The sequence below is a fragment of the Erwinia artemisiae genome (genome assembly GCF_051400835.1).
Classification (GTDB): Bacteria; Pseudomonadota; Gammaproteobacteria; order Enterobacterales; family Enterobacteriaceae; genus Erwinia; species Erwinia aeris.
In genome coordinates, this window is record NZ_JBLFFM010000011.1 from 55,020 (window position 1) to 110,963 (window position 55,944).

Consider the following 55,944-nt stretch of genomic DNA (forward strand, 5'->3'; position numbering starts at 1 on the left):
AAAACATCTGTACGCCTGAAAACATCTGCGGGAGGTTTGTATGCCGGAATTACCAGAGGTTGAAACCAGCCGACGCGGTATCGAACCGCACCTTGTCGGCGCCACCATTCTGCACGCCGTGGTGCGCAACGGCCGGTTGCGCTGGCCGGTCTCGCATGAAATCCACAGCCTCAGCGACCAGCCGGTACTCAGCGTACAGCGCCGCGCCAAATATCTGCTGTTGGAGCTGCCTGAAGGCTGGATCATCATCCATCTTGGCATGTCCGGCAGTCTACGCGTGTTGTCAGAAGAAGCACCGCCGGCGAAGCATGACCATGTGGATTTGGTGATGAGCAACGGCAAAGTGCTGCGCTATACCGATCCTCGCCGCTTTGGCGCCTGGCTGTGGAGCAGCGATCTGGCCGCCAGTAACGTACTGGCCCATCTTGGCCCGGAGCCGCTGAGTGAAGCTTTTAACGCGGATTACCTGTTTGAGAAGTCGCGCAGCAGGCGTACGCCGGTCAAGCCCTGGCTGATGGACAACAAGCTGGTGGTGGGCGTTGGCAACATTTACGCCAGCGAATCGCTGTTTGCCGCCGGGATCCATCCCGATCGACCGGCAATGGCGTTGACCAGAGAAGAAGTGGTTCTGCTGACGGAAACGATCAAGGCCGTACTGCTGCGATCGATTGAGCAGGGCGGCACCACGCTGCGTGATTTCCTGCAGTCGGACGGTAAACCGGGCTATTTCGCGCAGGAGCTACAGGTCTATGGCCGTGCTGGCGAACCCTGCCGCGTTTGCGCTACGCCGATCGTAGGCGCCAAACACGCGCAGCGCAGCACCTTCTATTGCCCGACCTGTCAGAAATAATCAGGCGGAGAGCTTTGCCAGCAGCGCGCTGTGCACCGACGGCGGCAGGAAAGCGCTGACGTCGCCGTGATGGCGCGCCACCTCTTTGACCAGCGTGGAAGAGATAAACGAATATTTTTCTGAAGGCATCAGAAACACGCTTTCCAGCTCCGCCAGCAGGTGCCGATTCATATGCGCCAGCTGCATTTCGTATTCAAAATCGGACACCGCCCGCAGGCCGCGTACCAGGACGTTGGCCTGATGATCCCGCGCGAAGTTCGCCATCAGATCGCTGAATCCTACCACTTCCACATTCGGCAAGTGTGCGACCACCTGTTGCGCCAGCGCCACGCGTTCATCCAGCGAGAACATCGGCTTTTTACTGGGGCTGGCGGCAATAGCCAGGACGATATGGTCAAACATTAACGCGGCGCGCGTGACGATATCCAGATGACCGTTGGTCATGGGATCGAAAGTGCCGGGATAGATCGCTTTTGTGCTCATAGGCCGCCTTTGCCGGAAGCGTGGGAAGAGTGGTTCAGCGCCCAGAGCGCCGTGTATTTATTGAAGGTGTACTGCGCGTTAACCACGGCAAGCAGCCAGCCCTGTTTGCCATCCAGAAAACCGGCGCGCAGCACCAGCGTTTTCAGGAAGGCGCCCAGCGTATGGGCGAAAATTGAAAACAGGCCGCACTTTTTCCCCTGGTGGTGACGCTGCTTCGCCCAGGCTTCGGCATAGGCGAACTGCTTCCACTGAAACGCAGAGAAATCGCGGCAGGTCAGATGCAGCAGATCGCCCTTCAGCGCCACCACCTGCGCCCCTCTGGCTTCCAGCGATTCATGCACCTGATGATCGTTATAGCCGTATTCACGTGGATAGAGACGAGTCACGCGGTCAGGATACCAGCCGCTGTGGCGCATAAAACGCCCCAGAAACAGATTGCGGCGGCCCAGGCTATAAACCGTGGCGGGCGCGGCAGGCTGTTGCAGCACGGATTCGATAGCGGCGCGCAGCTGCGGCGTCACGCGCTCGTCGCTGTCGATCATCAAAATCATCGGATGCGTGGCATAGCTTTGCGCCAGCTGGCGCTGTTTGCCGTAGCCGTGCCATTCGCGGGAGTGAAACACTTTGGCGCCATGGCGGGCGGCGATTTGCGGCGTGCCGTCGCTGCTGCCGGAGTCCAGCAGCACAATCTCGTCGGCCCAGTTCACGGACTCCAGACATTCCGGCAGCAGCTCGGCTGCGTCTTTAGCGATCAGCACGACCGACAGAAGCTGACGTGAAGGCATTTAGTGATTCCGCTGTGGCAGATAGGGTTCAAGTAACTGTAGCAGACGCTGTAGCGCGCCCTGATTCTGGTGCAGTACCTCTACCGCATGGCGGCCGTAGTAAAGACGATAGTCTTCGTCGGTCAGCAGCGTGCCGATCTCTTTATCCAGCGAGTCGGCATCGGTTACGGCGATCAGGCCGTCCGCCTGCTGAAGTTTTGCACAGATATCTTTGAAGTTAAACGTATGCGGCCCCATCAGCACGGGGATAGCATGCGCAGCTGCCTCCAGCGGATTATGTCCGCCGCGCTCCACCAGGCTGCCGCCGACGAAAGCCAGATCGGCGATGCCGTAAAGCAGCATCAGTTCGCCCATTGTATCGCCAATCACCACCTGGGTGCCGCTGGAAGGGATCTCGCCGCTGCTGCGTAGCGTGTAGCTGAAGCCGGCCTTTTGCGTCATGTCGCGAGCCGTGTCGAAACGTTCCGGATGGCGCGGTACCAGGATGAGCAGCAAAGAAGGAAAACGCGCCAGAAGCTTGCGGTGTGCTTCCAGAATAATGCTTTCCTCGCCTTCATGCGTGCTGGTGGCTATCCATACCGGACGACGCGGCGCCCACTGCCGACGCAGCGTGACCGCGCGGGCGGCCAGCTCGGGCGTTACGGAAATATCGAACTTCAGGCTGCCGGTCACCGCCAGCTGGGAACGCTTCAGGCCAAGCGCCACAAAGCGTTCGCCGTCTTCCTCGTTCTGCGCCGCGATCAGCGTGATCTTTTGCAGCAGACGCTGCATAAATTTACCGAGCTTGCCGTACCCTTTCGCCGAACGCTCCGACAGGCGGGCGTTCGCGATGACCAGCGGGATTTTTCGGGCGTGAAGCTGCGCGATCATATTCGGCCACAGCTCGGTTTCCATAATGATGACCAGCCGCGGGCTGACATTATCCAGAAAACGGTTCATCGAGCCGGGCAGATCGTAAGGCAGATAGACGTGATGAACATCTTTACCGAAGGCGGAAGCCGCCCGTTCCGAACCGGTCGGCGTCATGGTCGTCACGGTAATCGGCATCGTGGGATAACGGTGGCGCAGCGCCCTGACCAGCGGCACGGCGGCCAGCGTCTCGCCGACAGAAACGGAGTGCAGCAGTATACCGTCCGGCTTGACCTTGCCTTTACAGTAGCCGTAGCGTTCGGCCCAGCGCTTCCGGTAGGCGGGCGCTTTTCTGCCGCGTAACCAGAGCCGGAGCCAAATCAGCGGCTGAATAAGATAGAGCAGGACGGAATAAATTGTTGTCATCACAGTGTTTACGAATTACGGAGTGACTCGCGTCAGAAAGTGCCGGAAAAGAGAAACATTACCGCATGTTAGCAGATAAGTCGCGCATGCTCACACCTTCTTCTCAGGCCTGTCGCAACACTTGTTGATATAGCGCATGAAGCTGCCCTGCCAGGCGCTGCGGCGAGCAGGGGAGAACGCGCTCCCGGGCCGCATCGCCCATGCGCGCATCAACGCTTCTGAGCGGGATGGCCTGCGCGGCGGCGCTCAGTGCCACAATATCCAGCGCGTCGCAAACGTAGCCCTGTTCGCCGTTAACGATAAACTCTGCGCCGCCGCAGGTGTCGCTGGTGATGACCGGCAGACCGCAGGCCATCGCTTCCAGGATCACGTTAGGGAAAGGATCGTAAAGCGTGGGCAGGATCAGCGCGTCGGCCGCATGGTAATAAGGGATCACGTTGTGCTGCACGCCGACAAAGTGGACGCGTTTTTCGCAGCCCAGCGCGCGAGCGTGGCTAAGATAGCGGGCCTGCTGTTTATCCTGACCCACCACCAGCAGGTGCGCTTCGGTAGCGGCCAGGGCGCTGATGGAGGCCCTTAATCCTTTGCGCTCGAAACCGGAACCGACGTAAATAAACACTTTGGCTTCGGCAGGCAGACGCAACGACGCGCGCGACTGCTGGCGCTCGGCCGGCGTGGCAGGCTGAAAGCGCTGCGCGTCAATCGCGTTGTAGATCACCGCGAACTTCTCTTCCGGCACCTGAAAGCAGCGCATGATGTCGTTTTTTACCATCAGCGAATTACAGATGATTTTTTTCAGCGCAGGTGAGCGGAACATCTCTTCTTCCGCCGCCATCACATAGCGATGATAAGGGCTTAAATCGGCCAGCAGCTTTTGCACGGGCGAAACGATGCGCGCTCTTTGTGCCAGCCAGACGCGATGCACGCCGTCGCCGGCGCGGAAAATATCGCAGCCCGCAATGCGCTCGTGGCTTTGTACGATATCAAACTTCTCTCGCTGCCAGCATTCACGCGCCGCCAGCGCAAAGCCGCGCTCGCGCGAGATGCGTCCCCATTTTTTCGGGTTACAGATATGCAGGTGCCATTCCGGTTTCGGCTCGCCCTGCCAGCTGCGGGTGATGATGTTCAGATCCAGACTGTCATCGTCCAGCGCCTCCAGCGCCCGCGAAATAAACCGCTCCGCGCCGCCGTCCGGGCGATATTTTTGCCGCACTATAGCCAGTCGTACTTTACTCATCCAGATAGTTCCTTGCGGCTTTGACCACGTCATCAAGTGGGATGGCAGAAAGATAACGGGTCTCGGTCCTGGTATTAATGCTGTCCGGCGAAGGGAGAGGCGCATAGTCGCCGGCCCAGATCACCTGATTATTGTCGCCCCAGGGACGCCACTGCTTAAGCTTGGTCGGGCCAAACAGCGCGATGCACGGCGTATCCAGCGCGGCGGCCATATGCATCGGCGCGGAATCGACGCCGATAAACAGGCGGGCATGATCGATCAGCGAAGCCAGCTGCGGCAGCGACAGCTTTCCGGCCAGCGAAATCGCTTTGCCGGGACACAGCGAGAGAATATGGTCGATCATCGCCAGCTCTTTTTTGTCCGGCGCGGCGGTCAGCACGATATCGATCTGCTCAGAGGCCAGCGCGGCTATCAGCCCGGCCACTTTGTCATCTTCCCAGCATTTAAAAATCCAGCGCGAGGTAGGCTGGATAACGATATAGGGACGCGTAACCTTGCTTTGCGCCAGCACGGTTTGCGTATGTGACCAGTCGCTTTCGCTGTAGTGCATCGCTGCCGGGAAACCGGAAAAGGGAATATTCAGCGGCTGTAGCGCGGCCAGGTTTTGCTCAACGGTATGCAGCTGGCTGTGGTTGCTGGTGGACACGAGGTGCGTATGCGCCCGTTGCCAGAAGGCGTTGCGACGCTTGTTGTAAGCGAACCCAATCCGAACCGGCGCGCCGGAAAGGGCGGTGATAATCGCGCTGCGCCACTGATCGGCCAGGTTGATGACCAGATCGTAGCTTTCCTGGCGGATCGCCTTAAGCAGCGCGGCTTCATGGCGCAAATGCGCCAGCGTTCCCTCGTTTTTCCATTTGCGATCGATAAAGCGCAGCTGACGAATATGCGGATGCGCCTGCAGCATCGGCAGCGTCTCTTTATAGAGCAGCACGTCGACGGCGGCCTGCGGATAGCGCTGGCGCAGCGCCTCAATAACCGGCGTGGTAAGCAGCATATCGCCATGGTGACGCAGCTTGATCAGCAAAATCTTTCGCGGCGCAAAGGAGGCGGGAATCGACGAAGAAATGGCCATACTCATGGGATCTCAAAATAAAGTGGACCGATTGTAAGGGAAAGCTCGTGCAGGAAAAAGGCGCCGCGCATTACGAACGACGCCAGCGGTAAATCCGGATCAGCCAGAGCAACAGCTGATACCACTGTTTAACGCCGCGCGCGTTGCGCAGCATCCTTCCCGGCGTTTTGCTGGCGAGCAGATCCGCTATCATCGCCTGCCGTGCTTCAGCATCAGGTTCACGCCGTAAAGCGTGGCAAACGGTCAGCGCCTCTTTGGTTACCTGACGATAAATTGCCGGACCAATTTTAACTTTATCGCGATAGCGCAGGTTGATCTCATCCAGCATCCGGGCGATTTTCAGATAATGCCGTTGATACTCGACGTTTGCCATACCGCTGCGTTTGCGGTTGCTGATGGACTGGTCGTGAACGTAATACCGGTACAAAACCTTATCGGTGTAGCGAACGCGGCGAGCGTTCAGCATGAGTTCGGTCGTCCACGGGATATCCTGATGGTGCAGGCCGGGTTCAAACTGGAGATCCAGCTGGTCGATTAGCGAACGGCGATAGATGCCCAGCCACACGACGTGCAGATAGCGGTTGGACGCCAGCGCCTTGTTCAGCCATTCTGCGCCGCTCAGCACCGGCGTAGCCTGTAGACGGTCGGCAGGGATAAGCGTTTTTGCCCGGCCCGATCCCCAAAAAACGCGCTCGGCGTTACACTGCGCCACATCCAGATCGTCCTGTTCCGCCATGGCGATCAGCGTGCTGTACATCTCTGGCGAAAGCGTATCGTCGGCGTCGGGGAAAGTGACATATTTGCCGCGCGCTATCGCCAGCCCGGCGTTGCGGGCGCGGGAAACGCCGCCGTTAGCCTGGTCGATCACGGTGATATGGTCATATTCGCTGGCGTAGCGGTGCGCCAGCTGCGCCGAAGCATCCGTCGAGCCGTCATTGACGATGATGATTTCCAGCGAGGCCAGCGTTTGCGCCAGCATAGAGTCGATAAAAGCCTGAAAGCTGGTTCCGGCGTTATACATCGGGACGATCGCGCTCAGCAAAGGCGCTGAGGAGGTATCTTGCGGTTTCATGCTCAGGATGACGTCTTCTTTTCTTGTAATGGCCGCTTGCGCGCGCAGATAAAATCATAAATATCGTCGAGCTTGCGATTATCCAGCTCGTAAAGCTGCTCGACGGGATGATTAAACTTATACAGGGCGTGAAAAACAAACGACGACGGCGCGATATGATTCGGCCCGATTAACAGCACGTCGCCCAGCGGACGCTGCTCTTCAACGCAGCAAGGCCCGTAGATCAGGATCACTGGCACATTTTGCGAGTCAGCGATGTAGATGTTGCCCGAGTCGGAGGCGATGTAAAAATCCATCTGGCTGATGGCGTAGGGCAGGCCTTCCAGCGAAACCTTACCGATCATGTTAACGATGTTATCGCTTTCACCCACCACTTTATTGAGCTCGTGCAGGCGAGTAAGTTCATTTGGCGCGCCAAAAACATAAAACAGGCAGGGCAGCCCGCTCAGCCTGTCGAACAGGGCTTTCCAGATCGTCGGCGGAATGGTTTTCGCCTGGTTGCCGGCCGAAATACTGATGCCGATTTTGATCTTGTCCGTTCTGAACACTTCTTCCGGCGTAGTGTCCGGCTTCAGCAGCGGCAGCGTGGCGTGCTTGGGATAGCTTTCTTTGGTCAGCGAACGATCGGCCAGCCTGAGGTAGTTTTCCAGGGTTAGCGAATACTTATCATGTTCCACGGTGCCGGTCGCGGTCAGATAAAAGATCCCCTGATACCATTTGCGGCGGTACATCGACAGAAACTGCTTGTTGCTCGCGTTACAGCAGGCGGCATAAAACAGATTGGTATTATTGGGATGCAGCAGATAGACGTTTTCATAGCGATTCATCAGCTTCAGGGCCAGCTTCAGCTTGCTGTACGTGCTGCTTTTATGCTCTTCAATATAAAAAATGTCCGCCAGCGTGCTGTCGTGCTCCGCCAGCGGTGCAACGGTACGGCTCAGCAGCGCGTCGCTCTTTTCAAGATGCGCCAGCAGGGGGGTGATATTGACAAAATCGCCGATTTTCGCCGTCTGGATCACCAGATTACGGGCCTCTTTTTTATGGCTGAGTTTCATCAACAGCTTAAAAGGCAGTAAAAGTAAAAACAGCAACACATAATTCACGCTCTGTTCTCCCTGAGCGAAAAGTGCCGGTATTCAGTTGGCACAGATGACGTTCGTGACGTTTTCACCGTGCTCTGATAGCCGTTTTCGGTTATGAGCGTATTCATACTGAAACCTTAAAAGATAAAAATGCGCGTCCGGCCAGGCCAGGGAGCGCGCCAGAATAATGTCTGACCCTCTCAGACATTTCCGATCCGCAAACGTTGCGTGGGCTTAAGAAGCGATCAGCGCAAGATACTGTTTGCAGATTGCTTCGATGCTGTAAGCCTCCAAATCAAGCTGTGAAACATCAGGCGGGTTTGACCAGACGTCCGCGATAGTTTCCGCCAGCGAATCCACATCCAGGTTCGCCAGGCCGCGAGCCAGTTCGCCGGTCATGATCGACACGGGGCCGCCGGGACAGCGCGTACTGACTACGGGCACCTGGCAAATCAGCGCTTCTACCAGCACGTTGCCGAAGCCTTCGCTGTCCGAGCTGACCACCAGCAGCCTCGCGTTGCGGATCCAGGGATAGGGGTTGCTGGTAAAACCTTTAAAAATTACCCGATCCTGAATGCCCAGCGTTAGCGCCAGTTTCTTAATTTTTCCTACTGCTTCATCCGTGCCCTGGCCGATTAAAACCAGCGGCGCGCTTATCCCCGTTTTGGCATAGGCGCGCAGCAGCCTGTCGTGGCGCTTGGTCTGGTGAAAGCGGCCGACGTGGATCAGATAGGGTTCGCCCGCCATCTCGCAGGGCTGCATAGCCGCGGTACGAACGGTATCAAAATCGAAAGGGTTGAAAATGATCCGCTCGTGCTTTGGCTGTATCGCAAAGGAGCGTTTCAAATCGCTGACCACGTACTGAGAGACGCCGATGATATTGCGGTTTTGATATACGCGGCGCGTTTTCAGTTTCTTCTGCCACAGGGAAAAGCCCTGCCGGTGGGCCAGATAAGAGGCGGAAAAGACGCCGTGCAGGCAAAACCAGGTCTTGTCCTTGTCGAGATGGCGACAGCGGCTGACGATACGGTCGGTTTTGTGCAGGTGCGATACCACCAGGTCGAAACGGCCCTGCTCTTTTTCGGCCTGCATTATCGCCCGATCCAGGCAGGCTGCGCGCCGGCTCAGCTCCGTAAGTTTCCGCCAGGGCATATGGCAGGTATCCTGAATGACCTGATAATCCAGCCCGGCAGGAATGGCGTAATCGCAGACGGCACGCAGCGAAAACAGCGAAACCCGATGACCGCGCTCTATCAGCCCTTTGGAAAGCGTCAGCACAACTTTCTCCGCGCCGCCGCCGGGCAGACCATCAATGATCATTAATACGCGCTTGGACAATTTTGTACCCTTAGCAGAGAAAATCATGCGGTGCCGACCGATTCCAGGCCACTAACCGCACGAAAAAAAGCATTTTTTTATCTAGTCGGGCAAGTCCCTTGCCGTAGCCCGGTAAAGCTGTCCTGCCGATCCTGTCAGGCTGAGCCAGTTTTATCTGTTTATCTTAGAAAAATAAAAAAGATAGCGCCATAGCCAATCGCTTTCGCGCCGTTGCGCTGCAATTACTGTTGCGTCCCGTCATGCCGCTGTTACCATACCGGCAGAGTTAACACGAGGTTAACGCGGAGCGCCGCATCGACATGAAAAAACCTGCTTTCTTAATCACCATCGATACGGAAGGTGATAATCTCTGGCGTAATCGCTCTGGTCAGGTGACCACCGAAAATGCCGCCTGGCTTGCCCGCTTTCAGCAGCTTTGCGAGAAATATACCTTTAAACCGACCTGGTTGACGAACTATGAAATGGCCGTCGATCCGGTTTATATCGATTTTGCCCGCGATGTTATCGCTCGCGGCCAGGGCGAAGTAGGCATGCATCTGCACGCCTGGAACAGCCCGCCAGCCTATGAATTAACCGACAACGACTGGCAGCATCAGCCCTATCTGATTGAATACCCTCGTGAAGAGATACGCAAAAAAGTCGCTTTTATGACTGAGCTGCTGGAAGAGACGTTTAACGTCAAAATGCTCAGCCACCGTGCGGGACGCTGGGCGTTCAACGAGTATTACGCTCAGCTGCTGGTCGAACACGGCTACCGGGTTGACTGCTCGGTGACGCCGGGCGTGAACTGGCGGTTTTCCCCGGGCGCGCCGCAGGGCAACGGCGGCACGGACTATACGCACTTTCCCCGCTCGGCTTACCATCCCGATAGCGCAGATATTTCTCGTCCCGGCAATTCACCGCTGCTGGAAGTGCCGATGACCATCCGTTATAAGCACTCCGGGCTGATGAATGCGGTTAAACAGGGCTACGATCGCCTGCGCGGCAAGCGCCGCAGCCCTTCCGTTTACTGGCTGCGCCCGACTGGCGGCAACGCGCAGCAGATGATCGACCTGGCGGAAAAAACGCTGGCGGAAGGCGCTGACTACGTAGAGTTTATGCTGCACTCCAGCGAGTTTATGCCCGATGGCAGCCCGACCTTTAAAACGGCGGCCGATATTGACCGGCTCTATGACGATCTGGCGCAGCTGTTCAGCTGGCTGCAAAGCCGCACTCATGGCATGACGCTGGCGGAGTATGCCGCCGCGAAAGCCGGCACCTGAACAGAAACGAGGCCGTTAAAGGCCCCGTTTTCTCACCGTCAGCATTTTCCTTTTATAACTCGTCCTGATTTTGCCGTTCAGCAAAAAACGCCCCAGGCCGACCTGCGCGATCCGTGCTCTCACTTTGTCGCCCTGCGAGGTCCCTCGCAGATCGGCATGGTAGCGGTTGGCGATATCCAGCCAGTGGCAGGTGATCAAATGCTCATAGCGCGGCGGTAAAACCTCGTCCATATGCGCCGTTGCGGCGATCAGACAGGCAATTTTGTCGGCATCAATAGCGGACGACAGGCTCTGCTCATGCTTACGGTAGAGATAAAAACCGGCGGAGGTAAACAGCGTTTTTTTGCTCTGCATCAGCAGCTGCGGAAACAGCCAGCTATCTTCGTAGCAGATAAAGTCCGGAAAGGCGTGCTGCTGAATAAGCTCGCGTGAGAAAAACTGGCCGATAAAATGCGCCTGATAATCACGATGGATCAGAAAGCGCTCTACGGCATCATGCGTGGTCAGCTCCTCAGGCTCGGCAGGCTGCCACTGCACCGTGGGCGAGGCGTGCCGCACTTCGATAATTTTACTGAGCAGAATATCCGGCGAGGTCTGGCGCAGCGTCGTCAGCCGGTGCGCCAGCGCGTCGGGCAGCAGCATATCGTCGCCGTCCACCATTAAGACATAATCGCCGCGCGCCAGGCCTACCGCGTGGTTACGCACTTTGCCAACGTTGCGATAGTCGGTATGGCTGCTGCGAAGCTGCGGCAGCCGCGCCGCGTAGCGCTCAATAATGCTCTGCGTCGTATCCGTGGAAGCGTCGTTCACCACGACTATCTCTGCGCGATCGATCGCCGCGCCCAGCGAAGCGACGACGCTTTCCAGCGTATCGGCCAGCGTCTCGCCGCAGTTATGGGCGGCAATCAGTACGCTCAGCGCAGGGCTGTTCATGACTTTTCTTCCGGCGAGGAACCCAGCAGCGGCATCAGCTGCGCCATCACGTTTTCGGCAGAAATAGCCGCCATGCGATTGCCCTGCGCGGGTTTCAGTACAAACTGGTTTTTGCCATAGCCGCCGATCAGGCCGGGATCGGTGGGGCCGTACAGCGTGATATTAGGGCGATCCAGCGCCGCCGTTAAATGGCTAAGCCCCGTATCTACCGACACTACCGCGGCGGCGCCCGCTAACGTGCGCGCCACCTGCTCCAGCGTAAGTTTGGGCAGCACTTCCACATAGTCGAAGCCAGCCGCCAGCCGCTGCGCGCGCTGGTGCTCATGTTCCGCGCCCCACGGCAATTTGATCCGCAGGCCGCTGCCGTTCAGCAGCGTAATCAGCTCACGCCACTGCGCTTCCGGCCAGTGCTTTTCATCGCGCGTGGTGGCGTGCAGGAAGACCAGATAGCGGCCGTCATCCGGCGAAGGCTCACGCATAAAATGTTGCGCGATAGCGTAATCGCCAGGCGTCTCCGGCAGCGGATAATTCAGGCTTTTGGCAAACAGCTCGCGCGTGCGCTGCACGGCATGCTGCTGCTTATTGATTTCATGGCGTTGGTCATACCACCAGCTGGCGAAAGGTTCGCGCGCGCTGCGGCTGTCCTGACCATGCTTGACGCCTTTAGCGATGCGCGTCACCAGCGCGGCGCTTTTGATCAGGCCCTGCGCGTCAATCACCATGTCATACTGGCGCGACTGTACTTCGCGCTTGAACAGAAAGCGTTCTTCGCGCACTTCGCTACCGAACCAGTGCTTGCGCCAGCGGCGGATTGCCACGGGGATAACCCGATCAACCGCCGGATGCCAGGAGGGGATTTGTGCGAAACCTTCTTCTACAACCCAGTCGAAACGGATGCCGGGGATAGCCCGCATGGCGTCGGTGAGGGCGGGCAGCGTGTGCAGGACATCGCCCATTGAGGAGGTTTTTACAATCAGGACGTGCATACAGCCTCCAGAGGCTGACCCAGCAGCGCCGACAGCTCTTCCGCCACGCGCTGCGGCTTAATATCTATCAGGCTCTGGTGATAGCCTTCTTCCGCATCGCCTTTACGGACCTTGTGATAGCCGGTGATCAGCCGGATAACGCGCGCTTTATGCGACAGCGGCGGCGTAAAGTCCGGGCTGCTTGGGCCGTAAAGCGCAACGAGCGGGCGATCCAGCGCGGCGGCGATATGCATCAGGCCGGAGTCGTTGCTGACCACGGCCTGGCAGTGCGCCAGCAGAATGACCGCCTGCTCCAGTTTGGTTTCGCCAGCCAGATTATGGCAGTGCTGGCGCGAGCTTTCTTCCAGGCTTTGCAGGATTTGCTCGCCGGTCTCTTTATCTTTAGCCGAGCCAAACAGCGCGATCTGATAGCCGCTGTCGATCAGCTGCTGCGCCAGCGCGGCATAGTGATAGTGCGGCCAGCGCTTGGCCGGCCCGAATTCCGCGCCGGGACAGAAGCCGATAAGCGGCCGTTCCGCGCTCAGCCTGAAGGCGGCGGCGGTTTCCTGCTTTTCCTGCTCGTTGACGAGCAGCTTCGGCCAGAGCAGCGGCTGCGGCAGATCGCTGGCGCTCGCGATCTGCGCTTTGTCGTAAGCCAGCGCGACGTAGCGCTCAACCATCAACGGAAACGCGGCTTTATCCAGCACGCGGATATCGTTCAGCAGGCCGTAGCGCATCTCGCCGCGCCAGCCTGTACGGGTCTGGATATCGGCAAAGAAAGGCACCAGCGCGGATTTAAAGGAGTTGGGCAGGACGTAAGCGCGATCGTAACCCTTATCGCGCAGCGAGCGGCCCAGACGGCGGCGCTCGCCCAGCGCCAACGCGCCGTGGCCCAGCGGCATCGCCAGCGCCTCGTTGACTTCCGGCATCCGCGACAGCAGCGGACGGCACCACGCGGGGGCCATCACGTCAATTGTGGCTTCAGGCCAGCGCTGTTTCAGCGTGCGATAAAGGCTTTGCGACATCATCATATCGCCGACCCAGGATGGCCCGATCACCAAAATTTTCATTGCCGGATCCGTCCCGTTACGCGTTGCGATTCAGCCAGGCCATATACTCGGCCACGCCTTCTGCCACGGTTTTAAACGGCTTATCGTAGCCCGCCGCGCGCAGTTTGGTCAGGTCCGCCAGCGTATAGGCCTGGTAACGTCCTTTCAGTTTTTCCGGGAAAGGAATGTATTCGATCTGGCCTTTCTGATGGAAATTCAGCGCGGCGTCGGCCACTTCCTGGAAAGATTCGGCACGGCCGGTTCCGCAGTTAAAAATGCCGGAAACGCCGTTTTCCCAGAACCACAGATTGACGGCGGCGACGTCTTCCACATAGATAAAGTCGCGCTTAAAGTTATCGCTGCCTTCAAACAGTTTTGGATTTTCGCCGTTGTTCAGCTGGGTGTTCAGATGGAAAGCCACGCTCGCCATGCTGCCTTTATGCCCTTCGCGCGGGCCATACACGTTGAAGTAGCGGAAGCCGCAAATCTGCGACTGCGCTTCCGGCAGGATCTCACGTACATAGTGGTCAAACAGCATTTTGGAATAGCCGTAGACGTTCAGCGGCTGCTCATACTGACGCTCTTCGATAAAGTTATCGTTGCGGCCGCCGTAAGTCGCGGCGGAAGAGGCGTACAGGAAAGGGATCTGACGCTCAAGACAGTAGTGCAGCAGCTCTTTGGAGTACTGATAGTTGTTATCCATCATGTATTTGCCGTCCCACTCGGTGGTGGAAGAGCAGGCGCCTTCGTGGAAAACCGCCTCGACGTCGCCAAAGTCTTCATCGGCCAGAATGGCGATCAGGAAATCTTCTTTATCCATATAATCGGCAATATTCAGATCCGCCAGGTTGGCGAATTTGGTGCCGTCTTTCAGGTTGTCGACCACCAGAATATCGGTGTGGCCTTTGTCATTCAGCGCTTTGATGATGTTACTACCGATAAATCCCGCGCCGCCAGTGACGATAATCATGAGTTTTAACCTTTAAGAATGTGGGTGAAACACAAAGTTCACGCGCTAATGCCTGATATCATAACATCTCAGCCCGCCTCAAACAGCCGGATGACTCCGTAAGAGAAGGTAAATTCCGGCCGGAGGCGGCAAACTACTTCAGCTTTTCCGCGTCGGTCAGATAGCGTACTTTGCGGGTATAATCCTGGCCCTTGAACGTCAGCGGCGTATCAGGGGATTGCAAATATTTTTGCCATTCGTCCAGCGGGAACCCGCCGTGCGCGCCCACTACTTCTTTAGGAATGGCTGCTGTAGTGCCACCGATTTTTTTAGAAACCGGCCAGTTTACCCAGTCACCTAAATTAACCGTTTTGAAATCCAGCAGATCCAGAAGCGCGGCCAGCGGCAGCTGATCGGTCGGCGGCTGCGAATCATCCAGAATTTCCCAGGTATCTTTAAACATCGCCAGCCACAACGGACAGAGGCGTTTCCAGGTCGACCGGGTAGCAACGAGAAAGGCGCTGTTGGCATGATCCTGCAAAAAAGGTCGGATGGTGTGCCGATAGTACGCCGGGCGTTTTTCTTCCGGCGCGCTCATCAGCTTGGCGGCCATTTTCCCCTGACGGAAGCTGGAATAGAGATGGTTGTCCCGCACGTTGATTTCCGGCATTTTCAGTAAATTGAGATCGGAATCGATCATCAAAATGCCGTCCGTCTCGGCATACAAAGGCGCTTGTATTTTGATCAGGCGACTGCGGTAAATTTGCTTATAACGATAGCTCTCTTCCCGCACGGGCACATCCAGCGTCACCACGCGCGTTTTCTCCGGCAGCTGGCCGAAAGCTTCGACAGGCTGGTCGCTGACGATGACGATTTCCTGTGCCGCAGGCGCGAAGCGCGAGGCGAACAGCGCGCTCAGCCTGGCCTCTTCAACAAAATCCGCGCCCGTACAAGGAATAACAACAGAGGTCACCGGAACAGCGCCCTGAACTTCTGGCTGTTGATACGAAATATTATGCCGTGCGCGAATATGCCGAAATCGGGGGTTCAAAAATTCAAACATGCGATGAGTTTCCATAAGCCGCAGTTTTCAAAATGGTTTCCACGCCAGAGACGTAGTGCTCAATGGCATAGTGTTCTTTGACGTGCTGGTTTGCCTGGCGCAGAAGCTGCTGGCGCTTTTCAGCATCAAGCCACAGCGTTTCCATCTGTTTGAACAGGCCCTGCGTATCGCCATAATCAAACAGCAGGCCGGTTTTGTTATGCTCGATAAGCTCCGCCGTGCCGGTGACTTTTGAACCGATTACAGCGGTGTTGAGCAGCATCGCTTCCAACACCACGCGCGGCAGGCCTTCGCTTTTCGACGCCAGAATAAAAACGTCGAAAGCAGCCAGGTAATCCAGCGGGTTGCTGCGAAAACCGGTAAAAATCACGCGATTCTGAATCCCGGCCTGCGCCGCCTGCTGCTGCAGTGCCGCCAGCTCCGGCCCTTCGCCCAATATCACCATACGCCAGTCGGCTTTGGGAAAAGCAGCGGCAAACTTCGCCAACGCCTGCAAGGTATGGTGATTGGATTTTCTGGCGATCAGCGAGCCGATACTGCCGAAAACAAAGGTATCGTCGGTTACGTCCGGCAGCTGCCGGCGCATGGCGGCCCGTTCCGGTAACGGTTGATAAATATCGATGGCGTTAAAAACGGTAAGGCATTTTTCCGCCGCTACGCCGTTGGCCAGCAACACCTCGCGTACGCCGTTGGAGACGGCGATAACCGCATCGGCGCGCCGGTTGACCATCGCAACCAGCTCGCGGTCCAGCACCGGCTCAATACGGCAGTGCTGCACCACGCTGACGGGCAGATCGCGGGCAGCCAGATAGCCTTCGGCGTTGGAGCCGGGCTGATTATTCATATACAACATATCGCTCTGTTGCTGAATAAGCAGCTGGCGAATAGCGCGGGCGTTGGGCCGGATGCGCCATAGCTTATCGACAAAACGTGTGGCTTTCAGCCGCAGGCCGCGATGGAAAAACACCAGCGAACGCAGCAGCTCTTTAAGCAGCTTCGCCCAGCGCGGCTGTTTGCGCTGGGCAATAAAGGTAACGGGGATAGCCAGCGAAGCCAGCACCTGCTCAATGGAATCCCCGCTGCCGCGCCGGTAGTTATGGTAAAAGCAGCAGCGGATATCAAACTGGCTGCGATCGATACGCTTCAGCAGCTCCAGCATACTGTTGGTGCCGCCGCCCCATTCATTGCCGGTATCCAGTAACAGAATTTTTTTACGCTGTGGCGCCATCATGCCGCTTCCAGACTCGTTTAGCCGACGTGATGCGGCATGAAGATTAATCGTTGCCCAGTTCCAGCTTCAGGCCGGAAAAGTAAGTATTGATATAGCGGACGCCCGCGCTGTCGGCGAGGCTTTCCGTTATGGCGTTCAGCGCGCGGCTGGCCGGCACAAATTCAGGCTTGCCCGGGCAGGCTTTCACGCCCTTGAACGGATTACGCGGCGGCGTCGGTTTCGCGACGGTCGGCGGCGCCTGACGGCCTGCGTTTTGTGGCTCGTTCAGCAGCTGACCCGGACTGACCAGCGTGATATCGGCTGGCAGCGTCGGCAGCATCTGTTGCAGTACTTTCACCGTAGTCGGGTGTGGGTGTCCAATAGCAATCGCGGAGCCGTCGCGCTGGGCCAGATGCACCGCGCGCAAAAACTGTTTGCGAATATCGGTTTCGTTTTGCGTATCGTCCAGAAAGACGCGGCGCTTAATCACTTTAACGCTGGTGCCCGCTGCGGCACGGGTCGACTGACTGTTGCCGATGGTCATGCTGTCGAGAAAATAAAAGTTGTAGTGGTTCAGCACCTGCATCACTTTCTGCATGCCCGGCAGGCTGGAAGTCATCGCGCTGCCCATATGGTTGTTCAGCCCCACGGCGTAGGGAACTTTAGCCACGGCTTCCCGGATAATCCGCTCTACCTCTTCGCTGGACATGTCCGGGCGCAGCGTGTTTTTTTCCAGCGGCTGTTTGCTGAGCGGCGCCATCGGCAGATGGATCAGCACCTCATGTCCCCGCTGGTGGGCTTTCGTTGCCATTTCATGAGCATGGGTAGCGTCCGGCAATACCGCCACGGAAATGGCTGCCGGCATTTGTAATACCTGGTTTTCCTGCGCCGGACGATAGCCAAAATCGTCAATGACGATAGCGAGTTTACCCGCGTGCGCCGAACAGGCCATCAGCAGACCCGTCAGCGCGCCGCTGAATTTATAAAGATAAGACAAAAGTTATTTTCCCAACCACGGAAGTGGATTAACGGCCTGTCCCTGGCGGCGGATTTCAAAATAGAGCGAAGGCGTGCCGCGCCCGCCGCTGGTGCCGACCAGCGCAATCGGCTGGCCTGCCCTGACCTGAGCGCCCACGCTGACCAGCGCGCTCTGATTGTAGCCATACAGGCTCATATCGCCTTTGCCATGTTCCACCACCACCACCAGACCATAGCCCTGTAGCCAGTCCGCCATCAGCACGCGACCGTCGGCAACGGCTTTAACTTCCCGGCCTTCCGGCGCATCGATCACCAGTCCTTTCCAGCGCAGTTCACCCTGCAGCTGCTCGCCGAAACGGTGCTCAAGGGTGCCGCGCACTGGCCACAGCAGCTGGCCGCCGGGCCTGCCCAGACCGCCGGTTCTCGCCATCAGCGAGCGCTCGCCCTCGGTAGGTTTATAGGTGGTGCCTTTGCTTTTAGCCTGCGCCTCACGTTCGCGCACGCGCTGCGCTTCTTTGGCCTCTTTTTCGGCTCTGGCGCGGGCTTCCCGCTCCGCTTTGGCGATCTTATCGCGCAGGCGGCTCTCGTTCGCCCGCATCTCTTCCAGCTGCGCCTGGTCTTTCTCCAGCGAGGATTCCAGCGTGGTCAGCGTTTTCTGGCGCGCCGCACGAGCGCTTTCCAGCTTCTGCTGCTGGACTTCCTGCTGCGAAAGCATCGCTTTCTGCTTCGCCTGCTTGTCGACCAGCGAGGTTTTCTGGGAAGAGAGATCGCTGCGCGTTTTTTTCAGATCGTCGATCGATTTCTGGCGCGCATCGTTCAGGTAGCCGAAGTAGGCCAGGATACGTTCGCTACGCTGGCTCTCTTCGCTGCTCAGCAGCAGCTGTAAACCGTTGTGCTGGCCCTGGCGAAAGGCGGCGTCCAGCTGCTCGGCCAGCATTTTTTCCTGCTTCGCCTGCTGGGTTTGCAGTTTGCCGATCGAGGCGGTAAGCGCCGCGATCTCGCCATTGAGCGCGCCAAGCGTACGCTGGGTTTCACGCAGCTGTCGGCTGGCCTGGGCAATGATTTTTTCCTGGCTTTGCAGCTGGTCGAGCAGCTTGCTGCGCTGCTGTTTTTGCTGCTGAACGCTTTTTTCTTTGGCGGCGATATCGGCACGCAGGCTGGAGAGCGCGGATTTCGTGTCGTCTGCGTGGCCGATAGCGGGCAGCAGAAGCAGGCCAGCGCAAAACAGGCTGGCTGACAGCGTGAACATGCCCGATCGTAACGGGGGTGCAGAGGCCAATCCGTTAGCTGGGGTTCGTTGATATGAAACTGTCGCTTTTTCCCTCATAGGAGGAGGATTATTCCACGATGAACAGCGCCTTACCAGCCTCGCCGGCGGGTTTTGCGTTTCCATCGGTGACAAAGCGAGGCGGCTGACCGGAAAGCGCAGACGCAAAGAGGGTCGCTGCGCAATTAATCGCCAGTCAGGATTGCTGCGTTAACCTTCGGATCGAACGTTTATGACATAAGCCAATTTTTTTGGGAAATTTGCCGCAGAAAAAGCAACTCTGACGGCATCGCGTCTGTACATGAAACGCCTGGCAGGTATACTCAGAAGCCTTGTTTTCGCTTATTAACCCTTTCGGGAGTTGTTACCCCTCATGCAAGATATTATGCAGTTCGCAGGCAATCATACCCTTCTTAGTCTGGCATGGGTCGTCCTGCTGGTTTTGGTGATCGTGACCACTGTTAAGGGCATGTTCTCCAAGGTAAAAACCATCAGTCGCGGCGAAGCAACGCGTCTGATTAACAAAGAAGAAGCCGTGGTAGTGGACGTGCGCGGGCGCGATGACTTCCGTAAAGGCCATATTTCTAACGCGATCAATGTGCTGGCTGCCGATATCAAAAAGGGCAGCTTTGGCGAACTGGAAAAACACAAAACGAAGCCGGTTATCGTGGTGTGCGCTAACGGCGTTTCTGCAGCCGATCCTGCTGCGCAGCTGAACGCCGCCGGTTTTGAACAGGTTTTCATTCTGAAAGACGGCGTGGCTGGCTGGAGCGGTGAAAACCTTCCGCTGGTGCGTGGCAAATAATTTCTGGAGACGAAGGTATGGCAAACGTTGAGATCTACACCAAAGCAACCTGTCCTTTCTGTCATCGCGCCAAAGCGCTGCTGGCTCAGAAAGGCGTAGCGTTCCAGGAAATCGCTATCGACGGCGACGCTGAGAAGCGCGAAGAGATGATCAAACGCAGCGGCCGTACCACCGTTCCGCAGATTTTCATCGATGCACAGCATATTGGCGGCTGTGACGACCTCTATGCCCTCGAGGGCCGCCAGGGCCTCGACCCGCTGCTGCAGTAACGCGGGCAAGTGGCGCAATAACGGATTATTAACCCATAGGATTTTAAAATGTCAGAACAAAATAACACCGAGATGTCTTTCCAGATCCAGCGTATCTATACTAAAGACGTCTCTTTTGAAGCACCAAATGCGCCGCAGGTTTTCCAGAAAGAGTGGGAACCAGAAGTGAAACTGGATCTGGATACGGCATCCACTCTGCTGGCTGATGACGTATACGAAGTGGTTCTGCGCGTAACCGTGACCGCCACCGTGGGCGAAGATACGGCTTTCCTGTGCGAAGTGCAGCAGGCGGGCATCTTCTCCGTGGCCGGCATTGACGGCAACCAGATGGCGCATTGCCTGGGCGCATACTGCCCGAACATCCTGTTCCCTTATGCGCGCGAATGCATTACCAGCCTGGTTTCCCGTGGGACCTTCCCGCAGCTTAACCTGGCGCCGGTTAACTTTGACGCGCTGTTTATGAACTATCTGCAGCAGCAGTCAGGTGAAGGCGCCGCTCCGCAACAGGATGCATAATGCCTGCCTCAATGAGTGTACTCGGTGCCGGCTCGTACGGCACCGCCCTGGCTATCACGCTGGCCCGTAACGGACACGACGTGGTGATGTGGGGCCATAACCCACAGCATCTGGCGCAGCTCCAGGCTGACCGCTGCAATGCGGCTTTTCTGCCCGATGTTCCTTTTCCCGATTCGCTGAGCCTTGAGAGCGACCTGGCGACGGCTATTGCCGCCAGCCGCGATCTGCTGGTAGTTGTGCCCAGCCATGTGTTCGGCGATCTGTTACAACAAATTAAACCGCACCTGCGCAGCGACTCCCGCATTGTCTGGGCCACCAAAGGGCTTGAAAAAGAGACCGGGCGGCTGCTGCAGGACGTGGCGCGCGAAATCTTGGGTGACGATCTGCCGCTGGCGATTGTGTCCGGCCCGACCTTTGCCAAAGAGCTGGCGGCGGGCATGCCGACGGCGATCGCGCTGGCCGCGACGGATGCCGAATTTGCCGACGATTTACAGCAGCTGCTCCACTGCGGCAAAAGCTTTCGCGTTTATAACAACCCAGATTTCACCGGCGTGCAGCTTGGCGGCGCGGTAAAAAACGTTATCGCCATCGGCGCGGGTATTTCTGACGGTATCGGCTTTGGCGCCAACGCCAGAACGGCGCTGATTACCCGGGGCCTGGCGGAGATGACCCGGCTGGGCGTAGCGCTGGGGGCCGATCCCGCCACCTTTATGGGCATGGCGGGACTGGGCGATCTGGTGCTGACCTGTACCGATAATCAGTCGCGCAACCGCCGCTTCGGCATGATGCTGGGGCAGGGAATGGACGTGACGGCGGCGCAAAATACTATCGGGCAGGTAGTGGAAGGATTCCGAAATACCAAAGAGGTGAGGGCGCTGGCCGCACGCTGCGGCGTGGAGATGCCGATAACCGAGCAAATTTATCAGGTATTGTATTGCGAAAAGAACGCGCGGGAGGCAGCATTAAGCCTGCTTGGGCGTACACGGAAAGACGAAAACAGCATCAGCTGAGACAGGGAAGCGCCGCAGTATTCTGTTATTTGATGGGGAGTAGAGTAATGCCGTGTGTAGAGCCCGGGGTGGTCTGGGATTATATCAAAGAGGAAGCGCGCGCGCTGGCGGAAGGCGAGCCGATGCTGGCCAGTTTTTACCACGCTACCTTGTTAAAGCACGATGATCTGGGGAGCGCGCTGAGCTATATGCTGGCTAACAAGCTGGCTAACCCAATCATGCCCGCTATCGCCATCCGCGAGATCGTCCAGGAGGCCTATAAGCAGGATGCCTCTATGATCCAGTCGGCCGCCTGCGACATTCAGGCCGTACGCCAGCGCGATCCCGCCATTGATAAATACTCTACGCCCCTGCTCTATCTGAAAGGGTTTCATGCTCTACAGGCTTACCGTATCGGCCACTGGCTGTGGAATGAAGGCCGCCGTGCGCTGGCCATCTATCTGCAAAACGAAATCTCTGTCTCTTTTGCCGTAGATATTCATCCGGCCGCGAAGATCGGGCGCGGCATCATGCTCGACCACGCCACAGGCATTGTCGTGGGCGAAACCGCCGTGATTGAAGATGATGTTTCTATCCTGCAATCGGTGACGCTGGGCGGGACGGGCAAGACCAGCGGCGACCGTCATCCTAAAATCCGCGAAGGCGTGATGATTGGCGCAGGCGCGAAAGTGCTGGGCAATATTGAAGTGGGACGCGGTGCCAAAATCGGCGCCGGTTCCGTGGTGCTACAGCCCGTGCCGCCGCATACCACGGCGGCCGGCGTACCGGCGCGCATCGTCGGCAAACCCAGTAGCGACAAACCGTCAATGGAGATGGATCAGCACTTCAACGGTATGGTGCCGGGCTTTGAGTTCGGCGACGGTATTTAGCTTTTAATCAGCGCGCCCGCATAGTCCAGCTGGCGCCACGCTTCATAAACCACCACGGAAACCGCATTCGACAGGTTCATGCTGCGGCTGTCCGGCTGCATTGGAATACGAATTTTCTGCGCCGCAGGCAGCGCGTCCAGGATCTCTTTGGGCAGGCCGCGCGTTTCCGGGCCGAATAGCAAATAATCCCCTTTCTGATAGCTTACGGCGCTGTGCGCGGGCGTGCCCTTGGTGGTCAACGCAAACAGGCGCTGCGGCTGTTCGGCTGCCAGAAAAGCCGCATAGTCGGCGTGACGCTGGATGGCGGTGAATTCATGGTAATCCAGACCAGCCCGGCGCAGACGCTTATCATCCCAGGTAAAACCCAGCGGCTCAATCAGATGCAGGCGAAAGCCTGTATTGGCACACAGACGAATAATATTGCCCGTGTTTGGGGGGATTTCAGGTTCAAAAAGTACGATATTCAGCATCAGCAGCGGCCCTCGTTCACAAGGGCCGCAGCATAGCAAATTCAGCTGTTGCTGGTATAGAGCGGCAGCCAGAGCGTCAGTCGCAGTCCGCCAAGCGGGCTGTCATCTGCTTTCACCCAGCCGCGATGTTGCTGAATGGCGGTTTCCACAATCGCCAGCCCCAGGCCGGTGCCGCCAGATTCACGGTCGCGCGCCTCGTCGGTACGGTAAAACGGCCGGAAAATCTGCTCGCGATCTTCCGCGCTGACGCCCGGGCCATCATCATCCACATGGATGGTAATACCCTGTTTATCCACGGAAAAGCTGACTACGATACGGCTATGAGAATAGCGCAGCGCGTTACGAACGATATTTTCCAGCGCACTATCCAGCGCGCTCGGGTTGCCGTAAAGCGGCCACGGCCCTGGCGGATAGGGGACTTCCAGCGTTTTGCCCATCTGCTCCGCTTCAAACCGGGCGTCGTCCAGCACGCCTGACCAGAGATGATTGGCCTTCATGGCTTCGCTGACCAGCGCGTTCTTGTGCTGGGTGCGCGACAGCACCAGCAGATCGTTGATCATGCCGTCCAGCCTTTGCGCCTCCATCTCAATGCGCTGTAGCTCTTTACCTTCGCCCTGGCGACGACGCATCAGCGCGGTAGCCAGCTGTAATCGCGTTAACGGCGTGCGCAGCTCGTGCGAGATATCGGACAACAGGCGCTGCTGCGCGGTCATCATTCGCTCCAGCGCGCTCACCATCTGGTTGAAGCTGGAACCGGCGGCGAGAAACTCCTGCGGGCCGGATTCAAGCTCAGGGCGCTGCCGCAGATTGCCGGCGGCCACGTCATCGGCCGCGTGTTTCAGTTTGCGCGCCGGTTTCGCCAGGCTCCACGCCAGCCAGAGCAGCAGCGGCGAGCTGATCAGCATGGTGACTATCAGCAGCAGCAGCGGGCGGTCAAACAGTAGGTTGATAAAATCCAGCTGCGAACTGCCGGCAGGCCTGATCAGATAGAGCTGATAGCTGTCTTCGCCATCGCGCACGGAAAACGGCCCGAGCATCTCTGTGCGGCCATATTTCTTTTTCTGCGGGTGATCGGCGTTATCGGACTGGCCGATAAAGTTACGGATAACCTGCATCTCGTTATGCTGCGCGCCGATGACACGGCCTTCGCTCGTCACCAGCAGCAGGCGCTGACCCGGCGGTGCCCACTTGTCGATGGCGCGAAACAGCCTGCGCCACCACATTAAATCGTTGGGCGGATCCTGCATCAGCTCCGCCTCGACGTGTTGTTCTATCATGGTGCCCTGCCGCTGCTCATTATCAAGCAGCGGCGTCATCTGACGGGTATCCAGTTTGGGCACCATCAGCACCAGCATCAGCACCAGCGCCAGGGTCAGCCAAAAAATGGCAAAGATGCGGGTCGTCAGGCTGGAAATCATGTAGCGGAGACCATCAGATAGCCCCGACCGCGCAGCGTTTTAAACCAGGGATGTCCATCCTTGCGGTCCGGCAGCTTGCGGCGCAGATTGGAAATATGCATATCGATGGCGCGGTCAAACGGCGTTAAGCGTTTGCCTAACACTTCCTGGCTCAGGTGTTCGCGAGAGACGACCTGGCCCAGATGCTGCGCGAGCAGATAGAGCAGCGTAAACTCGGTACCGGTTAAATCCAGCGTGACGTCGTCAAAGCTGGCCTCCTGACGCCCCGGATTCAGGCGCAGATGGTCAACCTCCAGCGTTGGGGAACCGCTGTCGTGCTGTTGCTGCTGTTCACTCCAGTTGGAGCGGCGTAAAATTGCGCGTATGCGGGCCACCAGTTCGCGATCGTTGAAGGGCTTAGGCAGATAGTCATCCGCGCCCAGTTCCAGCCCCAGAACGCGATCCAGCTCGCTACCGCGCGCGGTCAGCATGATAACCGGCGTTTGATGCTGCTGACGCAGCTCTTTCAGGGTATCAATACCGTTCTTTTTGGGCATCATAACGTCGAGAAGTAACAGATCGACAGAACTATCCAACAGGGCCAGTGCCTGTTCGCCGTCGCCGGCTACCAGTACGTCGAACCCTTCCATTTCAAGCAATTCTTTCAATAGCGAAGTCAATTCGCGATCGTCGTCAACCAACAGGATTTTATTCATTTTTTATCGCCCTCCACAGGCAAAATACCGTGAACGAATGCCCGCAATCCATGACTTTACGTAGTTTTACACCCCCTGACGCATGTTTGCAGCTGCCCCCGTAGACTGATTTTCGTTGAATCGAAATATGGAAACCAACCTGGGAGTTAACGATGCGCAAAGTTACCGCCGTCGTTGTGGTTCCGGCGCTGATACTCAGCTTCTCCGCCGCATGGGCTACAGATGTGACGACGTTTGACGAGATGCATCGGGGTAGCGCAGTGCCAGGCAGTATGGCGCAAGTTCCGCAAAACCACATGTTTGATGGCATCGATCTTACCGAACAGCAGCGCCAGCAGTTACGGGATCTGATGCAGCAGGCTCGTCATGAGCGTTCTCCCATAAGTATTAACGATTTAGAACAGCTGCACGCAATGATTATTGCAGATAAATTTGATGAGGCGGCCTATAAAGCCCGCGTCGACAAAATTGCTCAGGCTGAAGTAGCACGGCAGGTAGAGATGGCGCGAGTGCGCTACCAGATGTATCACCTGCTGACGCCGGCGCAGCAAGCCGTTCTGAATCAGAAGCATCAGCAGCGCATAAACGAAATGCGCCGCCTGACGGAAGCGCAGCACGTTACACCGCTGCAGGCTGTAAGTAGCACAGGCAGTAACCAGTAGCAGAATATCCCTTTTTTCCTTGCCATAGACACCATCCCTGTCTTCCCCCACATGATGTGGGGGTTTTTTTTATCAACGAATTAGCTGTAATTTCCTTTCAAAACAACCCTCTGTAGAAATGTTGCAACGGTCTGGAACGGTTTCTAAATGTCCTGAATGTGGACGTTATGTGGACACTGAGGACACTTTGTGGACGTAGCCGGGGCACCGCATACCATACCCACTGCCCCGCCTATGTGTGCCAGCCCGCGCCAGTGCTGGGCGGCGGCGGTACGCGGGGTTTTGCAATCTGCGCAACGTTTCGCAATTTTTTGCAAAAGCAGGCGCGCCGCGTGCTGGTAGCCTTTCGTATAACTTAATGTTTTTTAAAAGAATCTATCCGATTGCGCGAGGATCAAATTAGGATCGCGTATGACGCATGATAATTGCTGTCAGAGGCGTTCGGGTCAGGCCTGGCGCAGGATAGACATCAGTCATAGCATTGTAACAACCTTGCAAATCATTGCGTCAGGGTTGTTGAATCAATGCACAACTAGCGATACCGTCAGTATGATTTTTATCAGGAGATAATTGTATGGATGCAAAAATGGTAGCACGTGGGATAGCTGATGGCATTTCCAGTATACCCGGATTGATGGGACGTGGACTAGTCAGAACCTGGCAGGGTAGCGGCGCGGCAGGTGATGGCCTTAGGGACAGAAATCAGCGAGAAACAGAACGGTTTATCAGGTTGGTTAAATCGCTGGGAGACAAGGAGGAGCCGTTGCGTCGCCTGATTGAGTTAGTCATGGTTGAATTTTATCAAAAAATGAACGACTCAGGACGGGCAGCCATAAACAGTAAGATAAATTATGGTGTAGGGCATTTTGCTGGAAAGACTGCAGCGCAATTTGCACTGGCATATACAGCTGGCTCAATAATGTTACGCCATGTGACATCGGCACCCGTATATCGTGAGTTCGTTCGATTTGGCGTTTCGGTGCCGCTCAATGTTCTGATGTGGCAGGGACTCATTGAGGAAGCCGCAGAGGCCTCTCGCCGTTTGCGGCGAGACTATCCGCAGACATATTACAAGGTGTCGATACAAGACCTTGATATGATTTATTTTTTAGTAGAGGGTCAGCTCGAACCTTATATTAAATTTATCAACAGCCATCCGGCAATGTGCAGGACGATCGAAAATGAACTCTGTAAAATATTGCCTGGCAAAGTTCGCCAGGTATGTGGGAGTTAGTGTATCTCATGCGCTGGCAGCTACAGTGATTGGTTTCGCCTCGTTGGCATCACTTCTTTCGTTGTTCATGTTTGATAGCGGCATAATGAAATTAATCGGCGCTATAGGATTTTTGATACTCGGTTATCTGGTCACCTTGGGCCTTGCATTGCTGCGCGGTGAACGCTAACGCTAGCCCGCCCCGCTGGCAGGCTAATTTTTTGATGTGGTCAATCTGTGGACATTGTTAGAAACAAATCCTTTTTTTTCATTTATTTATGATGATATTTAGATCACCACCCCTGTCTTTCCCCTCATGATAACGGGGCTTTTTTTGCCCGAAATCCGGTATACTTAAGCCACTGTCCTGAACGGAGTGCGATATGGCACAGCATTATGCGCGCCTGGTTAACTCTGCCGCTCTGGCGGCTACGGCTCTGGCTTCTCTGTTACTTCTGGTGAAGATTTTCGCCTGGTGGTATACCGGCTCGGTCAGCCTGCTGGCGGCGCTGGTGGATTCTCTGGTGGATATTGCTGCCTCGCTGACTAACCTCTTTGTGGTGCGCTACTCTCTGCAACCTGCCGATGAGGAACATACCTTCGGACACGGCAAGGCCGAATCGCTGGCCGCGCTCGCGCAAAGCATGTTTATCTCCGGCTCCGCGCTTTTCCTCTTCCTGACGGGATTACAACATCTGTCGACGCCTGCCGGGATGCGTGCGCCGTTGGTTGGGGTTATCGTCACGCTTATTGCGCTCTTTTCTACGCTACTTCTGGTCGCTTTTCAGCGCTGGGTGGTGCGCAAAACCCACAGTCTCGCCATTCGCGCCGATATGCTTCACTATCAATCTGACGTTATTATGAACGGCGCCATCCTGATAGCGCTGGGATTGAGCTGGTATGGCTTTAAACGCGCCGATGCGCTGTTTGCGTTGGGTATCGGCGTCTGGATCCTCTATAACGCGCTGCGGATGGGGTACGAAGCAGTACAGCTGCTGTTGGACAGGGCGCTGCCGGAGTCAGAGAAGGCAGAAATTGCGACCATTGCCGGCCAGTGGCCCGGTGTGGAAGGCGTACACGATATCCGCACGCGTCTTTCCGGCCCGACGCGTTTTATTCAGCTGCATCTGGAACTAAAAGACCATCTGACGCTGTTTCAGGCGCACCTGATTGCGGAAGAAGTTGAACGAGCGTTGCTGAAAGCTTTTCCCGGTTCTGATATTACTATTCACCAGGATCCCTGCTCGGTAGTACCTGAAAAGGAGCTGAATGGGCTATGATTTTCAGAGAGTTAAAAGAGTTACCCGAAAATTGCCTGAAAGAGTTATTTTGCGATGGAAAAATAGCAGAATGATCTCTGACCTGAATCAATTCAGCTAAAAGGCTTTGATATACTATTGCCAACATTAGTCGATCGCTCGCGTACGCCGATCCCCCAAGGCGTTCAGAATTTAAAATTTGCATTAACAAGTTCAGAGGTTGTCATGATCAAAAAAATCGGTGTACTGACAAGCGGCGGTGACGCGCCTGGCATGAATGCAGCTATTCGGGGTGTCGTTCGTGCGGCGCTGAGTGAAAATCTTGAAGTTTTTGGTATTTATGACGGCTACCTGGGATTATATGAAGACCGCATGGTAAATCTGGATCGCTACAGCGTTTCCGATATGATCAACCGCGGCGGTACTTTCCTGGGGTCGGCGCGTTTCCCGGAGTTTCGCGAAGAGTCCGTTCGTGCCGTGGCCATTGAGAACATGAAAAAGCGCGGGATTGATGCGCTGGTGGTCATTGGCGGCGATGGCTCCTATATGGGCGCCAAAAGGCTGACGGAGATGGGCTTTCCCTGCATCGGCCTGCCGGGCACCATCGATAACGACGTAGCCGGTACGGATTACACTATCGGCTACTTTACCGCGCTGGAAACGGTGGTAGAGGCCATTGACCGCCTGCGCGATACCTCTTCTTCCCATCAGCGTATCTCTATTGTCGAAGTGATGGGCCGCTACTGCGGCGATCTGACGCTGGCGGCAGCGATCGCGGGCGGCTGCGAATTTATCGTCCTGCCGGAAATTCCGTTTACTCGCGAAGAGCTGGTGCAGGAGATTAAAGCGGGCATCGCTAAAGGTAAAAAGCACGCGATTGTGGCGATTACCGAGCACATTTGCGATATCGACGAGCTGGCGAAATATATCGAATCCGAAACCAAACGCGAAACCCGCTCGACGGTGCTGGGCCACATTCAGCGCGGCGGCGCGCCGGTAGCCTATGACCGCATTCTGGCTTCACGGATGGGCGCCTACTCTATCGAGCTGCTGCTTCAGGGCTACGGCGGCCGCTGCGTCGGTATTCAGAATGAGAAGATGGTGCATCACGATATTATTGACGCCATTGAGAATATGAAGCGTCCATTTAAAGGCGACTGGCTGGATACGGCTAAACGTCTTTATTAAATCGTAATGACTTTTCAGGCGCTGCCCGTCAGCGCCTTTATTATGCAAAGTGATATTCCATTCAGTTATTACAGCTATCTTTTAATTCTTTAAGTCAGCAGTCACTTTGTGTCACGCTCTCTGCCAGAAAAAACCTTTGGGAGCGCGCATAATGAAAAAGTGGAGCATCGGATTAACCCTGCTGCTGGCTTCAACCAGTGTTCTGGCAAAAGATATCCAGCTGTTAAACGTCTCTTACGATCCTACCCGTGAGCTTTACGAGCAGTACAACAAAGCTTTCAGCGCGCACTATAAGCAGGAAACAGGCGATAACGTGGTGATCCGTCAGTCGCATGGCGGCTCCGGCAAGCAGGCGACCTCCGTGATTAACGGCATTCGCGCCGATGTGGTGACGCTGGCGCTGGCTTCCGACGTGGACGCTATTGCCGAGCGCGGACGCATCGACAAAAACTGGATCAAGCGTTTGCCGGAAAACTCCGCCCCTTATACTTCCACCATTGTGTTCCTGGTCCGCAAGGGCAACCCAAAACAGATCCACGACTGGCAGGATTTGACGAAGCCTGGCGTTTCCGTGATCACGCCAAACCCAAAAACCTCTGGCGGCGCGCGCTGGAACTATCTGGCTGCCTGGGGCTGGGCGCTGGACAAAAACAACGGCGACAACGACAAGGCGCTGGCCTATATCAAGGCGCTGTTTAAGAATGTTGAAGTACAGGATTCCGGCGCACGCGGCGCAACCAATACTTTTGTTGAACGCGGCATCGGCGACGTGCTGATCGCGTGGGAAAACGAAGCTTACCTGGCCGTCAACAAGCTTGGCAAAGACCAGTTTGAGATTGTGACGCCGAGCGAGTCGATTCTGGCCGAGCCGACGGTATCCGTTGTGGATAAAGTGGTCGACGAGCGCGATACCCGTAAAGTGGCCGATGCCTACCTGAAATACCTTTATTCGCCGGAAGGTCAGGATATCGCGGCGCAAAACTATTATCGTCCGCGCGATCCGGCAGTGGCGAAAAAATATGCCGACAAATTCGCGCCGGTGAAGCTGTTTACCATCGACGATCCTAAGTTCGGCGGCTGGGCCAAAGCGCAGAAAACGCATTTTGCGGATGGCGGCACCTACGACAAAGCCATGCAGCGTTGATATCCTCAGCAGGCCAGCCGTTTCTCTGAAGCCAGTCATCCGACTGGCTTTTGTTTTCTTCGTTATATCCTGCTGATTCCAAAAAGCTTCCGCCAAATAGTCACGCGTGTTGATTATTTAGCATGACCTTTAGCAACGATTCGTTTACATTATGCGCAATTTAACGCGCAGAGGTTGTTGTCATGCAGGGAGGAACGCGTGTCCTGATTATGGGCATCGTGGCGTCCGTGGCTGTTATTGCAGGCTGCAAGGCGCTCAGTTTTAAACACAATGCCAATGCATTATGGAATATCGTCAGCCAGCAGTGCGTACCCAATCAGCAACAAAACAACGATCCGGCGCCCTGCCGCATTGTAGATTTGCGCAACGGCTACGTGGTGATGAAAGATCGGGAAGGGCCGCTACAGTTCCTGTTAATGCCCGTGAAAAAGCTTGCCGGTATCGAAAGTCCGGAGCTGCTTAATCCTTTTGCTCCTAACTATTTTGCCGAGGCCTGGCACGCGCGTCACTATATGGAAGAGCGTCGCGGCTCGCCGGTAGACGACAGCGCGGTAGCGTTAAGCATTAACTCGCAGCGCGGCAGAACGCAAAATCAGCTGCATATTCATATCTCCTGCCTGCGTCCGGATATCCGGCGGCGGCTGGACAGCCTGAACAGCTCGCTAAGCGAGAAATGGCAGTCGGCGCAGTTGGGTAAGCATGAGTATCAGATCAGGATAGTGAGCCGTGACGAACTGAAAAAAACCAGTCCGTTTGTCCGCATTGCAAACGAGCTGCCGGGCGCGCGTGAGGAGATGGGGAAATACGGTATCGCGGTGGCGGCAATGCCGGGCGGGCGGCGGGTGCTGATGGTGATTAAGCGCAATCTGCTGCTGCTGAACCGGGGTTCGGCGGAAGAGCTTCAGGATCACAGCTGCGCTATTTTGCAGCCGTCATCCTGATTGTTATCAGACCGGAGTATTAGCCTGCTCCGGCTCATCATCCGCATATTCCGCCGTGGCTATCCAGGCGGCGCAGAACAGCGTCAGACGCGCGAAAAAGTAGAAGAAAGCCATCAGGCCAAGCACGGAGCCGAACGCCGCGCCGGAAGGTGAAGAAGCCAGCTTCGGCAACGTCATGGTCATAATGGCTTTAATCACCTCAAAGCCGATAGCGGCGAGCAGCGTCCCGCGGAACAGCGCCTTTTTACGCGGCTGGTGGCGCGGCAGGCGCCAGAAAATCCACAGAAACAGCAAATAGTTCGCCAGGATAGAGATGGTCAGGGCAATGGTGGTCATCGCCGGGCGCAGCCATTCGATACCGTCCAGCCCCAGCGCCCGCACGATGGCGTCCTGCGCCGCGCCAGCGACCGAAGTCAGCATGATGGTAATAAACAGCGCCAGCACCAGGCCTATCAGCGAGATAAAATCGCGGGTGTATTTGAAGTAAATCTTTTCTTTATCCTGCTGGTTACGTTCCCAGACGTCGCGCGACTGCGCGCGGACGGCTTCGCGCAGGTTGCCCATCCAGCTGATGCCGGAATAGAGCGCCACCAGCAGGCCGGTGATCCCCACGGTAGTGCGCTGCTCGACGGCCGTTTTCACGCTGTTTTTCAGCGTAGTGGCCAGCGTAGGATCGCTGATGCTGTTAACCATTCTGTCGATCAAATCCGTCAGCAGATCCTGATTGGAAGCGAGTACGAAACCCACACCCGCAAACGACACCATCAGAATGGGGATCAGCGAAAGAAAAGAAAAATAGGTGATCGCCGCGCCAAACTGGCTGCCCATGCGGTCGGTAAAGCGCTCCCCGGCGCGGATAAAATGCGCCACCGCCGGAATAGCCTGAAACCAGCTTACCAGACGGGAAACGCGCGTAATCGACTTATCAACGGTTTGATTGCCGGTTTTGATATTAATCAGCGGCTTTTCCGCTTTTTTCTCTTCGGGTTTATTTTCCTTCATGGATCCTTCTTCATATCCTTCAAGTGCATGGCGTAAAACAAATTATAGCCGGACGCTCAGGCAACGTAGTTTTTCATTGCCTGGGTCAGCCATTCCATAAAGACCTGAACCCGACGCGTCAGGTTGCGGCGATGGGGATAAATCAGCGAAACGGGCATCGGTTCGGCGCGAAAATGCGGCAGGATCTCGACCAGCTTTCGCTCGGTCAGCGCCTGTTTTACGCCGCGTTCCGGCACCTGAATAATGCCCAGGCCGGCCAGACAGGCGGCGCGATAGGTTTCCGTGCTGTTAACGGTTACCGTTCCACCGGTTTGAATATAGCGGCTATTTTTACCGTCAAAGTATTCAAAGCCCGTCGGCTGCACGCCAATCTGCTGGCTGTAGTGCACCATCGCGTGCGAGACGAGATCGTCCGGCGTGGTCGGCGTACCAAAACGCGCCAGATAGTCAGGGCTGGCGCAGTTAATCAGCGTCAGCTTACCCAAAGGCCTGGCGATCAGGCCGGAACTTTCCAGCACGCCGACGCGCACCACGCAGTCAAAGCCTTCCCGCACCACGTCCACGCGTCTGTCGCTGCTGCTCAGCTCCAGTTCGATGCCGGGATAGTGCTGCATAAAATCCGGCAGCAGCGGCAGGATATAGTCGCACGCCATGCTGATGGGCATATCCACCCGCAGCTTGCCGCTTAGCGTGGCGGGATCGTGCTGGAACAGCGAATCCATTTCATCCAGCGTCGCCAGCACGTCGCGGCAGCGTTCGTAATAGATCAGGCCGTCCTGCGTCAGCTGGACGCGCCGCGTGGTGCGGTGCAGCAGCCGCACGCCCATCGCGTTTTCCAGCGATTGCAGCTGCCGCGACAGGCTGCCTTTAGGCAATCCCATGCTGTCGGCAGCGCGGGTGAAGCTCTGAAGTTCAGCGACCCTGACGAAAACCTGCATTGCGTGAATTTTATCCATTTATCCGCCCATTGTTGCTTATAACGAAACAGTGATGCGTAGCCAGGACCATTTATAGATCGCTTTGCGAGCAATATCCTGTTTTTTATCCACAGCGGAACCTACGGAGCGAGAAATGAGCCATAAAATTGCGGTTATTACCGGCGGCAGCCGGGGTTTAGGCAGAAACGGTGCGCTGAAGCTGGCTGAAAAGGGCGTTGACGTGATTTTTACCTGGCGCAGTAAAGAACAGGAGGCGCAGGCGGTCGTTAAGGAAATTGAAGCGCTGGGCGCCCGTGGCGTCGCGCTACAGCTGGACGTCGGCGACAGTCAGGCCTTTCCCGGCTTTGTCAGCGAAGTGCAAAAACAGCTAAAAGCGATCTGGCAGCGTGACAGCTTTGATTATTTATTAAACAACGCGGGCACGGCGCTGCATGAGCCTTTTGCGTCGACCACGGAAGCGCAGCTCGAGGCTTTGGTTAACGTCCATTTTAAAGGGCCGTTTTTTCTGACGCAGCAGCTGCTACCGCTGATAGCCGACGGTGGGCATATCCTTAATGTCTCCAGCGGCCTGACGCGTTTCAGCCAGCCTGGCTCCGGAGCGTATGCGGCGGTAAAAGGTGCGATGGAAGTGTTAACGCGCTATCAGGCGAAAGAGCTGGCGGTGCGGGGCATTCGCGTCAATATACTGGCACCCGGCGCTATCGCAACGGACTTCAGCGATGGGCGAGTACGCGACAATCCGCAAATTAATGCGTTTATCTCTTCCGTCACGGCGCTGGGTCGCGTGGGGCTGCCGGACGATATCGGCAAGGCGATCGCCATGTTGTTCAGTGACGAAAGCGCCTGGATCACCGGACAGCGCATCGAGGCGTCCGGCGGCATGTTTCTCTGAGGCGTTTCAGGCCGGGAAGCGTCGCGCCTCCCGGCTTTAGCCTCAAAGACGGATCGTGCCGTCTATGACCGTGACCGTCTGGCCGCCAATCCAGGCTGTGCCCGACGCCCAGCTTACGCTCAGGCGACCGGCGCGCTGTAAGGCCGTGCCCTGACGCACGCGGTAATCCAGCTCCACGCCCTGCGCCTGCAGGTAGCGGGCGAGACAGGCGTTGGCGCTGCCGGTCACGGGATCTTCGCACAGCGAGCCGTGCTCCATCAGCAGGCCGCGCACCTCATACTGTTCCGCTGCGCCCTGCAAAGGGCCAAACGGCATCACGCCGGTCACGCGGGCTTTTTTCAGCAGCCGTTCAAATTCCGTAACGTTGGGTTTGATCGCCAGCACCGCTTCGGCGGAAACCATTGGTACCAGCAGAAAACGAATGCCCATATCCGCAATCATTACCGGCAGACGGGTTTCTATCGCATCGGTGTTTAACGCGCTGCCCAGCGGCGCCTCGTTAAATTCCGTCAGCGTCGCCTCCGGGGCGGCAAAAGCCAGCGCGCCGTCGTCGGCAATCTTAACCTTTACCAGCCCCAGCTCGCACTGCTGCACAATCTGGCCCGGCTTCTTCAGGCTAATACCGGATTCCAGCAGCGCATGGGCCGTACCGAGCGTTGGGTGGCCAGCGAACGGCAGTTCGCCGTCCGGCGTAAAGATACGCACCCGGTAATCGGCGGCCTCGTTGGTTGCCGGCAGAACAAAGGTGGTTTCCGATAAATGCGTCCAGCGGGCCACGGCCTGCATCTGCTCTGTGCTGAGATCCTCGGCCGCCATGATCACCGCCAGCGGGTTGCCGTTTAAAGGCGAAGAGGTAAAAACATCAACCTGTTTAAAAGCGCGTAGCTGCGTCATCTGTCTCTCCTTTCCATTAATTTTCTTTGACAATATCAGGAATTTTCCCGGTCGGGGTGCTGAAGAGGTGCTATTTTCAGGTTAAGGAGCGCCGTTATCAGTTCACGCTGTAACAGGTAGCCTAAACCCGAACAAAAAAGTGACGGAAATATGCTGAAAATACTGGGGCGTGCATCGTCTATCAACGTCCGTAAAGTCCTGTGGGCCTGTGAGGAACTGGGTATCGCCTCTGCACGCGAAGAGTGGGGCGAAGGCGCCAGATCGCCTCAGGAGGCCGAATTCAGGGCGCTTAATCCCAACGCATTAATGCCGGTTATTCAGGAAGGCGATTTTATATTATGGGAGTCCAACGCCATCATTCGCTATCTGGCGAACGCTTATGAAGGCGGCTGGCTCTACCCACAGGAACCGCGCGCGCGTGGACGGGTCGATCAGTGGATTGACTGGCAGGCCACCGAACTGAATACTTCCTGGCGCTATGCGTTTATGTCGCTGGTGCGGCATTCCCCCGCCCATCAGGATCCGCGCCTGCTGGCCGCCGCCTGTAAAGGCTGGAACTACACGATGGCTATTCTTAATCAGCAGCTGGAAAAAACCGGCGCTTTTGTCGCGGGCGACGCGTTCTCGCTGGCCGATATCCCGATTGGGCTGTCGGTGAACCGCTGGTATGAAACGCCGATGGAGCATCCCGAGCTGGCGGCGGTGCGCGCCTACTACGAGCGCCTGACGAAGCGTAAGGGCTACGCGCACTGGGGACGCAACGGGATGCCGTAACGGCTCAGGCTATGCCGGGCGGGATGCCGCTCATCTCGCAGGCCAGCTCGCCGGTGCGCTTCAGTGCCCAGGTATAGCGTTCGTCAAAGTGGTAGCAGCAGGTCAGCCGGATCGCGCTGTTGCAGCGGTCGCTCAGCGTATAGAGCGCGCCCGGCGTCAGGCAGATTTTCTCCTGCAGCAGGCGGTGGAACAGATCGATGCAGTCGATCTGGCCCGGCAGCTCGACCCAAAAGATAAAGCCGCCGCTGGGCAGCGTCGCTCTGGTGCCCTGCGGGAAATGCCGGGCGATCAGGCCGCGCGCCTCATCCATTAACGTGGCATAGCGGCGACGCATGGTGCGAAGATGACGATCGTAGCCGCCGGATTCCAGAAACAGCCCAAGCGTTTCGCTCAGCAATTTTGATTCCGTCAGGGAAGAAACCGACTTAAGCCGCGCCAGCGCCTGGGAAAAACGTCCCGCTGCTATCCAGCCAACGTGAAAATCGGGCGCCACCGTTTTAGTGAAGCTGGCGCAGTGCAGCACCCAGCCATCCGTATCGAAAGCCTTTACCGCTGGCGACAGCGGCCAGCAGAATTGCAGCTCGTCATAAAGCCCATCCTCGATCAGCGGCACCTGATAATGGTTAACCAGCTTCGCCAGCCGCTTTTTATCCTCCAGCCGCATGGTGCAGCCCAGCGGATTTTGTACCGTCGGCATGGCTACCAGCGCCTGAATGCGCTGCTCACGCAGCACCAGCTCCAGCGCGTCCAGCGACAGACCGTGCTGCGGATCGGTAGGCAGCTCCAGCACCTTCAGGCCCAGGCTCGCCACCAGAGGGAAGAGGTAGAAATAGGTGGGCGTTTCCAGCCCGATGCAGTCGCCGGGCCTGGTGACGGCGCGCAGAGCCAGCTGTAGCGCCTCCATACAGCCGTGCGTCAGCGTAATATCTTCGGCGGTGAGCATCATGCCCAAATCCGCTACGCGCCGGGCGATTTCACGACGCAGACGCTGGCTTCCCGGCGGCAGCGCGTAGCGGCCGATCAGCCCAGGTTCGCGCCGCAGCAGCGAAGCCATAATGCGGCTGATTTTCGCCGTCGGAAAGAAATCGCTGTTTTGCGGGCAGGCCAGCGAAAGGTTGATATAGTCCGGATGGTTTTGCGCCGCAAAGACGGTATCGATCAAATCGAGCTTCTCGCTGCCGGGCGTGCGCACCTGTGACTGGTGGCCGTTGCGCGCCCTTAACGAAGGCAGCACGCCCCGGACATAGTAGCCGGACTGGGGACGCGCTTCGATCAGTCCGCGATCTTCCAGTAGCCGATAGGCCGTCAGCACGGTGTTAACGCTGACCTGATGGATAGCGGCGCAGCGGCGTACGGCGGGAAGGCGGCTACCCGGCAGCCAGGTGCCGTTGTGAATGGCTTCCGCCAGCGTTTCGGCCAGCTGGTGATATAGCGTCTGCTCTTGCGGATCGATAATGGACACAGTCACGTCTCCGGCTAATGGGTACAGTTAATCGATAACAGGGATTGTGCTCATAACAATAGTGGATTTCTGAATCTGTTACCATCATCGCAGACGCCTTACCATGTTCTTCTCATTCACTTGCAGGAGAGCGGCCATGCTCGATCCCTCTTTTTTCAGCTACGTTACCGTTATGTCGATCACGCCTGGGCCGAACAATCTGATGCTTGCCACTTCCGGCGTTAATTTCGGGATGCGCCGCACCGTGCCGATGATGTTCGGCATCACGCTGGGCTGCGCCTTGCAGATAGCGATCGCCGCGCTGCTGCTGGACAGCCTGCTGCTGTGGATGAGCGCCATTCGCCTGCCTTTAACGCTGCTGGGTTGTGCCTATCTGCTGTGGCTGTCGTGGAAGATTTTCCGCGCGGGCGCGCCGGAACTGCGGGAAAAAGCGAGGCCGCTGACGCTGCTGGGCAGCGCGCTGTTTCAGGTGGTCAATCCAAAGGCCTGGCTGATGGCCACCAACGTGGCGCTGATCTATTCCGCCAGCAGCGGCATCCTGCCGATAATGAGCGGTTTCGCCGCGCTGAATCTGCCCTGCATTTTGGTCTGGGCGATGATGGGCGACAGGTTGGGCAGGCATTTGCAGGTGGCGTGGAAACTAAGAGCCTTTAACAGCGTGATGGCGCTGTCGCTGGTGGCGACCATCGGCTGGATGCTGGCAGAGGTGTTAAAGCCATAAAAAAGGGCGGCCTGAACGCCGCCCTTCTGTTTTAGTCTCCGACTTCGCCGCCGCCTTCCTGCGACGGCCACTTCCAGTCCCGCACTTCCGGAATATCCTCGCCGTATTCACGTACCCAGGCGTGATGGGCCGCCAGCTTTTCCTGAAGCTTGTCCAGCACGTCGGCGGCTTTCTCCTGTAGCCCCGGCACGCGCAGGATCGCTTCCTGCGCCAGATGGTAACGATCCAGCTCGTTCAGCACCGTCATATCGAAAGGCGTGGTGGTGGTGCCTTCTTCGTTGAAGCCTCTGACGTGGAAATTCGGATGATTATTGCGCTGGTAGGCCAGGCGATGGATCAGCGCCGGATAGCCGTGGAAAGCGAACACCACCGGCCTGTCACGGGTAAAGATCGCATCGAAATCCTGCTCTTCCAGCCCGTGCGGGTGCTGGTCGCGGGTTTGCAAAGCCATTAAATCCACTACGTTAACGACGCGAACCGACAGATCGGGCAGATATTGCCGTAGCAGATCGACGGCCGCCAGCGTTTCCATCGTCGGCACGTCGCCCGCGCAGGCCATTACCACGTCCGGCTGTTTGCCTGGCTTCTCGTTGCCTGCCCACGGCCAGATCCCCATGCCTTTCTCACAGTGCGCGATGGCCTCATCCATGCTCAGCCACTGCGGCTCCGGCTGCTTGCCGGCGATGATCACGTTAATGCGGTCCCAGGTTTTCAGGCAGTGATCGCCGACCCACAGCAGAGTATTGGCATCCGGCGGCAGATAAACGCGGACAATATCGGCTTTCTTGTTGATAACGTGATCGATAAAGCCGGGATCCTGATGGCTGTAGCCGTTGTGATCCTGTCGCCAGACGTGCGAGGAAAGCAGATAGTTAAGCGAGGCGATCGGCTCGCGCCACGGCAGCTTGCGGGAAACCTTCAGCCACTTGGCGTGCTGATTAAACATCGAATCGATAATATGAATAAAGGCTTCGTAGCAGTTGAACAGACCGTGGCGGCCGGTTAACAGATAGCCTTCCAGCCAGCCCTGGCACTGATGCTCGCTGAGGATCTCCATCACTCGCCCATCCGGCGCCAGCTGCTCGTCGTAATCGCGGATCGCCTCCATCCAGGTGCGATTAGTGACGTCAAAAACCTTGCTCAGCCGGTTAGAGGCGGTCTCGTCCGGGCCGAACAGGCGGAAGTTATCGGGGTTATCGCGGAAGATAGCGCTCAGATAGCTCGCCAGCACGGCAGTAGACTGCTCCTGCGTGTCGCCAGGCTTATCAATTTTTACCGCAAATTCCCGAATATCCCGAGTTTTTAACGGCTTGCGCAGTCGGCCACCGTTGGCGTAAGGCGTTGCGCCCATGCGCTTTTCGCCCTGCGGCGCCAGCGCCTGCAATTCGGGTTTAAGCCTGCCTTGTTCATCAAACAGGTCATCAGGCCGATAGCTTTGCAGCCAGTTTTGTAACAGCTGGCGGTGCTCGTCGTTTTCCCGACATTCGGAAACCGGCACCTGGTGCGCGCGCCAAAATCCTTCCACCTTTTTGCCGTCCACCGTTTTCGGGCCGGTCCAGCCTTTCGGGCTGCGCAGAATAATCATCGGCCATGCCGGTACGCTGTCGCCGGTGTTGCCCTGGCGCGCCTGCTGCTGGAAGTCACGAATGCGATCGAAAGCGCGATCAAGGGTGTCGGCCATCAGACGGTGCATTTTTTGCGGGTCGTCGCCGCTGACAAACAGCGGTTCATAGCCATAACCGGCGAACAGCTGCCGCAGATCCTCATCGCTGCTGCGACCAAGCAGCGTAGGATTGGCAATTTTATAGCCGTTCAGATGCAGGATCGGCAGTACGGCGCCGTCCCGCGCGGCGTTTAAAAACTTAGTGCCGTGCCAGCTGGCCGCCAGCGGGCCGGTTTCCGCTTCGCCATCGCCGATCACGCAGGGCACGATAAGATCCGGATGATCGAAAGCCGCGCCAAAGGCGTGCACCAGCGAATAGCCCAGCTCGCCGCCTTCATGGATGGATCCGGGCGTTTCCGGTGCCGCGTGGCTGGGAATGCCGCCGGGAAACGAAAACTGGCGGAAAAGGTGCTGCATGCCCTGCGCGTCCGCGCTGACCTGAGGATAGATTTCGCTGTAGGTGCCTTCCAGCCAGGTATTGGCAACCATGCCTGGCCCGCCGTGGCCGGGGCCGCAGATATAAAGCAGGTTGAGATCGCGCTGGCGAATAATGCGGTTCAGGTGCGCATAGATAAAATTCAGGCCCGGCGTGGTTCCCCAGTGCCCCAGCAGACGAGGCTTAATATGTTCAGGCTGCAGCGGCTCGCGCAGCAGAGGATTAGCCATCAGGTAAATCTGCCCGACTGAAAGATAGTTAGCGGCGCGCCAGTAATGGTCAAGCAGCGCTAATTCAGTCTCGGTAGCGGAATGGGGTGAAGAGGTGTCCATCAGCTGCTCCTTTTAAATGAGTCAGCTAAAAGCATAGACGCCTGGGGGAGTTGTGCAGGAAGCGGCAAAATGCGCGCGTAAAAAAGGCGGGAGATCCCGCCTTCAGGCTTTACTATTTACCGATTACGGCTGCGGCCACCGCCGCTTCGTCATTAGCCGCGGTAAACGGCGTGTAGTCGAGCTGCAAAATGCGGCTGGTTTCCGCCAGCTGGTGCTCGGTTGCCGCCACGTTGCCGTTCAGCTTCTGGCCGTAAGAAGGCACGATCGCTTTCAGCTTCGCCTGCCATGCCGACGTCGCCATCCGCTCGGCGAACACTTTGCTCATCAGATCGATCATAATAGGCGCGGCCGTGGAAGCGCCCGGCGAGGCGCCCAGCAGCGCGGAGATGGTGCCGTCCTGCGACGTGACGACCTCCGTGCCCAGCTTCAGCACGCCGCCTTTCTGCGCGTCTTTCTTGATAATCTGTACGCGCTGGCCCGCTTTAACGCGACGCCAGTCCTCTTTTCTCGCCTCCGGGAAATAATCCCGCAGCGCCTGGCAGCGATCGTCATCGGTCAGCATGACCTGGCCAATCAGGTATTTCACCAGGTTAAAGTTATCCAGCCCGACGTGCACCATTGGCTTAAAGTTCGACGAGGTCATCGAGCCGAACATATCCCACAGCGAGCCTTGCTTCAGGAACTTCGTCGAGAAGGTGGCAAACGGCCCGAACAGCAGCACCTGCTTGCCATCCAGCATCCGCGTATCCAGATGCGGCACGGACATCGGTGGCGCGCCAACGGAAGCTTTGCCGTACACTTTGGCCAGATGGCGCTTCACTATCTCCGGGTTTTCGCTTACCAGGAACTCGCCGCCGACCGGGAAACCCGCATATTCTCTGGCTTCGGGTATGCCGGTCTGCTGGAGCAGCGTCAGCGCCGCGCCGCCCGCGCCGATAAAGATATATTTCGCACGAATGGTTTTCCGGCGGCCGTTGTTTTTCAAATCGGCCACGGTCACGTTCCAGCTGCCGTCGCCGTTGCGCTTAAAGCCGCGAACTTCATGGCCGGTTTCCAGCGAAAAATGCCGGTTTTTCTGTAGCGATGCCACCATCTGGCGCGTGATTTCGCCGAAGTTCACGTCGGTGCCGGTAGTGATGCGCGTAGCGGCGACGCGATCTTTTTCATCGCGTCCTTCCATCAGCAGCGGGGCCCACGCCCTGATTTGCTCCGGATCTTCTGAATACTCCATACCGCGAAACAGCGAGCTTTTTTGCAGCGCCGTAAAGCGTTTCTTCAGGAACGCCACGTTGTCGTCGCCCCAGACAAAGCTCATATGGGGAACGGTGTTGATAAAGCTGCGTGGATTGCGCAGGACGCCTTTCTGGACCAGATGGGACCAGAACTGGCGCGAGATCTGAAACGCTTCGTTGATCTCGACGGCTTTTTTGATATCGACCGAGCCGTCTTCTTTCTGCGGCGTATAGTTCATTTCGGCCAGCGCGGCATGCCCGGTACCGGCGTTGTTCCAGCCGTTGGAGCTTTCTTCAGCCACGCTGTCCAGGCGTTCGATCATACTGATGCGCCACTCGGGTTCCAGAGCCTGCAACCAGGTGCCAAGCGTAGCGCTCATCGCGCCTCCGCCGATCAGTAATACGTCTTTTTCTTCATCTGCCGTGGCGGCTTTCGCAGAGCCCATAGCGGCCAGAAGTCCTGCTAATTTTGGCATGAGGCGACTTCTCCGTATGTTGATAAATCAACATGGTGAGCAGGTGAAACGGCGCGATCTCTTTCGGACCGTGGTAGCCGCTTCGCTGAGTACAGTGCGCTTCCATCACAAAAACGGATGATTAACGCGCGTTAAGCGTTGTGGAAATATACCATTGTTACGTAGCAATTAAAAAATTGTTTAAAGATTAAAAATGAGAATGAATAATCAAACAAAATTAGAGGAAGTAATACCAGAGGCTGCTTCAGCGAAACGGCAAAGAGAGTTAGCGGTTATTTATTATTAATTTTCATAAGGATAATTTGGTTTTCTTCGGATGGGGTTGTGCAAAAAGCAGACAGGTAAAGCCTGAAAAGCAGGCGTGAGCAGGGAAGATTGCAGAGAATTTAGTTGTTATTAAATGTTAATTGTTTGTTAAGTGGGAAAGGCCAGCGGATGATCCAGCCGCGTGGCGGGTAAAATGAGGGCGGATATCTCCGTGCGGACAGGCCGATTAAAAAAACCTCCGCGCAGGCCGGGCAAAAAAATGCCTGCTCCGCACGGGCGGAACAGGCGTCACAGATTGATACGTCCGGCATGCTGCCGGACGGAACAGGCACTGTGCTTTATCGGCAGCGTCAGGCTTTTTTAGCCGCTGCGGCAGCCTTAACGATTACCGCGAAAGCATCCGCTTTCAGCGATGCGCCGCCAACCAGCGCGCCGTCGATATCCGGCTGGGCAAACAGCTCGGCCGCATTCTTATCGTTAACGGAACCGCCGTACTGGATAATGACCTGTTCTGCGACAGCGGCATCTTTTTTGGCGATATGGTCACGGATAAATTTATGCACGGCCTGGGCCTGTGCAGGGGTAGCGGATTTGCCGGTGCCGATAGCCCAGACTGGCTCATAGGCAATGACCACGCCGTTGAACGCGTCAGCGCCCTGGGTTTCCAGCACGGCGTCAATCTGGCGTGCGCAAACTTCTTCGGTTTTACCCGCTTCGTTTTCCGCTTCGGTTTCGCCAATGCACAGTACCGGGATCAGACCGGCCGTTTTCAGCACCGCGAATTTTTTGGCAATCAGCTCGTCGCTCTCTTTATGATAAGTGCGACGCTCGGAGTGGCCGATAATGATGTATTTCGCGCCTACGTCTTTCAGCATCTCGGCGGATACTTCGCCGGTGAACGCGCCAGACAGGTTAACGTCCACGTTCTGCGCGCCAAGCACGATATGGCTACCCGAGCTGGCGTGCTTCGCCAGATCCAGATAAATCGTTGGAGGGGCAATGGCTACGCCGCAGCCATCGACGGCGCTCAGCTCATTACGCAGACCGGCAATCAGCTCGTTGACCATGTGTTTGCTGCCGTTCAGTTTCCAGTTACCCATTACTAACGGATGTCGCATTCTATCCTCCACGCTTAGCGCGATACGGTTTAATTACCCTGCCTCAGCAGCGTTGTCTGCCGGACAGTATAGAGATCAAAGCCCTTCAGAGCTTTGCTTTTCGTCATTTTTAAACCCGGTTAGCTGCCGTTCAGGGCGAGTTTTACCGGCTCGATGGCGAAGGTCAGCCCTTTTTCGCCGTTGTCGGCCACCACGTAGCGCAGCGCGCCTTCCGCCTGGGCATAGTAGCGCGAGCCTTTCCCTTTACTCAGCAGATCGTCCAGCCGCTTCTGACTCTGTTCCTGAGTCAGCGTCGGTTCAAAAAACCGCGTCAGCGCAATCATATAGGCCAGCGCTTTATCCCGTGCGGCTTTCTCTTCCGGGCCGGGCACCGGCAGCCAGGTAATCTGTAACGTTTTGATCTTTCCGGTTCCCTGTTCCAGCGCGGTAGAAGAGTAGAGATTTTCATTGATCTTGCTGGCGGCACGGGTCAAATTACTTTTATCACCGCGGCTGTCCGTCGCCCGGTATTCAGCAATCTGTAACTTTGGATTGATAGCATTATACTTTTCGCGAAACTGGCCGATAGTCATATCAAAGGTCGGCGCACCCGCCAGAAGATAGGGCGCTGTAGGCATATGTTCAGCACGCTCCTGAGGATCGGCTTCGGCCCGAACGGGCGCGGTACTCAGCCAGACCAGTAACGTAAAACCCGTGAACAACGCTTTATTCATTATCTGTCGCTCTAACTAATGCAGTTAACGCAAGATTAAAACGGACAATGACCGGCAAAGTCAAAGCCTGACGCTGTTCTGAGGAAGAAAAAATGACCTTACAAGCGTGGTGTTTTTCCTGGCGTGGCAGGCTGGGGCGGCGCGATCTGTGGATTTGGCTGACGCTGTGGCTGGTGCTGCTGACCGTGCTGTTTACCCTGGCCGCGCGAGGCTGGATCAGCACGCAGACCGCCGCCTTCTGCGTGGTCAGCCTGCTGTGGCCGTCCAGCGCCGTGGTGGTGAAACGTCTGCACGACCGTAACAAATCGGCCGCCTGGGCTTTGCTGCTGATCGTGGCGTGGATGCTGCTGGCAGGGAACTGGTCGGCGCTGCCCGCCAGCTGGCAGTGGACGCTGGGGCGCTTTATTCCCACGCTGATCCTGGTGACCATGAGCCTGGAACTGGGCGTCTTCAGCGGCAGCAAAGGCGCCAACCGCTTCGGCAAAACGACGTTGCAGGTGAACTATTTTGGTCGTCGGACGCCCGATTACCAGTAGTGTTCGCTGGTGATATGGCCAGGCTTACGTTTCAGGTGCTTGCGCATGTCGCGCGTCTCTTTCAGCAGCTGCTGGGTGTCTCTGACCATCTGCGGGTTGCCGCACAGCATGATATGGCTCTCTTCTGCCGTCATGGGCAGCCCGACGGCGGCTTCCAGCTCGCCACGCTCTATCAGCGCGGGCACGCGGCCGGTCAGCGAGCCTTCAGCTGCTTCACGGCTGACCACCGTCTGAATACGTAGCTGTCCCTGATAGCGCTGCTCCAGCGCCTGCATCAGCGGCAGATAGCTCAGGTCCTGCGCGTAGCGGACGGCATGGACGAGAACGATATGCTCAAAACGCGCCAGCCCTTTGCCTTCCTGCAGGATAGAAAGATAGGGGCCGATAGCCGTCCCGGTCGCCAGCATCCACAGCGTTTTGCACTCGGGGATTTCATCTATCACAAAAAAACCGGCGGATTCTTTGGTGATCATCAGCTTCTGGCCCGGCTGCAATGCATGAAGTCGCGGGCTTAATTTGCCTTCCGGCACCGTCACCAGGTAGAACTCCAGGTTGGCGTTGCTGGGGGCGTTCACAAAAGAGTAGGCGCGCTGCACGCGTTCGCCGTCGACTTCCAGCGCCAGCTTGGCGAACTGTCCGGCAATAAAGGGATCGATGGGCGCGGTGACGGTAATGCTGAACAGGCTCTCAGTCCAGTCCTGCACCTGCTGTACTGTGGCGTTGACCCACTCGGCCATAGTGCGCTCCTTAGTCAAAACGGTTGAATAGCCTATCTTCGCTACGGAACGGCTTTTTTGCCAGCCTCCGTGTTGCGCAAAGCTCATATCGACAAATCCGGCATCCGACGTACAGTTTCATTTACGCCGCTGAACGCTTTTGCTGACACTTAATTAAAGACCATTTTTCCTTGCCCTCTCGCTTTGTCATGCGTTCCTGATATTTTCCTCGCTATCGAAAACCCTTCCTGGCCAATCGTCCTGTTTAATGGCGATTTAGCCGATAAATTGTGCTGATAAAATGAAGAAAATTGCAAACGGGCATTTGCTGGTGATGCTGATCGCGCTGGTGGCCGTCGGACAGATGGCGCAAACCATTTATGTTCCGGCGATGGCGACCATCGCGCAGGATTTTGGCGTGCGCGACGGCGTGGTGCAGCGCGTGATGGCCGCGTATCTGATGACCTACGGCGGCTCGCAGCTGCTGTATGGCCCGCTGTCGGATAATATCGGGCGGCGTCCGGTTATCCTGGGCGGATTAACTATTTTTATGATCGGTTCACTGGTCGCGCTCGGCGCGCCGACCTTCGATCTGCTGGTGCTGGGCAGCGCCATTCAGGGACTGGGAACGGGCGTGGCGGGCGTGATGGCTCGCACCATGCCGCGCGATCTGTATGCGGGCGGCGCGCTGCGGCAGGCCAACAGCCTGCTGAATATGGGCATTCTGGTCAGTCCGCTGGTTGCGCCGGTGATTGGCGCGCTGCTGACTCATCTGTTTGGCTGGCACGCCTGCTTTATTTTTCTGCTGTTGCTCTGCCTGGGTGTGGGCACGGCAATGCTGCGTTGGCTGCCGGAAACGCGTCCCGCGCCGTTGGAAAAACGCGCGCTTTTTTCACGCTATAAGCCGCTGCTGGCTGACAGCACCTTTGTGCGCTATCTGATTATGCTGATGGGCGCGCTGGGCGGCATCGCCGTGTTTGAAGCCAGCTGCGGCGTGCTGATGGGCGGCGTGCTGGGACTCAACAGCCTCACGGTCAGCCTGCTGTTTATTCTGCCGATCCCGGCGGCGTTTTTCGGCGCGTGGTTTGCCGGTCGCGACAATAAGCCTTTTCAGCAGCTGATGTGGTGGTCGGTCAATAGCTGCCTGCTGGCTGGCGCGCTGATGTGGATCCCGGCCTGGTTCGGCGTGATGACCATCTGGACGCTGGTGGCGCCTGCCGCGCTGTTTTTCTTCGGCGCGGGCATGCTGTTTCCCCTGGCGACCACGGGCGCCATGGAGCCGTGGCCCTATATGGCCGGTACGGCGGGCGCGCTGTTGGGCGGCCTGCAAAACCTGGGATCGGGCCTGGCGGCCTGGCTGTCGGCGCTGCTGCCGCAGAACGGCCAGTTCAGCCTGGGTATGCTGATGTTCGCCATGGCGCTGCTGATCCTGCTGTGCTGGCTACCCTTGTCGAAAAGGCCGGAGATGCACGCGGTATGAAGTAACGGGCCAAACGGCCCGTAAACATCCTACAGAATATATTGATGCAGGCTCGCGTCCTTACGATCCAGATAGTGAATGGACTGGATGCGGCGGATAGTGCGCGATTTGCCGCGCACCAGCAGCGTTTCGGTGGTGGCGACGTTGCCCTGGCGCGTAATGCCTTTCAGCAGATCGCCGCTGGTGATGCCGGTTGCGGAGAAAATAACGTTATCGTTGCGCGCCATGTCGGCCAGCGCCAGCACCTTTCCGGCTTCAATACCCATTGCCCGACAGCGTTGCAGCTCCTGTTCACCCAGCGCGCGGTTTTCCGGCGTATCGCCTTTGACCGCGTGACGCGGCAGCAGGCGTCCCTGCATATCACCATCCAGCGCGCGGATCACCGCCGCCGAAACCACGCCTTCCGGCGCGCCGCCGATGCCGTACAGCACGTCCACTTCGCTGTCCGGCATACAGGTCAGGATAGAGGCGGCCACGTCGCCGTCGGGAAAGGCAAAAATTCGCACGCCCAGCTGCTGCATCTCGGCAATCACGCCGTCATGGCGCGGCTTGGCAAGAACGGTGACGGTCAGCTCCGTCAGCGGTTTTTGCAGCGCCCGCGCGATATTTCGCAGGTTTTCCGCCAGCGGCAACGCCAGATCGATAGCGCCTTTCGCGCCAGGGCCAACCGCCAGCTTTTCCATATACATATCGGGCGCGTTCAGAAAGGTGCCTTTATCGCCAACGGCCAGCACGGCCAGCGCGTTGGCCTGGCCCATGGCGGTCATGCGCGTGCCTTCAATAGGATCGACCGCGATATCCACCGCATCGCCCTGGCCGCTGCCCACTTTTTCGCCAATGTACAGCATCGGTGCTTCGTCGATCTCGCCTTCGCCGATGACGATTTGCCCATCGATATCGACTTTATTCAGCATGATACGCATGGCGTGCACCGCAGCGCCGTCGGCCGCGTTCTTGTCGCCGCGCCCGAGCCATTTGTAGCCAGCCAGCGCTGCCGCTTCCGTTACGCGTGAAAATTCAATAGCGAGTTCTCGTTTCATAATGGGCCTTACGCAAAGTAATGAAGCAGGAAGTCTGGCATGGCGGGGAGGAAAAACGCCAGCATTCTTATCGCCGGGTTCTGAACATCAGAGAGGAGGGGCGGAACAGATGCCCGCAGCCGTGGCGACTGCGGGCGAGAAGACGTTACTCTTCGTGGTCTTCCCATGCCTGAGCGCGGGAAACGGCTTTCTTCCAGCCTGCATAACGATAGTTACGCTCGGTGGTTTCGATGCTCGGACGGAATTCGCGTTCAATGACGGCCTTGGCACGGACTTCATCCAAATCTTTCCAGAAGCCGACCGCCAGCCCCGCCAGATAGGCGGAACCCAGCGCGGTTACTTCCAATACTTCCGGGCGTTCGACGCGGGTGCCCAGGATATCGGACTGGAACTGCATCAGGAAGTTGTTGGCTACCGCGCCGCCATCGACACGCAGAGACTGCAGGCGGGTGTTGGAGTCATTCTGCATGGCTTCCAGCACGTCGCGGGTCTGGAAGGCGATAGATTCCAGCGTGGCGCGAATAATATGGTTCGCGTTCGCGCCGCGCGTCAGGCCGAAGATAGCGCCGCGCGCATACGGGTCCCAGTAAGGCGCGCCCAGGCCGGTAAAGGCCGGCACCATATACACGCCGTTGCTGTCTTTTACCTTGGTGGCGAAGTATTCGGAATCGGTGGCGTCACCGATTAGCTTCATCTCGTCACGCAGCCACTGGATAGACGCGCCGCCGATAAATACCGCGCCTTCCAGCGCATAGTTGACTTCGCCGCGCGGGCCGCAGGCGATAGTGGTCAACAGGCCGTTAGTGGAGGTGACCGCTTCCGTGCCCGTGTTCATCAGCATAAAGCAGCCGGTACCGTAGGTGTTTTTCGCCATGCCCGGCTGAACGCAAAGCTGGCCATACAGCGCCGCCTGCTGGTCGCCCGCGATACCGGCGATAGGGATACGCGTGCCGCCTTTACCGCCGATATTGGTCTGGCCGTAGACTTCGGAAGAAGACTTCACTTCCGGCAGCATTTCACGCGGGATATCCAGGATATCCAGCATGCGCTGATCCCACTCCAGCTTGTGGATGTTGAACATCATGGTACGCGAGGCGTTGGTGTAATCGGTGATATGCACCCGTCCCTGCGTCATTTTCCACACCAGCCAGGAATCGACGGTGCCGAACAGCAGCTCGCCGCGCTTTGCCCGCTCGCGCGAGCCTTCAACGTGATCCAGGATCCATTTAACCTTGGTGCCGGAGAAGTAAGGGTTAATCACCAGCCCGGTAGTGTGCTGAATGTATTCTTCCAGCCCCTCTTTTTTCAGTCGGGCGCAGTAATCGGCGGTGCGCGGATCCTGCCAGACGATAGCGTTATAGATCGGCTTGCCGGTCTCTTTGTCCCAGACGATAGCGGTTTCACGCTGGTTGGTGATGCCAATGGCGGCTATCTCGTCCGAACGGATATCGGCGTGGGCCAGCACTTCCACCAGCGTGGAGCTTTGTGACGCCCAGATGTCCATCGGATCGTGTTCGACCCAGCCGGTCTTAGGATAAATTTGCTGAAATTCGCGCTGGGAAACCGCAACAATGTTGGAGTCGTGATCCAGCACCACGGCGCGGGAGCTGGTTGTGCCCTGATCCAGCGCGACGATATATTTTTTATCTGTAGTCATAAATCCTTCCTGATGTGTAAAGGGTTAGCACTTACGCTTTACGCTGTTCAGCACGCGCTATCGTCTCTGGCTTCTTTACCGCAGCTGCGCCAGGCAGGTTACGGGCGATCAGAGAGCGGTAGCCGAATGCACCCACGCAGGCGCCAACAATCGGGCCAAAAATTGGCACGAGGAAATAAGGAATATCGCGGGCGCCGGTGAAAGCAACGTTACCCCAACCGGCCAGCCAGGCAAAGATCTTGGGTCCGAAATCACGGGCCGGGTTCAGGGCGAAGCCGGTCAACGGACCCATTGCACCGCCGATAACCGCGATAAGCAGGCCGATCAGCAGCGGAGCCATCGGGCCGCGCGGCAGGCCGTTGCCGTCGTCGGTCAGGGCCATAATCAGCCCCATCATCACGGCAGTGATCACGGCTTCAACCAGGAAAGCCTGGCCAACGCTGATATGCGGATTAGGGTAGGTAGAGAAAATACCGGCCAAATCCAGGCTCTCGACGCTGCCGCGCACCATATGGTGCGTCTGCTCGTAGTCCAGAAACAGGTTATGGTAGAGCGCATAAACCAGCGCGGCGGAGCAGAAGGCGCCTGCCACCTGCGCCACAATATAAGGAATAACTTTACGGCCTTCGAAGTTGCCAAACAGGCAAAGCGCCAGGGTCACGGCCGGGTTCAAATGCGCCCCGGAAATGGCCGCGCTCAGGTAAACCGCCATGGCAACGGCGATCCCCCAGATGATGCTGATTTCCCACAGGCCGAGTACCGCGCCTGCTACCTTTGCCGCCGCGACGCAGCCGGCACCAAAGAAAATAATCGTGCCGACGCCGAGAAACTCGGCGATGCACTGCCCTTTAAGGGTGGTGGTTGTCTGGCTCATGATGTTGGTTCCTGAAGGCGAGGTTAAATGGTGTACGGCTTTTTTTTCTCTTTCCCTGAGTCGCCCCAATCTTGTGTGGGGTTGTTGTGAATTTATCGTTAACGAGCATAAACGAGAAATAGCGAAATCAAAAGTTGTGTGCTGCTTCAAAAAAATGAGCGTTTTCGCGTCTTTTAACGGAATTTTCCTGCGGCTTTTGGCTTTCGTTTTCCATTTCATGTTGCAATTTGTTAACAATACCCGCGCAGGGATCGCGGGTAAATGTTACAAACACCAGGTCTGCGCTGAAAAACGCGGCTCTCTGCGCCGTAGCAGGTTCGTTGCTGGACTTGGCGGGCCGCTCTACATACAATCGGAACATCGTTGTGAGCCGCAGCGGGTCGGCCAGTGTCGATCGCGCCGCGTCTGCAACATCAACGCCTTGCGATTAGGAGAGGTCATTTACGATGTCATTTGAAGTGTTCGAGAAACTGGAAGCAAAAGTACAGCAGGCGATTGATACTATCACGCTGCTGCAGATGGAAATTGAAGAGCTGAAAGAGCAGAACAACAACCTGAATCAGCAGGTTCAGCAGGCCGCGGGCAACAGCGAATCCCTGGTGCGTGAAAACCAGCACCTGAAAGAGGAGCAGCATGTCTGGCAGGAGCGTCTGCGTGCGCTGTTGGGAAAAATGGAAGAAGTCTGAGTCAGGTTTGACGGCAGGCGGTAAAAGAACGGGTGCCAGTCAGCACCCGTTTTTGCTATATGCCAGCCGGTGGATCTTCTGGAAGGATAAGGTGTGCTATTCGATATCCAGCGGATCTTCGGAAAGGATAATACCGGTATTATCGGCATAAAGATGGTCGCCTGAAAAGAAGGTCACGCCGCCAAAATTGACGCGCACGTCGCTTTCGCCAATGCCTTCGCCAGCGGCGCCAGCCGGGATAGCCGCAATCGCCTGAATGCCGATATCCAGCTCTTCCAGGTCGTCTACCTGGCGCACGGAGCCGTAGATCACCAACCCTTCCCATTCGTTTTGCAACGCCAGGCGAGCCAGCGCCGCATCGACCAGCGCGCGCCGTACAGAGCCGCCGCCGTCTACCAGCAGCACGCGCCCGCGTCCGTTTTCTTCCAGCAGATCATACAGAAGCCCGTTATCTTCAAAACATTTCACCGTGGTGATTTGCCCGCCAAACGAGGTGCGGCCACCAAAGTTTGAAAAGAGCGGTTCAACCACGTTCACATCTTCATGATAGATGTCGCAGAGTTCGGAAGTATCGTATTTCATAAGGGGTTCATCTGTTCGCCACAGGGAGACTAAGTATATCGCTTTCTGGCGGTTGTTGGCAAAACCATCAGTTGTTAAAAATTGCGGCAGGTCAGGGACATCGCGATTAATTCATTGCCAGACCGATGGCGAAAAGAAGATTCACCAGCAGCGCCGCCTTCACCGTTTTCTCCAGCACAGGCCGCATAGCGGCGGCGGAAGTATGCCTGATAATGAAGCGCGCCTGACCGAACAGCAGCGGCGCGCTGAGCAAAAACAGCCAGCCCGACGCGTCCAGCATCGTCAGTTTGGCATACAAGGCGAAGCAGAACAGAGAGCCGGAAAGCAGCATGGCATGATAGTAGCGCGAGTTACAGGGGCCAAGCCGCAAGGCCAGCGTAAATTTACCGTTCCGCCGATCGCTCTCGATATCGCGCATGTTATTGACGTTGAGCACGGCGACCGCCAGCAGGCCGCAGCCGGTCGCGGGCAGAAAAGTCAACAGATGCAGGCCGTGCGTTTGCAGATAAAAGCTGCCCACCACGCCCAGCCAGCCAAAGAAAACCAGCACGGAAAGATCGCCCAGCCCAAGATAGCCGTAAGGTTTTTTCCCTACCGTATAGGCGATGGCGGCGACGATGGCCAGCGCGCCCAGCGCCAGAAAGCCCAGCATATCGCCGAGGCTCTGACAGGCGCGCACCACCAGCGTTACGCCCGCGATCAGCGTCAGCGCAACCGTCAGCGTCAGCGCAAAGCGCATCTGCTTCAGGCCGATCAGCCCTTTCTGCATGCCGCGTAGCGGGCCGAGGCGATCGGGCGTGTCGCTGCCTTTTACCGCATCGCCATAGTCGTTGGCCAGATTGGACAAAATTTGCAGCAGCGCCGTGGTCAGCAGCGTCAGCAGCGCGACGGCCGGATCGAAATGTCCCTCACGCCAGGCCAGCGCCGAGCCGGTAATCACCGACGCGCAGGCTAAAGGCAGCGTACGTAAGCGCAGGCTTTCCAGCCATGCGCGGAAAGAGGTAAAAGCCGGAACTGCAGAGATATTGTCGCTCATCAGGCTGGGCCTTTGCTGAAAGAGGATGAATGCCGGAAAGCGACCAGTTTACTGGCTGTCTGCACGCGGAGAATTAATCCACGTCAGGAATTGGGCGGGAAAGCAGAGGCGGCGGACAAAGAAAAACCCCGCGCGTAAGCGACGGGGTTTAAAAAGGCGCGAGCGTGGAAGATTACAGAATAAAGCGGCTGAGATCTTCGTCCGCTACCAGCTCGTCCAGATGTTTACCAACGTAATCGGCATCGATGGTGATCGACTCGCCGTTGCGGTCGCTGGCGTCGTAGGAAATCTCTTCCATCAGGCGCTCCAGCACGGTATGCAGACGACGCGCGCCGATGTTCTCAGCGGTTTCGTTCACCTGCCAGGCTGCGGCAGCGATGCGGCTGATGCCGTCTTCCGTAAAGTGGATATCCACGCCTTCGGTCTTCATCAGCGCCTTGTACTGCACGGTGACGGACGCGCTTGGCTCGGTCAGGATGCGCTCAAAGTCGTGCGTGGTCAGCGCCTGTAGCTCAACGCGGATCGGCAGACGACCCTGCAGTTCCGGGATCAGATCGGAAGGGCTGGCGACCTGGAACGCGCCGGAAGCGATAAACAGAATGTGGTCGGTTTTCACCATACCGTGCTTGGTGGAAACGGTGCAGCCTTCCACCAGCGGCAGCAGGTCGCGCTGTACGCCTTCGCGGGAAACGTCCGGGCCGGAGCTTTCGCCACGCTTACAGACCTTGTCGATTTCGTCGATAAACACGATGCCGTGCTGCTCGACCGCGTCGATCGCTTCCTGCTTTAACTCTTCCGGATTGACCAGTTTGGCGGCTTCTTCCTCGATCAGCAGCTTCATCGCTTCTTTGATCGGCAGCTTACGCGGCTTCTGCTTCTGGCCGCCGATGTTCTGGAACATCGACTGCAGCTGGCTGGTCATCTCTTCCATACCCGGAGGCGCCATGATCTCGACACCCATTGGCGCGGCGGCCAGATCGATTTCGATCTCTTTATCGTCCAGCTGGCCTTCGCGCAGCTTTTTGCGGAAAGACTGGCGGGCAGCAGACGGCTCGGCAGCGGCTTCCGGCTGGCCCCAGTTGTTTTTCGCCGGTGGGATCAGCACGTCGAGAATGCGTTCTTCGGCCATCTCTTCGGCGCGATAGCGGTTTTTCTCAATCGCCTGCGAGCGCACCATTTTGATCGCGGAATCGGTCAGATCGCGGATGATAGAATCCACTTCTTTACCTACATAGCCCACTTCGGTGAACTTAGTCGCTTCCACCTTAATAAAAGGCGCATTCGCCAGCTTGGCCAGGCGACGGGCGATTTCGGTTTTACCTACGCCGGTCGGGCCAATCATCAGAATATTTTTAGGCGTCACTTCGTGGCGCAGCTCTTCGTCGAGCTGCATACGGCGCCAGCGGTTGCGCAGGGCGATGGCAACAGCGCGCTTGGCGCCGTCCTGGCCGATAATAAATCTGTCCAGTTCGCTGACGATTTCGCGCGGGGTCATTTCAGACATAATCAGGGTCCTTACGCTTTAGACGATAATTCTTCGATAGTAAGATTGTGGTTGGTATAGATGCAGATATCGCCTGCAATACCCAGCGCTTTTTCCACGATGTCGCGCGCGCCAATGTCGGTGTTTTCCAGCAGCGCACGAGCGGCAGCCTGTGCGTACGGGCCGCCAGAACCGATGGCGATCAGATCGTTTTCCGGCTGGATCACGTCGCCGTTGCCGGTGATGATCAGCGAGGCGTTTTCGTCAGCTACGGCCAGCAGGGCTTCCAGCTTGCGCAGCATCCGATCGGTACGCCAGTCTTTGGCCAGTTCGACCGCCGCCTTCACCAGATGGCCCTGATGCATCTCCAGCTTGCGTTCGAACAGCTCAAACAGCGTAAAGGCATCTGCTGTGCCACCGGCAAAACCAGCAATGACCTTGTCATTATAAAGACGACGCACTTTTTTGACGTTGCCTTTCATTACGGTGTTGCCGAGCGTAGCCTGGCCATCACCGCCAATTACTACCTGGCCGTTGCGTCGTACACTTACAATTGTTGTCACGGGCAGACCCCTTGTTACAGTCGAAAGATCTCCCCGCAGGCCTACTGCGGGGCAATGATGCGATCAGATATGGGGGGAATCTGGAAGGTTTCAACCCCCCAAAGAGACAGGAATACAATTTGAATGGCCGTTGCCGCGCAGGCGTTTCAGCGTGCTGTCGGCGGCGGTGCGGCTGTTGTAAGGGCCGACGATCACGCGATTCCAGCCGCCGCCGCTGGTGATTTTGCTTTCAAAGCCTTCAAACGCCAGCGAGGCGCGTACGGATTCCGCCTGGTCGCTGCCTTTGAACGAGCCGCACTGCACCATCCAGCGCTGCGTCTTCTCTTTTTCGACTTCTTTTGGCTTCTCGGTTTTCGGCTGCGGCTGGCGGACAGGCTCCTGAGCTACCGTCGGCTGCTGGCTGTGCTGCGGCAGCATGTGCTGCTGCTGTGCCGGCTGCTGACGCGATGGCTGTACCTGCGGCTGCGTTTGAACCTGACGCGGCTGGATCTGTGGCTGCGTCTGTACCTGACGAGAAGGCTGAGGTTCTGATGAATAGGCGTTCTGCGGCTGGCGCGACTGCTGTTGCAGCTGCGTCTGCTGCTGCTGGCGCTGTAGCGTTTGCTGGCGTTGGGCTGGCGTCTGCTCGTTCCACGGCACTTCGTTCAGCTGGGTAGGCTGCTGGCGCATATCGGCCTGCATCTGCTCCAGCAGCTGGCGCTGCTCGTCGGTCAGTTGCGTAGGCGAATGCACTTCACCGCCTGCCGAAGGCTCGACGGGCGTCGGCACGGTGATTTGACGGTTCTCCAGCTCTTTAATGTAGCGCCAGCGCTCTTCTGGCTTGGGCGGCAAACCGTTGCCGGCTGCTTTGTGATCCGGGATGACCGGCGCCTCTTCCTCTTTTTTATGATGGGCGATAAACCATAAGCCACCGACAAACGTCACCAGTACCGCGACGGCCAGACCTACCATGATCTTTGATACACCCGATCCGCTGCTGCGCTTTTTACTGCCGCCGCGGCCGTTGCTCTTTTTGCGACGCGTCCCTGTCGAACGCCCGCGG

55 protein-coding genes and 1 pseudogene (1 of these 56 cut by a window edge) are annotated in these 55,944 nt (G+C 57.1%); 20 read left to right on the forward strand and 36 right to left on the reverse strand.

Translation table 11 applies throughout. From position 1 onward, the window contains the following. Nucleotides 1-40 precede the first annotated feature (40 nt). A complete protein-coding gene (mutM, locus tag ACMGEE_RS19360) occupies nt 41-850 on the forward strand; it encodes a bifunctional DNA-formamidopyrimidine glycosylase/DNA-(apurinic or apyrimidinic site) lyase (protein WP_301730983.1) in 810 nt (269 codons plus the stop codon). Here the strand turns inward: mutM and coaD are convergent, their stop codons facing one another. The 8 genes from coaD to ACMGEE_RS19400 form a co-directional block, all read right to left on the reverse strand. Next, nucleotides 851-1,333, reverse strand: coding sequence for a pantetheine-phosphate adenylyltransferase (gene coaD, locus ACMGEE_RS19365; RefSeq protein ID WP_436830519.1), 483 nt, complete (start codon nt 1,331-1,333; stop codon nt 851-853). It abuts the gene before it with no gap. Continuing rightward, nucleotides 1,330-2,118, reverse strand: a complete 789-nt coding sequence (locus ACMGEE_RS19370) for a glycosyltransferase family 2 protein (protein WP_253457005.1) — start codon at nt 2,116-2,118, stop codon at nt 1,330-1,332. The genes coaD and ACMGEE_RS19370 overlap by 4 nt, the downstream gene beginning before the upstream one ends. Then, nucleotides 2,119-3,393: a lipid IV(A) 3-deoxy-D-manno-octulosonic acid transferase gene (gene waaA / locus ACMGEE_RS19375; protein WP_253457007.1), complete on the reverse strand. Its 1,275-nt coding sequence runs from the start codon at nt 3,391-3,393 to the stop codon at nt 2,119-2,121. It abuts the gene before it with no gap. Between the two features lie 103 nt (nt 3,394-3,496). After that, nucleotides 3,497-4,630, reverse strand: coding sequence for a glycosyltransferase family 4 protein (locus ACMGEE_RS19380; protein ID WP_253457010.1), 1,134 nt, complete (start codon nt 4,628-4,630; stop codon nt 3,497-3,499). Beyond that, nucleotides 4,623-5,696, reverse strand: coding sequence for a putative lipopolysaccharide heptosyltransferase III (gene rfaQ / locus ACMGEE_RS19385; protein ID WP_436830532.1), 1,074 nt, complete (start codon nt 5,694-5,696; stop codon nt 4,623-4,625). Before rfaQ ends, ACMGEE_RS19380 begins: the two co-directional genes overlap by 8 nt. A gap of 76 nt (nt 5,697-5,772) precedes the next feature. Next, nucleotides 5,773-6,774, reverse strand: a complete 1,002-nt coding sequence (locus ACMGEE_RS19390; protein WP_436830520.1) for a glycosyltransferase — start codon at nt 6,772-6,774, stop codon at nt 5,773-5,775. A 2-nt stretch (nt 6,775-6,776) separates the two neighbouring features. Then, on the reverse strand, nt 6,777-7,877 hold the full coding sequence (locus ACMGEE_RS19395; protein WP_301252463.1) for a glycosyltransferase family 9 protein: 1,101 nt from the start codon (nt 7,875-7,877) through the stop codon (nt 6,777-6,779). Nucleotides 7,878-8,090: 213 nt separating this feature from the next. Next, nucleotides 8,091-9,176 (reverse strand): glycosyltransferase, encoded by a 1,086-nt coding sequence (locus ACMGEE_RS19400; protein WP_436830533.1) that lies wholly within the window; start codon nt 9,174-9,176, stop codon nt 8,091-8,093. Between the two features lie 317 nt (nt 9,177-9,493). On the opposite strand from ACMGEE_RS19400, the gene ACMGEE_RS19405 reads away from it, so the two are divergent. Beyond that, nucleotides 9,494-10,456 (forward strand): polysaccharide deacetylase family protein, encoded by a 963-nt coding sequence (locus tag ACMGEE_RS19405; RefSeq protein ID WP_125290610.1) that lies wholly within the window; start codon nt 9,494-9,496, stop codon nt 10,454-10,456. 15 nt (nt 10,457-10,471) lie between these two features. Here ACMGEE_RS19405 and ACMGEE_RS19410 read toward each other — a convergent pair whose 3' ends face one another. From ACMGEE_RS19410 to envC, 8 genes are all read right to left on the reverse strand, one after another. Beyond that, nucleotides 10,472-11,389: a glycosyltransferase family 2 protein gene (locus ACMGEE_RS19410; protein ID WP_436830521.1), complete on the reverse strand. Its 918-nt coding sequence runs from the start codon at nt 11,387-11,389 to the stop codon at nt 10,472-10,474. Next, nucleotides 11,386-12,375, reverse strand: coding sequence for a lipopolysaccharide heptosyltransferase RfaC (gene rfaC, locus ACMGEE_RS19415; RefSeq protein WP_436830522.1), 990 nt, complete (start codon nt 12,373-12,375; stop codon nt 11,386-11,388). Before rfaC ends, ACMGEE_RS19410 begins: the two co-directional genes overlap by 4 nt. Further along, on the reverse strand, nt 12,363-13,424 hold the full coding sequence (rfaF, locus tag ACMGEE_RS19420; protein WP_253457021.1) for an ADP-heptose--LPS heptosyltransferase RfaF: 1,062 nt from the start codon (nt 13,422-13,424) through the stop codon (nt 12,363-12,365). Before rfaF ends, rfaC begins: the two co-directional genes overlap by 13 nt. 16 nt (nt 13,425-13,440) lie before the next feature. Continuing rightward, a complete protein-coding gene (rfaD, locus tag ACMGEE_RS19425) occupies nt 13,441-14,373 on the reverse strand; it encodes an ADP-glyceromanno-heptose 6-epimerase (protein WP_125290606.1) in 933 nt (310 codons plus the stop codon). 133 nt (nt 14,374-14,506) lie between these two features. Next, a complete protein-coding gene (locus ACMGEE_RS19430; protein WP_253457024.1) occupies nt 14,507-15,415 on the reverse strand; it encodes a hypothetical protein in 909 nt (302 codons plus the stop codon). After that, entirely contained in the window at nt 15,408-16,643 is a 1,236-nt protein-coding gene (locus ACMGEE_RS19435) for a glycosyltransferase (protein WP_436830534.1), read from the reverse strand. The genes ACMGEE_RS19430 and ACMGEE_RS19435 overlap by 8 nt, the downstream gene beginning before the upstream one ends. A gap of 46 nt (nt 16,644-16,689) precedes the next feature. Then, a complete protein-coding gene (locus tag ACMGEE_RS19440) occupies nt 16,690-17,577 on the reverse strand; it encodes a divergent polysaccharide deacetylase family protein (protein WP_301731002.1) in 888 nt (295 codons plus the stop codon). A 48-nt stretch (nt 17,578-17,625) separates the two neighbouring features. After that, nucleotides 17,626-18,930 (reverse strand): murein hydrolase activator EnvC, encoded by a 1,305-nt coding sequence (gene envC, locus ACMGEE_RS19445; protein WP_253457027.1) that lies wholly within the window; start codon nt 18,928-18,930, stop codon nt 17,626-17,628. A 313-nt stretch (nt 18,931-19,243) separates the two neighbouring features. Here envC and ACMGEE_RS19450 point away from each other — a divergent pair, with 313 nt between their 5' ends. From ACMGEE_RS19450 to cysE, 5 genes are read left to right on the forward strand one after another with little or no spacing between them, the layout of a single operon-like run. Further along, nucleotides 19,244-19,675, forward strand: a complete 432-nt coding sequence (locus ACMGEE_RS19450; protein ID WP_253457030.1) for a rhodanese-like domain-containing protein — start codon at nt 19,244-19,246, stop codon at nt 19,673-19,675. Nucleotides 19,676-19,692: 17 nt separating this feature from the next. Continuing rightward, the gene (gene grxC / locus ACMGEE_RS19455; protein ID WP_125290603.1) at nt 19,693-19,944 is read left to right on the forward strand and encodes a glutaredoxin 3; all 252 of its coding nucleotides are present in this window, start codon (nt 19,693-19,695) and stop codon (nt 19,942-19,944) included. A gap of 48 nt (nt 19,945-19,992) precedes the next feature. After that, a complete protein-coding gene (secB, locus tag ACMGEE_RS19460) occupies nt 19,993-20,460 on the forward strand; it encodes a protein-export chaperone SecB (protein ID WP_125290602.1) in 468 nt (155 codons plus the stop codon). Next, nucleotides 20,460-21,470: an NAD(P)H-dependent glycerol-3-phosphate dehydrogenase gene (gene gpsA, locus ACMGEE_RS19465; protein ID WP_253457033.1), complete on the forward strand. Its 1,011-nt coding sequence runs from the start codon at nt 20,460-20,462 to the stop codon at nt 21,468-21,470. Before secB ends, gpsA begins: the two co-directional genes overlap by 1 nt. Nucleotides 21,471-21,517: 47 nt before the next feature. Beyond that, on the forward strand, nt 21,518-22,339 hold the full coding sequence (cysE, locus tag ACMGEE_RS19470) for a serine O-acetyltransferase (protein WP_253457035.1): 822 nt from the start codon (nt 21,518-21,520) through the stop codon (nt 22,337-22,339). On the opposite strand, the gene trmL is transcribed toward cysE, so the two are convergent. From trmL to cpxR, 3 genes are read right to left on the reverse strand one after another with little or no spacing between them, the layout of a single operon-like run. Beyond that, nucleotides 22,336-22,809, reverse strand: coding sequence for a tRNA (uridine(34)/cytosine(34)/5-carboxymethylaminomethyluridine(34)-2'-O)-methyltransferase TrmL (gene trmL / locus ACMGEE_RS19475; protein ID WP_125290599.1), 474 nt, complete (start codon nt 22,807-22,809; stop codon nt 22,336-22,338). The genes cysE and trmL overlap by 4 nt on opposite strands. Before the next feature lie 41 nt (nt 22,810-22,850). Continuing rightward, nucleotides 22,851-24,227, reverse strand: coding sequence for an envelope stress sensor histidine kinase CpxA (gene cpxA, locus ACMGEE_RS19480; RefSeq protein ID WP_125290598.1), 1,377 nt, complete (start codon nt 24,225-24,227; stop codon nt 22,851-22,853). Next, a complete protein-coding gene (gene cpxR, locus ACMGEE_RS19485) occupies nt 24,224-24,922 on the reverse strand; it encodes an envelope stress response regulator transcription factor CpxR (protein ID WP_125290597.1) in 699 nt (232 codons plus the stop codon). Before cpxR ends, cpxA begins: the two co-directional genes overlap by 4 nt. 152 nt (nt 24,923-25,074) lie before the next feature. Here cpxR and cpxP point away from each other — a divergent pair, with 152 nt between their 5' ends. The 6 genes from cpxP (at nt 25,075) to ACMGEE_RS19515 (ending at nt 31,329) form a co-directional block, all read left to right on the forward strand. Further along, nucleotides 25,075-25,584, forward strand: coding sequence for a cell-envelope stress modulator CpxP (gene cpxP, locus ACMGEE_RS19490; RefSeq protein ID WP_369896583.1), 510 nt, complete (start codon nt 25,075-25,077; stop codon nt 25,582-25,584). Nucleotides 25,585-26,158: 574 nt separating this feature from the next. Further along, nucleotides 26,159-26,818 carry an Ssp6 family T6SS pore-forming effector gene (locus ACMGEE_RS19495; RefSeq protein WP_301730974.1) on the forward strand — a complete coding sequence of 220 codons (660 nt, stop codon included), beginning with the start codon at nt 26,159-26,161 and terminating at the stop codon, nt 26,816-26,818. Between the two features lie 362 nt (nt 26,819-27,180). Beyond that, nucleotides 27,181-28,077 carry a CDF family cation-efflux transporter FieF gene (gene fieF, locus ACMGEE_RS19500; protein WP_253457039.1) on the forward strand — a complete coding sequence of 299 codons (897 nt, stop codon included), beginning with the start codon at nt 27,181-27,183 and terminating at the stop codon, nt 28,075-28,077. 204 nt (nt 28,078-28,281) lie between these two features. Further along, nucleotides 28,282-29,244, forward strand: a complete 963-nt coding sequence (gene pfkA / locus ACMGEE_RS19505) for a 6-phosphofructokinase (protein ID WP_125290594.1) — start codon at nt 28,282-28,284, stop codon at nt 29,242-29,244. Between the two features lie 151 nt (nt 29,245-29,395). After that, on the forward strand, nt 29,396-30,388 hold the full coding sequence (locus tag ACMGEE_RS19510; RefSeq protein WP_301252471.1) for a sulfate ABC transporter substrate-binding protein: 993 nt from the start codon (nt 29,396-29,398) through the stop codon (nt 30,386-30,388). A 182-nt stretch (nt 30,389-30,570) separates the two neighbouring features. After that, the gene (locus ACMGEE_RS19515) at nt 30,571-31,329 is read left to right on the forward strand and encodes a CDP-diacylglycerol diphosphatase (protein ID WP_253457043.1); all 759 of its coding nucleotides are present in this window, start codon (nt 30,571-30,573) and stop codon (nt 31,327-31,329) included. Between the two features lie 6 nt (nt 31,330-31,335). On the opposite strand, the gene yhjD is transcribed toward ACMGEE_RS19515, so the two are convergent. Both yhjD and ACMGEE_RS19525 read right to left on the reverse strand, forming a co-directional pair. After that, nucleotides 31,336-32,331 carry an inner membrane protein YhjD gene (yhjD, locus tag ACMGEE_RS19520; RefSeq protein ID WP_253457045.1) on the reverse strand — a complete coding sequence of 332 codons (996 nt, stop codon included), beginning with the start codon at nt 32,329-32,331 and terminating at the stop codon, nt 31,336-31,338. Nucleotides 32,332-32,387: 56 nt separating this feature from the next. Continuing rightward, entirely contained in the window at nt 32,388-33,287 is a 900-nt protein-coding gene (locus ACMGEE_RS19525) for a LysR family transcriptional regulator (protein WP_301730971.1), read from the reverse strand. Nucleotides 33,288-33,402: 115 nt separating this feature from the next. Between ACMGEE_RS19525 and ACMGEE_RS19530 the strand changes: the two genes are divergently transcribed. After that, on the forward strand, nt 33,403-34,161 hold the full coding sequence (locus ACMGEE_RS19530; RefSeq protein WP_436830523.1) for an SDR family NAD(P)-dependent oxidoreductase: 759 nt from the start codon (nt 33,403-33,405) through the stop codon (nt 34,159-34,161). A gap of 42 nt (nt 34,162-34,203) precedes the next feature. Here ACMGEE_RS19530 and ACMGEE_RS19535 read toward each other — a convergent pair whose 3' ends face one another. Then, nucleotides 34,204-35,055, reverse strand: a complete 852-nt coding sequence (locus ACMGEE_RS19535; protein WP_301252475.1) for a PhzF family phenazine biosynthesis protein — start codon at nt 35,053-35,055, stop codon at nt 34,204-34,206. A 150-nt stretch (nt 35,056-35,205) separates the two neighbouring features. Between ACMGEE_RS19535 and ACMGEE_RS19540 the strand changes: the two genes are divergently transcribed. Continuing rightward, the gene (locus tag ACMGEE_RS19540) at nt 35,206-35,829 is read left to right on the forward strand and encodes a glutathione S-transferase family protein (protein ID WP_253457057.1); all 624 of its coding nucleotides are present in this window, start codon (nt 35,206-35,208) and stop codon (nt 35,827-35,829) included. Between the two features lie 4 nt (nt 35,830-35,833). Here the strand turns inward: ACMGEE_RS19540 and ACMGEE_RS19545 are convergent, their stop codons facing one another. Further along, nucleotides 35,834-37,291 carry an aminotransferase-like domain-containing protein gene (locus ACMGEE_RS19545; RefSeq protein WP_370734995.1) on the reverse strand — a complete coding sequence of 486 codons (1,458 nt, stop codon included), beginning with the start codon at nt 37,289-37,291 and terminating at the stop codon, nt 35,834-35,836. 136 nt (nt 37,292-37,427) lie between these two features. Here ACMGEE_RS19545 and ACMGEE_RS19550 point away from each other — a divergent pair, with 136 nt between their 5' ends. Then, nucleotides 37,428-38,012 carry a LysE family translocator gene (locus ACMGEE_RS19550; RefSeq protein WP_253457064.1) on the forward strand — a complete coding sequence of 195 codons (585 nt, stop codon included), beginning with the start codon at nt 37,428-37,430 and terminating at the stop codon, nt 38,010-38,012. 31 nt (nt 38,013-38,043) lie between these two features. Here ACMGEE_RS19550 and ACMGEE_RS19555 read toward each other — a convergent pair whose 3' ends face one another. The 4 genes and pseudogenes from ACMGEE_RS19555 to ACMGEE_RS19570 form a co-directional block, all read right to left on the reverse strand. Continuing rightward, complete coding sequence (locus ACMGEE_RS19555) at nt 38,044-40,443, reverse strand: phosphoketolase family protein (RefSeq protein WP_436830524.1); 2,400 nt, start codon at nt 40,441-40,443, stop codon at nt 38,044-38,046. Nucleotides 40,444-40,594: 151 nt separating this feature from the next. Then, nucleotides 40,595-42,151: pseudogene (gene mqo / locus ACMGEE_RS19560) on the reverse strand (malate dehydrogenase (quinone)); the annotation flags it as partial. Between the two features lie 617 nt (nt 42,152-42,768). Further along, a complete protein-coding gene (tpiA, locus tag ACMGEE_RS19565; RefSeq protein ID WP_253457069.1) occupies nt 42,769-43,536 on the reverse strand; it encodes a triose-phosphate isomerase in 768 nt (255 codons plus the stop codon). A gap of 119 nt (nt 43,537-43,655) precedes the next feature. After that, on the reverse strand, nt 43,656-44,249 hold the full coding sequence (locus ACMGEE_RS19570; protein ID WP_125290582.1) for a YiiQ family protein: 594 nt from the start codon (nt 44,247-44,249) through the stop codon (nt 43,656-43,658). Between the two features lie 92 nt (nt 44,250-44,341). Between ACMGEE_RS19570 and ACMGEE_RS19575 the strand changes: the two genes are divergently transcribed. Continuing rightward, a complete protein-coding gene (locus ACMGEE_RS19575; RefSeq protein WP_253457073.1) occupies nt 44,342-44,785 on the forward strand; it encodes a DUF805 domain-containing protein in 444 nt (147 codons plus the stop codon). On the opposite strand, the gene fpr is transcribed toward ACMGEE_RS19575, so the two are convergent. After that, entirely contained in the window at nt 44,776-45,522 is a 747-nt protein-coding gene (gene fpr, locus ACMGEE_RS19580) for a ferredoxin--NADP(+) reductase (RefSeq protein WP_253457076.1), read from the reverse strand. The two genes, ACMGEE_RS19575 and fpr, sit on opposite strands and share 10 nt — an antisense overlap. 280 nt (nt 45,523-45,802) lie before the next feature. On the opposite strand from fpr, the gene emrD reads away from it, so the two are divergent. Beyond that, a complete protein-coding gene (emrD, locus tag ACMGEE_RS19585) occupies nt 45,803-46,981 on the forward strand; it encodes a multidrug efflux MFS transporter EmrD (protein ID WP_253457079.1) in 1,179 nt (392 codons plus the stop codon). A 29-nt stretch (nt 46,982-47,010) separates the two neighbouring features. On the opposite strand, the gene glpX is transcribed toward emrD, so the two are convergent. The 3 genes from glpX to ACMGEE_RS19600 all read right to left on the reverse strand — a co-directional run bounded on the left by glpX (nt 47,011) and on the right by ACMGEE_RS19600 (nt 50,552). Then, nucleotides 47,011-48,021 carry a class II fructose-bisphosphatase gene (glpX, locus tag ACMGEE_RS19590; RefSeq protein ID WP_253457082.1) on the reverse strand — a complete coding sequence of 337 codons (1,011 nt, stop codon included), beginning with the start codon at nt 48,019-48,021 and terminating at the stop codon, nt 47,011-47,013. A gap of 145 nt (nt 48,022-48,166) precedes the next feature. Continuing rightward, entirely contained in the window at nt 48,167-49,678 is a 1,512-nt protein-coding gene (glpK, locus tag ACMGEE_RS19595) for a glycerol kinase GlpK (RefSeq protein ID WP_253457085.1), read from the reverse strand. 31 nt (nt 49,679-49,709) lie between these two features. Continuing rightward, on the reverse strand, nt 49,710-50,552 hold the full coding sequence (locus tag ACMGEE_RS19600; protein WP_301252485.1) for an MIP/aquaporin family protein: 843 nt from the start codon (nt 50,550-50,552) through the stop codon (nt 49,710-49,712). On the opposite strand from ACMGEE_RS19600, the gene ACMGEE_RS19605 reads away from it, so the two are divergent. Together ACMGEE_RS19605 and zapB are read left to right on the forward strand one after the other, a co-directional pair. Next, entirely contained in the window at nt 50,551-51,009 is a 459-nt protein-coding gene (locus tag ACMGEE_RS19605) for a hypothetical protein (RefSeq protein WP_253457091.1), read from the forward strand. The genes ACMGEE_RS19600 and ACMGEE_RS19605 overlap by 2 nt on opposite strands. Beyond that, nucleotides 50,999-51,238, forward strand: coding sequence for a cell division protein ZapB (zapB, locus tag ACMGEE_RS19610; RefSeq protein WP_125290575.1), 240 nt, complete (start codon nt 50,999-51,001; stop codon nt 51,236-51,238). The genes ACMGEE_RS19605 and zapB overlap by 11 nt, the downstream gene beginning before the upstream one ends. A 96-nt stretch (nt 51,239-51,334) precedes the next feature. Here the strand turns inward: zapB and rraA are convergent, their stop codons facing one another. From rraA to ftsN, 5 genes are all read right to left on the reverse strand, one after another. Continuing rightward, nucleotides 51,335-51,820, reverse strand: coding sequence for a ribonuclease E activity regulator RraA (gene rraA, locus ACMGEE_RS19615; protein ID WP_125290574.1), 486 nt, complete (start codon nt 51,818-51,820; stop codon nt 51,335-51,337). A 106-nt stretch (nt 51,821-51,926) separates the two neighbouring features. Next, a complete protein-coding gene (locus ACMGEE_RS19620) occupies nt 51,927-52,856 on the reverse strand; it encodes a 1,4-dihydroxy-2-naphthoate polyprenyltransferase (RefSeq protein ID WP_436830525.1) in 930 nt (309 codons plus the stop codon). A 172-nt stretch (nt 52,857-53,028) separates the two neighbouring features. After that, nucleotides 53,029-54,360: an ATP-dependent protease ATPase subunit HslU gene (gene hslU, locus ACMGEE_RS19625; protein WP_125290572.1), complete on the reverse strand. Its 1,332-nt coding sequence runs from the start codon at nt 54,358-54,360 to the stop codon at nt 53,029-53,031. A gap of 11 nt (nt 54,361-54,371) precedes the next feature. Beyond that, nucleotides 54,372-54,902 carry an ATP-dependent protease subunit HslV gene (gene hslV, locus ACMGEE_RS19630; RefSeq protein WP_012439891.1) on the reverse strand — a complete coding sequence of 177 codons (531 nt, stop codon included), beginning with the start codon at nt 54,900-54,902 and terminating at the stop codon, nt 54,372-54,374. A gap of 90 nt (nt 54,903-54,992) precedes the next feature. Then, nucleotides 54,993-55,944, reverse strand: partial view of a cell division protein FtsN gene (gene ftsN, locus ACMGEE_RS19635; RefSeq protein ID WP_301252492.1) — the 3' portion only. It continues 23 nt past the right edge of the window; the window shows 952 of its 975 coding nt (coding positions 24-975); its start codon lies off the right edge, out of view — the gene reads right to left on this strand; the stop codon is at nt 54,993-54,995.

Coding starts and splice junctions, on each gene's coding strand:
- ACMGEE_RS19380 (WP_253457010.1), bottom strand. CDS start 4,630: ATGAGTAAAGTACGACTGGCTATAGTGCGGCAAAAATATCGCCCGGAC.
- waaA (WP_253457007.1), bottom strand. CDS start 3,393: ATGACAACAATTTATTCCGTCCTGCTCTATCTTATTCAGCCGCTGATT.
- yhjD (WP_253457045.1), bottom strand. CDS start 32,331: ATGAAGGAAAATAAACCCGAAGAGAAAAAAGCGGAAAAGCCGCTGATT.
- ACMGEE_RS19620 (WP_436830525.1), bottom strand. CDS start 52,856: ATGAGCGACAATATCTCTGCAGTTCCGGCTTTTACCTCTTTCCGCGCA.
- ACMGEE_RS19435 (WP_436830534.1), bottom strand. CDS start 16,643: ATGGCGCCACAGCGTAAAAAAATTCTGTTACTGGATACCGGCAATGAA.
- ACMGEE_RS19530 (WP_436830523.1), top strand. CDS start 33,403: ATGAGCCATAAAATTGCGGTTATTACCGGCGGCAGCCGGGGTTTAGGC.
- ACMGEE_RS19535 (WP_301252475.1), bottom strand. CDS start 35,055: ATGACGCAGCTACGCGCTTTTAAACAGGTTGATGTTTTTACCTCTTCG.
- ACMGEE_RS19405 (WP_125290610.1), top strand. CDS start 9,494: ATGAAAAAACCTGCTTTCTTAATCACCATCGATACGGAAGGTGATAAT.
- coaD (WP_436830519.1), bottom strand. CDS start 1,333: ATGAGCACAAAAGCGATCTATCCCGGCACTTTCGATCCCATGACCAAC.
- cpxR (WP_125290597.1), bottom strand. CDS start 24,922: ATGAATAAAATCCTGTTGGTTGACGACGATCGCGAATTGACTTCGCTA.
- gpsA (WP_253457033.1), top strand. CDS start 20,460: ATGCCTGCCTCAATGAGTGTACTCGGTGCCGGCTCGTACGGCACCGCC.
- rraA (WP_125290574.1), bottom strand. CDS start 51,820: ATGAAATACGATACTTCCGAACTCTGCGACATCTATCATGAAGATGTG.
- rfaD (WP_125290606.1), bottom strand. CDS start 14,373: ATGATTATCGTCACTGGCGGCGCGGGATTTATCGGTAGTAACATCATC.
- ACMGEE_RS19555 (WP_436830524.1), bottom strand. CDS start 40,443: ATGGACACCTCTTCACCCCATTCCGCTACCGAGACTGAATTAGCGCTG.
- fpr (WP_253457076.1), bottom strand. CDS start 45,522: ATGGCCGAGTGGGTCAACGCCACAGTACAGCAGGTGCAGGACTGGACT.
- ACMGEE_RS19450 (WP_253457030.1), top strand. CDS start 19,244: ATGCAAGATATTATGCAGTTCGCAGGCAATCATACCCTTCTTAGTCTG.
- ACMGEE_RS19370 (WP_253457005.1), bottom strand. CDS start 2,118: ATGCCTTCACGTCAGCTTCTGTCGGTCGTGCTGATCGCTAAAGACGCA.
- cysE (WP_253457035.1), top strand. CDS start 21,518: ATGCCGTGTGTAGAGCCCGGGGTGGTCTGGGATTATATCAAAGAGGAA.
- zapB (WP_125290575.1), top strand. CDS start 50,999: ATGTCATTTGAAGTGTTCGAGAAACTGGAAGCAAAAGTACAGCAGGCG.
- pfkA (WP_125290594.1), top strand. CDS start 28,282: ATGATCAAAAAAATCGGTGTACTGACAAGCGGCGGTGACGCGCCTGGC.
- secB (WP_125290602.1), top strand. CDS start 19,993: ATGTCAGAACAAAATAACACCGAGATGTCTTTCCAGATCCAGCGTATC.
- glpK (WP_253457085.1), bottom strand. CDS start 49,678: ATGACTACAGATAAAAAATATATCGTCGCGCTGGATCAGGGCACAACC.
- ACMGEE_RS19570 (WP_125290582.1), bottom strand. CDS start 44,249: ATGAATAAAGCGTTGTTCACGGGTTTTACGTTACTGGTCTGGCTGAGT.
- emrD (WP_253457079.1), top strand. CDS start 45,803: ATGAAGAAAATTGCAAACGGGCATTTGCTGGTGATGCTGATCGCGCTG.
- glpX (WP_253457082.1), bottom strand. CDS start 48,021: ATGAAACGAGAACTCGCTATTGAATTTTCACGCGTAACGGAAGCGGCA.
- ACMGEE_RS19515 (WP_253457043.1), top strand. CDS start 30,571: ATGCAGGGAGGAACGCGTGTCCTGATTATGGGCATCGTGGCGTCCGTG.
- ACMGEE_RS19550 (WP_253457064.1), top strand. CDS start 37,428: ATGCTCGATCCCTCTTTTTTCAGCTACGTTACCGTTATGTCGATCACG.
- tpiA (WP_253457069.1), bottom strand. CDS start 43,536: ATGCGACATCCGTTAGTAATGGGTAACTGGAAACTGAACGGCAGCAAA.
- ACMGEE_RS19390 (WP_436830520.1), bottom strand. CDS start 6,774: ATGAAACCGCAAGATACCTCCTCAGCGCCTTTGCTGAGCGCGATCGTC.
- ACMGEE_RS19430 (WP_253457024.1), bottom strand. CDS start 15,415: ATGTTTGAATTTTTGAACCCCCGATTTCGGCATATTCGCGCACGGCAT.
- grxC (WP_125290603.1), top strand. CDS start 19,693: ATGGCAAACGTTGAGATCTACACCAAAGCAACCTGTCCTTTCTGTCAT.
- rfaC (WP_436830522.1), bottom strand. CDS start 12,375: ATGCACGTCCTGATTGTAAAAACCTCCTCAATGGGCGATGTCCTGCAC.
- ACMGEE_RS19540 (WP_253457057.1), top strand. CDS start 35,206: ATGCTGAAAATACTGGGGCGTGCATCGTCTATCAACGTCCGTAAAGTC.
- hslU (WP_125290572.1), bottom strand. CDS start 54,360: ATGTCTGAAATGACCCCGCGCGAAATCGTCAGCGAACTGGACAGATTT.
- ACMGEE_RS19510 (WP_301252471.1), top strand. CDS start 29,396: ATGAAAAAGTGGAGCATCGGATTAACCCTGCTGCTGGCTTCAACCAGT.
- fieF (WP_253457039.1), top strand. CDS start 27,181: ATGGCACAGCATTATGCGCGCCTGGTTAACTCTGCCGCTCTGGCGGCT.
- envC (WP_253457027.1), bottom strand. CDS start 18,930: ATGAGGGAAAAAGCGACAGTTTCATATCAACGAACCCCAGCTAACGGA.
- ACMGEE_RS19600 (WP_301252485.1), bottom strand. CDS start 50,552: ATGAGCCAGACAACCACCACCCTTAAAGGGCAGTGCATCGCCGAGTTT.
- ACMGEE_RS19440 (WP_301731002.1), bottom strand. CDS start 17,577: ATGGCCTGTTCGGCGCACGCGGGTAAACTCGCTATCGTCATTGACGAT.
- rfaF (WP_253457021.1), bottom strand. CDS start 13,424: ATGAAAATTTTGGTGATCGGGCCATCCTGGGTCGGCGATATGATGATG.
- ACMGEE_RS19525 (WP_301730971.1), bottom strand. CDS start 33,287: ATGGATAAAATTCACGCAATGCAGGTTTTCGTCAGGGTCGCTGAACTT.
- cpxP (WP_369896583.1), top strand. CDS start 25,075: ATGCGCAAAGTTACCGCCGTCGTTGTGGTTCCGGCGCTGATACTCAGC.
- ACMGEE_RS19410 (WP_436830521.1), bottom strand. CDS start 11,389: ATGAACAGCCCTGCGCTGAGCGTACTGATTGCCGCCCATAACTGCGGC.
- ACMGEE_RS19400 (WP_436830533.1), bottom strand. CDS start 9,176: ATGATCATTGATGGTCTGCCCGGCGGCGGCGCGGAGAAAGTTGTGCTG.
- mutM (WP_301730983.1), top strand. CDS start 41: ATGCCGGAATTACCAGAGGTTGAAACCAGCCGACGCGGTATCGAACCG.
- ACMGEE_RS19495 (WP_301730974.1), top strand. CDS start 26,159: ATGGATGCAAAAATGGTAGCACGTGGGATAGCTGATGGCATTTCCAGT.
- ACMGEE_RS19605 (WP_253457091.1), top strand. CDS start 50,551: ATGATGTTGGTTCCTGAAGGCGAGGTTAAATGGTGTACGGCTTTTTTT.
- cpxA (WP_125290598.1), bottom strand. CDS start 24,227: ATGATTTCCAGCCTGACGACCCGCATCTTTGCCATTTTTTGGCTGACC.
- ACMGEE_RS19575 (WP_253457073.1), top strand. CDS start 44,342: ATGACCTTACAAGCGTGGTGTTTTTCCTGGCGTGGCAGGCTGGGGCGG.
- trmL (WP_125290599.1), bottom strand. CDS start 22,809: ATGCTGAATATCGTACTTTTTGAACCTGAAATCCCCCCAAACACGGGC.